The sequence below is a fragment of the Acidimicrobiia bacterium genome (assembly GCA_036271555.1).
Lineage (GTDB): Bacteria > Actinomycetota > Acidimicrobiia > IMCC26256 > PALSA-610 > DATBAK01.
The window spans coordinates 1-55,802 of the sequence record DATBAK010000049.1; the positions used below are offsets into that span (position 1 = coordinate 1).

Annotated in this window: 57 protein-coding genes (1 of these 57 running past the window's edge); 33 read left to right on the forward strand and 24 right to left on the reverse strand. The window is 70.1% G+C overall.

Annotated features, from left to right (window positions below):
• From prfB to ftsX, 3 genes are all read left to right on the forward strand, one after another.
• On the forward strand, window positions 1-1,035 hold a 1,035-nt coding region (gene prfB, locus VH914_12390), incomplete at its 5' end, for a peptide chain release factor 2 (protein ID HEX4491997.1).
• A gap of 62 nt (window positions 1,036-1,097) precedes the next feature.
• Window positions 1,098-1,784, forward strand: coding sequence for a cell division ATP-binding protein FtsE (gene ftsE, locus VH914_12395; protein HEX4491998.1), 687 nt, complete (start codon window positions 1,098-1,100; stop codon window positions 1,782-1,784).
• A gap of 1 nt (window position 1,785) precedes the next feature.
• A complete protein-coding gene (gene ftsX / locus VH914_12400; protein HEX4491999.1) occupies window positions 1,786-2,667 on the forward strand; it encodes a permease-like cell division protein FtsX in 882 nt (293 codons plus the stop codon).
• A 120-nt stretch (window positions 2,668-2,787) separates the two neighbouring features.
• On the opposite strand, the gene VH914_12405 is transcribed toward ftsX, so the two are convergent.
• A complete protein-coding gene (locus tag VH914_12405) occupies window positions 2,788-3,423 on the reverse strand; it encodes a peroxiredoxin (GenBank protein HEX4492000.1) in 636 nt (211 codons plus the stop codon).
• 136 nt (window positions 3,424-3,559) lie between these two features.
• Between VH914_12405 and VH914_12410 the strand changes: the two genes are divergently transcribed.
• Genes VH914_12410 through VH914_12420 form a run of 3 tightly spaced genes read left to right on the forward strand, consistent with a single transcriptional unit; the run spans window position 3,560 to window position 6,067 of the window.
• On the forward strand, window positions 3,560-4,858 hold the full coding sequence (locus VH914_12410) for an MFS transporter (GenBank protein HEX4492001.1): 1,299 nt from the start codon (window positions 3,560-3,562) through the stop codon (window positions 4,856-4,858).
• Between the two features lie 30 nt (window positions 4,859-4,888).
• Window positions 4,889-5,305, forward strand: a complete 417-nt coding sequence (locus VH914_12415; protein HEX4492002.1) for a DUF3052 domain-containing protein — start codon at window positions 4,889-4,891, stop codon at window positions 5,303-5,305.
• 27 nt (window positions 5,306-5,332) lie between these two features.
• Window positions 5,333-6,067: an SOS response-associated peptidase gene (locus VH914_12420; GenBank protein HEX4492003.1), complete on the forward strand. Its 735-nt coding sequence runs from the start codon at window positions 5,333-5,335 to the stop codon at window positions 6,065-6,067.
• A 97-nt stretch (window positions 6,068-6,164) separates the two neighbouring features.
• On the opposite strand, the gene VH914_12425 is transcribed toward VH914_12420, so the two are convergent.
• The gene (locus tag VH914_12425; GenBank protein HEX4492004.1) at window positions 6,165-6,779 is read right to left on the reverse strand and encodes a TetR/AcrR family transcriptional regulator; all 615 of its coding nucleotides are present in this window, start codon (window positions 6,777-6,779) and stop codon (window positions 6,165-6,167) included.
• 97 nt (window positions 6,780-6,876) lie between these two features.
• Here VH914_12425 and VH914_12430 point away from each other — a divergent pair, with 97 nt between their 5' ends.
• The gene (locus VH914_12430) at window positions 6,877-7,635 is read left to right on the forward strand and encodes a fatty acid desaturase (GenBank protein HEX4492005.1); all 759 of its coding nucleotides are present in this window, start codon (window positions 6,877-6,879) and stop codon (window positions 7,633-7,635) included.
• A gap of 10 nt (window positions 7,636-7,645) precedes the next feature.
• On the opposite strand, the gene VH914_12435 is transcribed toward VH914_12430, so the two are convergent.
• Genes VH914_12435 through VH914_12445 form a run of 3 tightly spaced genes read right to left on the reverse strand, consistent with a single transcriptional unit; the run spans window position 7,646 to window position 10,995 of the window.
• Window positions 7,646-8,605 (reverse strand): LLM class F420-dependent oxidoreductase, encoded by a 960-nt coding sequence (locus tag VH914_12435; protein HEX4492006.1) that lies wholly within the window; start codon window positions 8,603-8,605, stop codon window positions 7,646-7,648.
• A 22-nt stretch (window positions 8,606-8,627) separates the two neighbouring features.
• Window positions 8,628-9,440 (reverse strand): thioesterase family protein, encoded by an 813-nt coding sequence (locus VH914_12440; GenBank protein ID HEX4492007.1) that lies wholly within the window; start codon window positions 9,438-9,440, stop codon window positions 8,628-8,630.
• Between the two features lie 13 nt (window positions 9,441-9,453).
• Window positions 9,454-10,995 (reverse strand): alkaline phosphatase family protein, encoded by a 1,542-nt coding sequence (locus tag VH914_12445; protein ID HEX4492008.1) that lies wholly within the window; start codon window positions 10,993-10,995, stop codon window positions 9,454-9,456.
• A 382-nt stretch (window positions 10,996-11,377) separates the two neighbouring features.
• Here VH914_12445 and VH914_12450 point away from each other — a divergent pair, with 382 nt between their 5' ends.
• Window positions 11,378-12,199 (forward strand): glucose 1-dehydrogenase, encoded by an 822-nt coding sequence (locus tag VH914_12450; GenBank protein HEX4492009.1) that lies wholly within the window; start codon window positions 11,378-11,380, stop codon window positions 12,197-12,199.
• Window positions 12,200-12,244: 45 nt separating this feature from the next.
• Here the strand turns inward: VH914_12450 and VH914_12455 are convergent, their stop codons facing one another.
• Window positions 12,245-13,489, reverse strand: a complete 1,245-nt coding sequence (locus VH914_12455; protein ID HEX4492010.1) for a cytochrome P450 — start codon at window positions 13,487-13,489, stop codon at window positions 12,245-12,247.
• Between the two features lie 200 nt (window positions 13,490-13,689).
• Between VH914_12455 and VH914_12460 the strand changes: the two genes are divergently transcribed.
• Genes VH914_12460 through VH914_12470 form a run of 3 tightly spaced genes read left to right on the forward strand, consistent with a single transcriptional unit; the run spans window position 13,690 to window position 16,305 of the window.
• Window positions 13,690-14,295, forward strand: a complete 606-nt coding sequence (locus VH914_12460; GenBank protein HEX4492011.1) for a helix-turn-helix domain-containing protein — start codon at window positions 13,690-13,692, stop codon at window positions 14,293-14,295.
• 2 nt (window positions 14,296-14,297) lie between these two features.
• Complete coding sequence (locus VH914_12465; protein ID HEX4492012.1) at window positions 14,298-14,699, forward strand: DUF1330 domain-containing protein; 402 nt, start codon at window positions 14,298-14,300, stop codon at window positions 14,697-14,699.
• Between the two features lie 16 nt (window positions 14,700-14,715).
• Entirely contained in the window at window positions 14,716-16,305 is a 1,590-nt protein-coding gene (locus VH914_12470; GenBank protein ID HEX4492013.1) for a sulfatase-like hydrolase/transferase, read from the forward strand.
• A gap of 7 nt (window positions 16,306-16,312) precedes the next feature.
• Here the strand turns inward: VH914_12470 and VH914_12475 are convergent, their stop codons facing one another.
• From VH914_12475 to VH914_12490, 4 genes are read right to left on the reverse strand one after another with little or no spacing between them, the layout of a single operon-like run.
• Window positions 16,313-17,119 (reverse strand): hypothetical protein, encoded by an 807-nt coding sequence (locus VH914_12475; GenBank protein HEX4492014.1) that lies wholly within the window; start codon window positions 17,117-17,119, stop codon window positions 16,313-16,315.
• Window positions 17,120-17,155: 36 nt separating this feature from the next.
• Complete coding sequence (locus tag VH914_12480; GenBank protein HEX4492015.1) at window positions 17,156-18,007, reverse strand: hypothetical protein; 852 nt, start codon at window positions 18,005-18,007, stop codon at window positions 17,156-17,158.
• Window positions 18,000-18,515, reverse strand: a complete 516-nt coding sequence (locus VH914_12485) for a sigma-70 family RNA polymerase sigma factor (protein HEX4492016.1) — start codon at window positions 18,513-18,515, stop codon at window positions 18,000-18,002. The genes VH914_12480 and VH914_12485 overlap by 8 nt, the downstream gene beginning before the upstream one ends.
• A gap of 40 nt (window positions 18,516-18,555) precedes the next feature.
• Complete coding sequence (locus tag VH914_12490; GenBank protein HEX4492017.1) at window positions 18,556-19,440, reverse strand: thioesterase family protein; 885 nt, start codon at window positions 19,438-19,440, stop codon at window positions 18,556-18,558.
• A 118-nt stretch (window positions 19,441-19,558) separates the two neighbouring features.
• Between VH914_12490 and VH914_12495 the strand changes: the two genes are divergently transcribed.
• Window positions 19,559-20,440 carry a pirin family protein gene (locus tag VH914_12495; protein HEX4492018.1) on the forward strand — a complete coding sequence of 294 codons (882 nt, stop codon included), beginning with the start codon at window positions 19,559-19,561 and terminating at the stop codon, window positions 20,438-20,440.
• Between the two features lie 32 nt (window positions 20,441-20,472).
• Window positions 20,473-22,308, forward strand: coding sequence for a translational GTPase TypA (typA, locus tag VH914_12500; protein HEX4492019.1), 1,836 nt, complete (start codon window positions 20,473-20,475; stop codon window positions 22,306-22,308).
• A 6-nt stretch (window positions 22,309-22,314) separates the two neighbouring features.
• Here the strand turns inward: typA and VH914_12505 are convergent, their stop codons facing one another.
• The 3 genes from VH914_12505 to VH914_12515 are packed head-to-tail and all read right to left on the reverse strand — an operon-like array spanning window position 22,315 to window position 23,651.
• Window positions 22,315-22,770 (reverse strand): hypothetical protein, encoded by a 456-nt coding sequence (locus VH914_12505; GenBank protein HEX4492020.1) that lies wholly within the window; start codon window positions 22,768-22,770, stop codon window positions 22,315-22,317.
• Between the two features lie 33 nt (window positions 22,771-22,803).
• Window positions 22,804-23,307 carry a DUF2505 family protein gene (locus tag VH914_12510; GenBank protein HEX4492021.1) on the reverse strand — a complete coding sequence of 168 codons (504 nt, stop codon included), beginning with the start codon at window positions 23,305-23,307 and terminating at the stop codon, window positions 22,804-22,806.
• On the reverse strand, window positions 23,304-23,651 hold the full coding sequence (locus tag VH914_12515) for a DUF3817 domain-containing protein (protein ID HEX4492022.1): 348 nt from the start codon (window positions 23,649-23,651) through the stop codon (window positions 23,304-23,306). Before VH914_12515 ends, VH914_12510 begins: the two co-directional genes overlap by 4 nt.
• An 82-nt stretch (window positions 23,652-23,733) precedes the next feature.
• On the opposite strand from VH914_12515, the gene VH914_12520 reads away from it, so the two are divergent.
• The 4 genes from VH914_12520 (at window position 23,734) to VH914_12535 (ending at window position 27,530) form a co-directional block, all read left to right on the forward strand.
• Window positions 23,734-24,588: an alpha/beta hydrolase gene (locus tag VH914_12520; protein HEX4492023.1), complete on the forward strand. Its 855-nt coding sequence runs from the start codon at window positions 23,734-23,736 to the stop codon at window positions 24,586-24,588.
• Between the two features lie 66 nt (window positions 24,589-24,654).
• On the forward strand, window positions 24,655-25,854 hold the full coding sequence (locus VH914_12525) for an amidohydrolase family protein (GenBank protein HEX4492024.1): 1,200 nt from the start codon (window positions 24,655-24,657) through the stop codon (window positions 25,852-25,854).
• A gap of 9 nt (window positions 25,855-25,863) precedes the next feature.
• Window positions 25,864-26,688 (forward strand): hotdog domain-containing protein, encoded by an 825-nt coding sequence (locus VH914_12530; GenBank protein ID HEX4492025.1) that lies wholly within the window; start codon window positions 25,864-25,866, stop codon window positions 26,686-26,688.
• Entirely contained in the window at window positions 26,688-27,530 is an 843-nt protein-coding gene (locus VH914_12535; protein HEX4492026.1) for a PaaI family thioesterase, read from the forward strand. The genes VH914_12530 and VH914_12535 overlap by 1 nt, the downstream gene beginning before the upstream one ends.
• 138 nt (window positions 27,531-27,668) lie before the next feature.
• Here VH914_12535 and VH914_12540 read toward each other — a convergent pair whose 3' ends face one another.
• The 4 genes from VH914_12540 to VH914_12555 form a co-directional block, all read right to left on the reverse strand.
• Complete coding sequence (locus tag VH914_12540; GenBank protein ID HEX4492027.1) at window positions 27,669-28,859, reverse strand: MFS transporter; 1,191 nt, start codon at window positions 28,857-28,859, stop codon at window positions 27,669-27,671.
• Between the two features lie 3 nt (window positions 28,860-28,862).
• Entirely contained in the window at window positions 28,863-29,474 is a 612-nt protein-coding gene (locus tag VH914_12545; protein HEX4492028.1) for a helix-turn-helix domain-containing protein, read from the reverse strand.
• Window positions 29,475-29,561: 87 nt separating this feature from the next.
• Window positions 29,562-30,512 (reverse strand): NAD(P)-dependent oxidoreductase, encoded by a 951-nt coding sequence (locus VH914_12550; GenBank protein ID HEX4492029.1) that lies wholly within the window; start codon window positions 30,510-30,512, stop codon window positions 29,562-29,564.
• Window positions 30,512-31,294, reverse strand: a complete 783-nt coding sequence (locus VH914_12555) for an aldolase/citrate lyase family protein (protein ID HEX4492030.1) — start codon at window positions 31,292-31,294, stop codon at window positions 30,512-30,514. Before VH914_12555 ends, VH914_12550 begins: the two co-directional genes overlap by 1 nt.
• A gap of 174 nt (window positions 31,295-31,468) precedes the next feature.
• Here VH914_12555 and VH914_12560 point away from each other — a divergent pair, with 174 nt between their 5' ends.
• The 5 genes from VH914_12560 to VH914_12580 are packed head-to-tail and all read left to right on the forward strand — an operon-like array spanning window position 31,469 to window position 35,508.
• Window positions 31,469-32,383, forward strand: coding sequence for a zinc ABC transporter substrate-binding protein (locus tag VH914_12560; protein HEX4492031.1), 915 nt, complete (start codon window positions 31,469-31,471; stop codon window positions 32,381-32,383).
• Complete coding sequence (locus VH914_12565; protein ID HEX4492032.1) at window positions 32,380-33,207, forward strand: ABC transporter ATP-binding protein; 828 nt, start codon at window positions 32,380-32,382, stop codon at window positions 33,205-33,207. Before VH914_12560 ends, VH914_12565 begins: the two co-directional genes overlap by 4 nt.
• Complete coding sequence (locus tag VH914_12570) at window positions 33,197-34,066, forward strand: metal ABC transporter permease (protein HEX4492033.1); 870 nt, start codon at window positions 33,197-33,199, stop codon at window positions 34,064-34,066. Before VH914_12565 ends, VH914_12570 begins: the two co-directional genes overlap by 11 nt.
• Window positions 34,063-34,917: a metal ABC transporter permease gene (locus VH914_12575; protein ID HEX4492034.1), complete on the forward strand. Its 855-nt coding sequence runs from the start codon at window positions 34,063-34,065 to the stop codon at window positions 34,915-34,917. The genes VH914_12570 and VH914_12575 overlap by 4 nt, the downstream gene beginning before the upstream one ends.
• Window positions 34,918-34,926: 9 nt before the next feature.
• Window positions 34,927-35,508, forward strand: coding sequence for a TMEM165/GDT1 family protein (locus tag VH914_12580; protein HEX4492035.1), 582 nt, complete (start codon window positions 34,927-34,929; stop codon window positions 35,506-35,508).
• A 63-nt stretch (window positions 35,509-35,571) separates the two neighbouring features.
• Here VH914_12580 and VH914_12585 read toward each other — a convergent pair whose 3' ends face one another.
• The 3 genes from VH914_12585 to VH914_12595 all read right to left on the reverse strand — a co-directional run bounded on the left by VH914_12585 (window position 35,572) and on the right by VH914_12595 (window position 38,500).
• Window positions 35,572-36,483 (reverse strand): cation diffusion facilitator family transporter, encoded by a 912-nt coding sequence (locus VH914_12585; GenBank protein ID HEX4492036.1) that lies wholly within the window; start codon window positions 36,481-36,483, stop codon window positions 35,572-35,574.
• A 75-nt stretch (window positions 36,484-36,558) separates the two neighbouring features.
• Window positions 36,559-36,900 carry a P-II family nitrogen regulator gene (locus VH914_12590; GenBank protein ID HEX4492037.1) on the reverse strand — a complete coding sequence of 114 codons (342 nt, stop codon included), beginning with the start codon at window positions 36,898-36,900 and terminating at the stop codon, window positions 36,559-36,561.
• 10 nt (window positions 36,901-36,910) lie between these two features.
• Window positions 36,911-38,500 (reverse strand): ammonium transporter, encoded by a 1,590-nt coding sequence (locus VH914_12595; GenBank protein ID HEX4492038.1) that lies wholly within the window; start codon window positions 38,498-38,500, stop codon window positions 36,911-36,913.
• A 200-nt stretch (window positions 38,501-38,700) separates the two neighbouring features.
• Here VH914_12595 and VH914_12600 point away from each other — a divergent pair, with 200 nt between their 5' ends.
• From VH914_12600 to VH914_12610, 3 genes are all read left to right on the forward strand, one after another.
• The gene (locus tag VH914_12600; protein HEX4492039.1) at window positions 38,701-41,013 is read left to right on the forward strand and encodes a [protein-PII] uridylyltransferase; all 2,313 of its coding nucleotides are present in this window, start codon (window positions 38,701-38,703) and stop codon (window positions 41,011-41,013) included.
• A 97-nt stretch (window positions 41,014-41,110) separates the two neighbouring features.
• Complete coding sequence (locus VH914_12605; protein HEX4492040.1) at window positions 41,111-42,082, forward strand: NADPH:quinone oxidoreductase family protein; 972 nt, start codon at window positions 41,111-41,113, stop codon at window positions 42,080-42,082.
• 59 nt (window positions 42,083-42,141) lie between these two features.
• Window positions 42,142-42,603 carry a VOC family protein gene (locus VH914_12610; protein HEX4492041.1) on the forward strand — a complete coding sequence of 154 codons (462 nt, stop codon included), beginning with the start codon at window positions 42,142-42,144 and terminating at the stop codon, window positions 42,601-42,603.
• A 20-nt stretch (window positions 42,604-42,623) separates the two neighbouring features.
• On the opposite strand, the gene VH914_12615 is transcribed toward VH914_12610, so the two are convergent.
• On the reverse strand, window positions 42,624-43,247 hold the full coding sequence (locus VH914_12615) for a dienelactone hydrolase family protein (protein ID HEX4492042.1): 624 nt from the start codon (window positions 43,245-43,247) through the stop codon (window positions 42,624-42,626).
• Between the two features lie 104 nt (window positions 43,248-43,351).
• Here VH914_12615 and VH914_12620 point away from each other — a divergent pair, with 104 nt between their 5' ends.
• From VH914_12620 to VH914_12630, 3 genes are all read left to right on the forward strand, one after another.
• Entirely contained in the window at window positions 43,352-46,519 is a 3,168-nt protein-coding gene (locus VH914_12620; GenBank protein ID HEX4492043.1) for a Calx-beta domain-containing protein, read from the forward strand.
• 82 nt (window positions 46,520-46,601) lie between these two features.
• Entirely contained in the window at window positions 46,602-47,861 is a 1,260-nt protein-coding gene (locus tag VH914_12625) for a chloride channel protein (protein ID HEX4492044.1), read from the forward strand.
• A gap of 63 nt (window positions 47,862-47,924) precedes the next feature.
• On the forward strand, window positions 47,925-48,335 hold the full coding sequence (locus VH914_12630; GenBank protein HEX4492045.1) for a hypothetical protein: 411 nt from the start codon (window positions 47,925-47,927) through the stop codon (window positions 48,333-48,335).
• A gap of 23 nt (window positions 48,336-48,358) precedes the next feature.
• On the opposite strand, the gene VH914_12635 is transcribed toward VH914_12630, so the two are convergent.
• Both VH914_12635 and VH914_12640 read right to left on the reverse strand, forming a co-directional pair.
• A complete protein-coding gene (locus tag VH914_12635) occupies window positions 48,359-50,509 on the reverse strand; it encodes a PQQ-binding-like beta-propeller repeat protein (GenBank protein HEX4492046.1) in 2,151 nt (716 codons plus the stop codon).
• 51 nt (window positions 50,510-50,560) lie between these two features.
• Entirely contained in the window at window positions 50,561-51,319 is a 759-nt protein-coding gene (locus VH914_12640; GenBank protein HEX4492047.1) for a phytanoyl-CoA dioxygenase family protein, read from the reverse strand.
• A 58-nt stretch (window positions 51,320-51,377) separates the two neighbouring features.
• Between VH914_12640 and VH914_12645 the strand changes: the two genes are divergently transcribed.
• The 5 genes from VH914_12645 (at window position 51,378) to VH914_12665 (ending at window position 55,593) form a co-directional block, all read left to right on the forward strand.
• Complete coding sequence (locus tag VH914_12645; protein ID HEX4492048.1) at window positions 51,378-51,932, forward strand: helix-turn-helix transcriptional regulator; 555 nt, start codon at window positions 51,378-51,380, stop codon at window positions 51,930-51,932.
• A gap of 63 nt (window positions 51,933-51,995) precedes the next feature.
• Window positions 51,996-52,529 carry a PadR family transcriptional regulator gene (locus VH914_12650; protein HEX4492049.1) on the forward strand — a complete coding sequence of 178 codons (534 nt, stop codon included), beginning with the start codon at window positions 51,996-51,998 and terminating at the stop codon, window positions 52,527-52,529.
• Between the two features lie 51 nt (window positions 52,530-52,580).
• Window positions 52,581-53,393, forward strand: coding sequence for a glucose 1-dehydrogenase (locus VH914_12655; protein HEX4492050.1), 813 nt, complete (start codon window positions 52,581-52,583; stop codon window positions 53,391-53,393).
• A 1-nt stretch (window position 53,394) separates the two neighbouring features.
• Window positions 53,395-54,393, forward strand: a complete 999-nt coding sequence (locus tag VH914_12660; protein ID HEX4492051.1) for a cyclase family protein — start codon at window positions 53,395-53,397, stop codon at window positions 54,391-54,393.
• Window positions 54,394-54,483: 90 nt separating this feature from the next.
• Window positions 54,484-55,593 (forward strand): nitronate monooxygenase family protein, encoded by a 1,110-nt coding sequence (locus VH914_12665; protein ID HEX4492052.1) that lies wholly within the window; start codon window positions 54,484-54,486, stop codon window positions 55,591-55,593.
• A gap of 31 nt (window positions 55,594-55,624) precedes the next feature.
• On the opposite strand, the gene VH914_12670 is transcribed toward VH914_12665, so the two are convergent.
• On the reverse strand, window positions 55,625-55,802 hold the 3' end of the coding sequence (locus tag VH914_12670; protein HEX4492053.1) for a DinB family protein. The gene runs 353 nt beyond the window's last position; only the last 178 of its 531 coding nucleotides appear in the window; its start codon lies beyond the right edge, outside the window; the stop codon is at window positions 55,625-55,627.

Consider the following 55,802-nt stretch of genomic DNA (forward strand, 5'->3'; position numbering starts at 1 on the left):
GACCAGGCACGCGAGCGGCTCACGACGCTCGAGGTCGAAGCGTCGAAGCCCGACCTCTGGGACGACCCCGATCGCGCGCGCAAAGTAAGTGGTGAGCTGTCTGTCGTGCGCGACGACGTAGACCTCGTCGACGCGCTCGAACGGCGCGTCGCCGACGCGCAGACGTTGTTCGACCTCGCGCGCGAAGAGAGTGACGAGTCGCTCGAAGCCGAGATCGACTCCGAGCTCGCCGACCTGCGCGTCGCGCTCGACAAGCTCGAGCTGCGCGCGCTGTTCAGCGGCGAGCACGACGAGCGCGACGCGATCTGCGAAGTGCACTCCGGCGCGGGCGGAACCGACGCGCAGGACTGGGCCGACATGCTGCTGCGCATGTTCACGCGCTGGGCGCAGCAGAAGGGCTTCGAGGTCGAGCTCGACGACCGCAGTGAGGGAACCGAGGCCGGCATCTCCGCGGCGACGTTCATCGTGAAGGGTCGCTACGCGTACGGCCTGTTGAGTGGCGAGAAGGGTGTACACCGGCTCATCCGCATCTCGCCGTTCGACGCGAACGCGCGCCGGCAGACCGCGTTCGCGTCGCTCGACGCGGTGCCGGCGATCGAAGAAGAAGAAGAACCCGAGATCGACCCGAAGGACCTGCGCATCGACTACTACCGGTCGTCGGGAGCGGGTGGTCAGCACGTGAACGTCACCGACAGCGCGGTGCGGATCACGCATCTCCCGACCGGTGTCGTCGTGTCGTGCCAGAACGAACGCTCGCAGCTGCAGAACCGCGCGAAGGCGATGCAGATCCTCGCCGCACGTCTGGCTGCGCGTCAGCGCGACGAACGGCGCAAGGAGTTGGAGGAGTTGTCGGGAGAGAAGCGCGACGTCGCGTTCGGGAGTCAGATCCGCACGTACACGCTCGCGCCGTATCAGCTGGTGAAGGACGAGCGCACGCGCTACGAGACCGGCAACGTGCAGTCCGTGCTCGACGGCGATCTCGACGCGTTCATGACCGAGTTCCTGCAGTGGCGACGCCAGCACGACGGCGCATGAGCGACGCCTGAGAGCGCGGCAACTCGATTGAGGGGGTCGCGGTTGCTACCGTTGGCCAGCCCATGATCCGGTTCGAGAACGTTTCCAAGGTCTACAAAGCCGACGTCGTCGCCGTCCGAGACATCTCCGTCGAGGTGAACAAGGGCGAGTTCGTCTTCCTCGTCGGTCCGTCCGGATCGGGAAAGTCGACGCTGCTGAAGCTGCTGCTGCGCGACGAGTTCGCCAGCACCGGTCGGATCCTCGTCGCAGGACGCGACATCAGCCGGCTCGGTTCGTGGCGCATGCCGCAGTTGCGCCGCAACATCGGCTGTGTGTTCCAGGACTTCAAGCTGCTCCCGAACAAGACGGTGTACGAGAACGTCGCGTTCGCGCTCGAGGTCATCGGCCGTCCGCGCTCGGTCGTGCGCACGCAGGTGCCGCAGATCCTCGATCTCGTCGGCCTCGCGAAGAAGTCGCACAGCTTCCCGGGCGAGCTGTCCGGTGGTGAGCAGCAGCGCGTGTCGATCGCGCGCGCCTTCGTCAACCGCCCGCTCATCCTCCTCGCCGACGAGCCCACGGGGAACCTCGACCCTGCGACCACCGTCGGCATCATGCGTTTGCTCGATCGCATCAACCGCACCGGCACGACCGTCGTGATGGCGACGCACGATCAGCGCATCGTCGACGCGATGCGCCGGCGCGTCATCGAGCTCGATCACGGCATGCTCGTGCGCGACCAGGCGCGTGGCGTCTACGGAGTCGGAACCTGACGTGAGTCGCCTGAAGTACTTCGTGCGCGAGACGCTCGTCTCGTTGCGTCGCAACGTCATGATGACGATCGCCGGCATCATGACCGTGTTCATCTCGCTGATGCTGTTCGGCGGCATCCTCGTCGTCGTGCGCGCCGTCGATCACGGCACGTCGACCTGGCGCCACAACGTCGAGCTCGAAGTGTGGATGAACGTGAAGTCGACGCAACCCGAGATCGACGCGATCCAGGCCGATCTCAAGGCCGACCCGCAGGTGAAGTCGACCCACTTCGTGAGCCACGAAGAAGCGTGGAAGATCTTCAAGCAGATCGAGCACGACAACAAGACGCTGCTCGAGAGCGTCGGCCCGAACGACCTTCCGGTCTCGTTCCTCGTGGTGCCGACGGACGCGAAGTTCACGGCGCAGGTGGCGAGCCGCTTCATCGGCCGCAACGGCGTGCACGACGTCACGACGGCCGACAAGCAGGTGAAGGCGCTCCTCAACGGCATCCGCATCGTGCGCGACCTGTTCTTCGCGATGGCCGCGGTGTTGCTCGCGGCGTCGGTGTTCCTGATCGTGAACACGATCCGGCTCGCGACCTACGCGCGCAGACGCGAGATCGAGGTGATGAAGCTCGTCGGAGCTTCGAACTGGTTCGTGCGCGTGCCGTTCCTCGCGGAGGGCTTCGTGCAGGGCGCGATCGGCGCGGGCCTCGCGTTCGGCGGGGTGTACCTGCTCGAGTCGTGGCTCGGTGGCGTGCTGTCGCGCAGCCGCAACCTCTTCTCGACCTTCTACCTCACCTCGACCGACGCGCTCTCGATCGGCATCATCGTGCTGGTGATCGGCATCGCGATCGGAACCATCGGCTCGATGATCGGGATCCGCCGTTTCCTCGAGGCCTAACTCTCTGGTCGCGCTCGCTGCGAGGCGGGATACCCGCCTCGTGGGCGCTCGCCGCTCCTGACGCCTCAGCCGACAGGCGCGTTCCGGTGGGAACGCGCCTGTCGAACGCCGAGCGGGTGCTTACTTGTTGGGCTGCGGGGTGACGCGGAGGTAGGGCTTGAGCGCCTTCCAGCCCTTCGGGAACTTCGTCTTCGCGTCTTCGTCGGAGACGGTTCCGGCGATGATGACGTCGTCGCCGTCCTTCCAGTTCACCGGCGTCGACACGCTGTAGCCGGCGGTGAGCTGGAGCGAGTCGATGACCCGCAGGATCTCGTCGAAGTTCCGACCGGTGCTCGCCGGGTAGGTGATGATGAGCTTCACCTTCTTGTCGGGCCCGACGATGAACACGGAACGCACGGTGAGCGTGTCGTTCGCGTTCGGGTGGATCATGTCGTAGAGGTCGGCGACCTTGTGCTCGGGGTCGGCGATCAGCGGGAAGTTGAGCTTCGCGCCCTGCGTCTCTTCGATGTCGCCGGCCCAGCTCTTGTGCGAGTCGAGCGGGTCCACGCTCAGGCCGACGACCTTCGTGTTCCGCTTCTCGAACTCCGGCTTGAGCTTCGCCACCATGCCGAGCTCGGTCGTGCAGACCGGCGTGAAGTCCTTCGGGTGCGAGAACAGCACGCCCCAGCCGCTGCCGAGGTACTCGTGGAACTTGATCGTGCCTTCGGTGGTCTCGGCCGTGAAGTCCGGGGCCTCGTCGCCCAGTTGCAATGCCATGAGACAGACCTCTTTCGCTGTGAGTTCGGGTCCGTTCCGGACGTGGCGCGCACATTAGACGGGCGCATCACGAAAAGCGACCCGGGGAGTCGGGATTACGACCGGCAACCGCGAGGCCGTCGATACGATTCCCGCGGTGCCGAGTCGACTGCGTCGTCTGACCGTCGACATCGAGCCGCTCCGCATCTCGCGCGACTTCCGGTTGCTCTGGTTCGGCGAGCTCATCTCGCAGACCGGCAGTCAGGTGACGACGGTCGCGCTCTTCGTGCAGGTCGACCGGATCACGCATTCCGCCGCCGCGGTCGGGCTCATCGGGCTCGCGCAACTCCTGCCGATGATCGTCGCGTCGGTGCTCATCGGACCCGTGATCGACCGGCGCGATCGAAAACGGGTGCTCGTGGTCGCGCAGTTCGGCCTCGCGCTCTCGTCGGTGATCCTGCTCGTCGCCGCGTTCGGGCACGATCCCGCGCTGTGGGTGCTCTACAGCGCGGCGGCGCTCAATGGCGGTCTCGTCGCGGTCGCGATGCCGACGCGCTCCGCGATGACACCCGCGCTCGTGCCCTTCGACATGCTCGCGACCGCGGCCGCGGTGAACCAGGTGATGTGGAACGTCGCCGCGATCGCGGGGCCCGCGCTCGGTGGTCTGATCGTCGCGCAGTTCGGCCTGACCTGGGCCTACGGCTTCGACGTCGCGACCTACGGCTTCGCGATCGGCTTCGCGCTGTGCCTGCGACCCGCGCCACCGGAGCGGGCCGCGGCCGGCGAGCCCGAGGGTTGGGCCGCGATCAAGGAGGGTTTCGCGTACCTCAAGGGTCGCCGCGTCCTGCAGTCGATGTTCACGGTCGACCTCGTCGCGATGATCTTCGGCATGCCGCGGGCGCTGTTTCCACGGCTCGCGGTCGTGCAGTTCCACCGCGGCCCCGAGGTTGTCGGCCTGTTGTTCTCGGCGCTGTCGTTCGGGGCGCTGCTCGGCGCGCTCACCTCGGGCTGGGTCGGAACCGTGCGCCGGCCGGGCCGGGCGATCCTCGTCGCGGTGACGATCTGGGGACTCGCAGTGCTCGGATTCGGGCTCGCGGGTCGCAATCTCGCGCTCGCGTTCGGCTTCCTCGCGATCGCGGGTGCCGCCGACGTGATCTCCGCGGTGTTCCGCGGCTCGTCGCAACAGATCATCATTCCGGACTCGCTGCGCGGTCGCTTGAGCGCGCTCAACATCCTCGTGGTCGCGGGCGGCGCGCGACTCGGCGACTTCGAAGCGGGCATGGCGGGCTCGTTGCTCACGCCGTTCGCCGCGGTCGTGAGTGGTGGGCTCCTGTGTCTCTTCGGCGTCGGCGTGATCGCCGCGGCCGTACCGGAGTTCGCGCGCTGGGACAAGCGCGAGCCCGCGCCCGCGCGTGCAACTGCAGTCCAATTGACGGGTCGTCGCGAGCGCGATTGACTCCGACCCGTGGCGGGGTACTCGGGGACAGTGCTGCCCAAGAAGCTTGGGATCACGGAAGGCGCGCGCGTCGCGCTCGTGAGCGCGCCGGACGGTTTCGAGCGCGAGCTCACGCCGTTGCCCGACGGCGTGCGACTCATGCGGGCGCCGCGCGCGAACCTCGACGTCGTTGTGTTCTTCGTGACACGACGCGCGGAGTTGACGCGCCGCTTCCCGCGTCTCGCGAAGACGTTGCACTGCGACGGCGGCCTGTGGATCGCGTGGCCGAAGCGCACCGCGGGTGTCGTCACCGACCTGTGCGAGCGCGACGTACGCGAGGTCGGTCTCGCGGGTGGGCTCGTCGACAACAAGGTGTGCGCGGTCGACGACATGTGGTCGAGCCTGCGCTTCGTGTACCGGTTGTCGGACCGTCCGAAGTCGCGCACGCGACCACCGACGCGTCGATAGCGCCGGCGCGCCGCTACCGTCGCGCGCATGTGCGGACGGTACGTGTCGGTGTCGTCGCCGGCGCGGCTCGCCGAGGTGCTGCACGTCGACGAGGTCCGGGCCGACGACGCCGAGCCCGACTACAACGTCACGCCCCGGGCCGAGGTCCCGGTGGTCGCCGAGACCAAGGACCACCGGCGGGTGCTGGACCGGGTCCGCTGGGGGCTCGTGCCCAGCTGGGCCAAGGACGTCTCGGTCGGCGACCGCCTGATCAACGCCCGGGCCGACACCGTCGCCACCAAGCCGGCCTACCGCCGGGCCTTCGAGCGCCGGCGCTGCCTCATGCCGGCCGACGGCTTCTACGAGTGGCGCGCGGTTCCCGGCCAGAAGGTGAAGCAGCCGTACTTCATCGCGCGCGCCGATCGTGAGCCGATGGTGTTCGCGGGGCTGTACGAGGTGTGGCGCGATCGGTCGGACCCGGACGCGGAGTGGATGCGCACGTGCGCGCTCATCACCACGGACGCGAACGAGAAGCTCGCGCCGATCCACGACCGCATGCCCGTCGTGTTGCCCGAGGACGCGTGGGGGGAGTGGCTCGATCCCGAGAACCGCGACACCGAGTCGCTGCACGACCTGCTCGTGCCCGCGCCGAGCGACGAGTTCATCGCGTATCCGATCTCGCGTCTCGTCAACAAACCCGAGAACCAGGGACCCGAGTTGCTCGAGCCCGTCGACGAATCGGAGTCGAGCGAAGCCGACGACGCGCAACCGAGACTGTTGTGATTGGTTCCCGCGAGAGCGCGCGCGGAGCGAGCAGCGCGACCTCGGTCGGGGGCCGAGGCGTCGGCGAGGGCGATGCTTGCGAGCCCGACCAGAAGACTCAAACGTCGAGCGCGCTACGCAAGACGTCGATGACGTGCTCGCGGCGCGCCGCGAGCGCGTCGGGCGACATCGCGTCGTCGTCGAGCAGACCGCCGATCAGCGGCGCGTCGGAGACGTACGACAGCACCGCGCCGTAGCCGGTGAGCAGCAACTGGCGCGCGTCGTAGCGACGCAGCCGGCCCGCGTCCATCTCGCGCTCGAGGAAGCGCGCACCGCGATCGAACAACGGCTTCAGCAGGTCGGTGAGCTCGCGGTCGAGCACGGGTCCACCCTCGAGCGCCTCACGGCGCGCGAGCCGCACGAAGTCCGGGTGCTCCTCGAAGAACGTGAACGCGGCGCGCAGCACCTGCTCGACCTGCGGCCAGCCCTCACGCGGACCCGACGTCGCGTCCTCGACGAGCGCGGCCCAGTCGGCGAAGGCGTCGACGAGCACCTCGCGATACAGCGCCTTCTTCGACGGGAAGTGGTGCAGGAGGCTCGGCCGGCGGATGCCGACCTCGTCGGCGATGTCGGTGAGGCTGGTGCCGCTGTAGCCGTGCCCGGCGAAGCGGGCGCGCGCCACGAGAAGGATCTGCTCGCGAGTGCTCGGACCCCCCTGTGCCAGCGCGGCCATGGCGGGCAGGCTACGCCCTCCGGCGGGGCCCTCCGGCGCGAAATCCCTGGTGGCGGACTGCTACCTACTGGTCCGTAGGCTGTACAGTCGGCGGGCGATGCACCTGCTGACCAGCCTCATTCTGCCTGCGCTCGTCTTCGCCTTCCTCGTCACGGAGCTCACGATCCTGGCGACCACGGTGTACCTCCATCGGGGCCTGAGCCACCGTGCGCTCTCGATCAAGCCCGCCGCCGCGCTGCCGTTCCGGTTCCTGCTCTGGATCAGCACCGGCATGCGACCGCGCGAGTGGGTCGCGGTGCACCGCAAGCACCACGCCGCGACCGACACGGTCGACGATCCGCACAGCCCGATCGTCCACGGTTTCTGGCGCGTGCAACTCGGCAACGTCGGGCTCTACAAGAAGGTCGCCGGCGACGAGGTCGCGGTGAAGCGATACGCGCGCGACCTTCCCGCCGACGGTCTCGACCGCGCGCTGTTCGACCACTCGCTGCTCGGCCTCGGGATCGGCATCGTGATCGCGATGCTCATCACGAGCGCGCTCGGCTTCGGTTGGCAGGTCGGGCTGCTCGGTGCGGGTCTGCACGCGTTGATGTACGTGATGCTGTCGGGCGCCATCAACGCCGTCGGGCACACCTACGGTCGACGTCCGCAGGAGAACTCCGCGACGAACGGCCAGATGCTCGCGCTCGTCACTGCGGGCGAGGGTCTGCACAACAACCACCACGCGGCGCCCACGTCGGCGACGTTCGCGCTGCATGGTGAGTTCGATCCCGCGTGGATCGTGATCCGCGTGATGCGTCGCCTCGGTCTCGCGTCGGTGCGACTCGAAGAGCCGAAGCTCAAGCAGGTCGCGTAGTCCGCGCCTCTCAGCGGTTCGCGGGTGCGAGCGCGCGCATCGTCGCGCGTGCCTGATCGGGTGGCGCGAGGATCGCGGGCGCGGGTGTCGTCACGCCCGCCGCGACGTAGCGATCGACGTGGTCGCGGATCTGCTCGGGTGAGCCCCAGATGATGAGGTCGTCGACGAGCTCGTCGGGAATCGCGGCGGTCGCCTTGTCGCGCTCGCCCTTCTGCCAGAAGTCCCACATGTCGCGCAGCATCTCGCCGCGCCCGAGCCAGTCGTGGAAGGCCGCATAGACGGGCACGTTCAGGTACTGCGCGATCGCGCGGCGACCGACGAGGCGCACGAGGTCGCGGTCCTCCGTCGGCAGCACGAACAGGCGGGCGACGATCTCCTTGCCCGCGCCGACGTGGGGGACGACCGTCTTCACGTCGTTCGCGGAGAGCCAGTTGATGATCGCACCGTCGCCTTCACGGCCGGCGAGCCGCAACATCTGCGGGCGGAGCGCGGCCACGAGGATCGGGGGCTGCTCGTCGAGCTTGATGAGCAGCCGGAAGCCGCGTACGCGGAAGGTCTCGTACTCCTCGTCGACCTTCTCGCCCTTCAGCGCGCGGCGCAGGAAGCGGATCGTGTCGCGCACGCGCTGATACGGCTTCTCGAACGCGATGTCGTTCCAGCGCTCGACGATGACGTTCGACGACGCGCCGATGCCGACCGCGAAACGTCCGGGCGCGGCCTGGCACAGCGACGCGATCTGCGACGCGAGCGTGTGCGGGCCGCGCGTGTAGACGGGGATGATCGCGGTCCCGAGTCGCAGCGTCGGTGTCCACGCAGCCGCGAGCGCGAGCGGCGTGAACGCGTCGGCGCCGCCCGACTCGGCCGACCAGAGATCCGTGTAGCCGAGGTCGGCCGCTTCCTCGTACCACTCTCGATGTTCCGACAGCGGCACGCCGTCGAACGGAACCGTGATTCCCCAACGTGAAGCCATGGCCGCCATTCTGCTCGCGTCGTCAGCGTGGTGGGTCGTCGTCGTCTCGCCAGGCGCGCACGATCGTCGACTGGCTCGCGGTGCCGAGCAACGCGCCGTCCTCCCCCCAGAGGTGCACCAGCCCGTGACCGAAGCCGTCGGCGATCGCGTGCACGCGTATGTCGGCGAGGACCCAGTCGGTCGGCGCGCGGTGCGCGACCCGCAGCGTGTTGTCGAGGCTGTTCCCACCCGCGCGCACGCCGAGCGCCTGCGAGATGCCGAACGGCACGTAGTCGCCGATGATCGCGAGGCCCGCGGCCGACATCTCCGCGAGCCCGGGCATGCGCACCCACAGCGCGGAGTTGCCGTCGCCGGGCGGGCCGGGGAACTCGTCGGGGGAGCGCCCGCGCGCGACGCGCATGTCGAGCCGCTCGGCGACCGTGCCGTGATGGCGGTGCATCAGCACGCGCGGCGGGCACTCGTCGGGTGGTGGGACGTCGGGACGGTGCGACCATTGTCCCGACAGCGGGTGCGGGCGCTTGCCGAGCGCGGCGAGCACGGTGAGGATCTCCTGCCCGTCGACGTGCGCGAGCACGCGCACCTGCGAGATCTGATGCCCGCGCACGATCTCGAGCGCGTCGAGCTCGAGCACCGACGGCGGCCGCGCGTAGGTCAGGTACTGCGCGGTCGCCCACACGAGCGGACGGCCCGTGAGCTGCTCGGCGGCTTCGATGCACGCGCCGAGCCCGCAGCCACCGAACAGCGCGCCGGTGCCGGAGATCAACCCGTCGACGATCGGCATGCGCCATTTGCCCGGCGCGCGGGCCTCGAGCCCGAAGAACGTGATCGGATCCACCGCGATCCTTCCGTCAGCGGCGCGGCGCGCGCCGCTCGACGAGTCCCGCGTGGCCGGTGAGCTTCATCCCGGTGAGCGTGCGTTCCTGGTGGCGCATCCGCCACGTGAGCATGCGCTGCGCGTACGCGAGCACGGTCGACGCGTACGCGGGATCGCTCGCGCGGTTCAGGATCTGCGCGGGGTCGTCGTCGAGGTCGAAGAAGATCGGTGGCATCCCCGCGAAGTGCACGTACTTGCCGTGGTCGTCGCGCAGCACCGTGATCGAGCACTCCTCGAGCGTGAGATCGAACGCGCGCTCGAGGAGGTCGCTGCCGGCGTCGCGGAAGTCGAACTCGAAGTGCACCTCTTCGCGCCACGGCGCGTCGTCACGCGTGTCGGCATGGAGGAAGTTGGTGAGGGGCCGGCCGTCGCACTGCAAGGGAACGTCGGCGTCGAACAGGTCGAGCAGCGTCGGCAGCACGTCGACGTGCTCGGTGTACGCGTTGACCGTCTGACCGCGGCGCGCGTCGGCCTCCGTTCGCGGGTCCCGCACGATCAGCGGCACGTGGTACGACGAGTCGAACCAGCCGAGCTTGTGCAGGAGATAGTGGTCGCCGAGCATCTCGCCGTGGTCGGACGTCACGACGACGATGGTGCGCTCCGCCTCCCCGGTCGCGTCGAGATGATCGAGGATGCGACCGATCTGGTCGTCGACCTCGGCCTGCATGCCGTAGTAGGTCGCGCGCAGCTGCCGCAGATGACGCTCGTCGTCGGGACTCGTGAGGAACGGGTGGTTCACGAGCGCGGCGACGAGCGGGTGCTGCGCGCCCTCGGCCTCGCGGTTCGCCGCGCGCACCGGCATCGGCACGGTCATCGGATCGAACATCGTGTTGTACGGCTCGGGTGCGTAGAACGGCGGGTGCGGACGCAGAAAGCTCACGTGCGCGAACCAGCCGTCGTGCGGTGCCCGCGCGCGCTCGCCGTCGACGAACTCGAGCAGCCGGTCGGTGAGGAACGCGGTCTGGCTGTGCTTCGCCGCGTACTTCGTCGGCGCGCGGTGCGGTCCCCACTCGTCGGTTCCCGTGTACGCGTCGACCGGATGATCGACGAACGCGCGCCAGTCGTCGCCGATGTCGTAACCGTGCTCGACGAGGTACGCGAGCCACAGCTGCGGATCACCTTCGGGCAGATGGCACACCGCGTCGAAACCCGGCAACACGCCCTCGTAGTGCCGCAATCGCTCGTCGCCCGGCGGCACCGTGCGCGGGTCGACGCTCGTGTCCGTGTAGCCGAACAATGCCGGTCGGTAACCGAGCTTGCGGAACTCGAGTGCCACGTTCGTGTGGCGGGCGTCGAGTGGCGTGCCGTTGCTCGCGGATCGATGATTCATCAGGTACATGCCGGTATACAGCGACGCGCGGCTCGGACCGCACGGCGCGGTCTGCGCGAAGTGACGTGCGAACCGCACTCCGGATGCGGCGAGCCGATCGAGGTTCGGCGTGCGCACGACCGGGTGACCCGCGCACGAGAGCGAGTCGCCGCGCCACTGGTCCGCGGTCACGAACAGCACGTTCATCGACACGGCCGCAGCTTCGCACGGCGCGGCGCGCGCCGTCCGGTTGGCTCGCCGTACGTGACGGCCGCGACCGTGCGTGCGGTATCCATCGCACGCGCCCGCGGGCCGCGGTACTGTGCGCGGCGTTACGGCCGCCTTCATCGGGGATTGGTGTCCGTCACTCAACCGTCTGCTGGGCCCCAGTCGGCGGTTGATCGGCGGCTGGGTTTTACAGCCGCACGCTCGGTGGGCTCCCTGGATCGAACCGCCCGTCGGTCCGGGGAGCCCCCGACCAAACCGGAGGTCACCTCGGTGACCTCCGGAACGGAATCGGGCAGGGCGCGTGCTCACAGTTCCGACGCGCCCTGCCCATATTCCTGGTCGTGCTCGCTAGCGTGCGCGCATGGCGGCACTGCTGGCGGATCGGGTCGCGGTCGTGACCGGGGGTGGGGGCGGCATCGGTCGCGGAGTCGCGACGAAGTTCGCCGCGGAGGGCGCGCGCGTCGTCGTCGCGGAGATCGACGAGACGCGCGCCCACGAGACCGTCGCGGCGATCGCGGGTGATGGCGGCATCGCGATCGCGGCGGTGCTCGACGTCACGACATCGGACGGCGCGACGCGCGCCGTCGACGCGGCAGTCGACGAGTACGGGCACATCGACGTGCTCGTGAACAACGTCGGGCACTTCGGCGGCGCGCGCAGGGCGTTCCACGAGAACACCGACGAAGAGTGGGACGACCTCTACCGCGTCAATCTCGCGCACGTGCTCGGCGCGTCACGCGCCGCGATCACGAAGATGCTCGAACAAGGCGGCGGCGGCAGCATCGTGAACGTCTCGACGATCGAGGCGTTTCGCGCGATCCCGACGCGCGCGGTGTACTCCGCATTCAAGGCCGCGATCACGGGCTTCACGCGCAGCGTGGCGGTGGAGTACGCACGCGACGGCATCCGCGTGAACGCGATCGCACCCGATGTCGTCGAGACGTTGCAGGTGCCGTACTCGCGCTGGGTCAAGCCCGAGCAGGAGCACATGGTGCCGACGTGGGTGCCGCTCGGTCGGTTCGGTCAGCCCGCCGACGTTGCCGACGTCGCGCTGTTCCTCGCGTCGGATCTCTCGCGCTTCGTCACGGGCACGACCGTGCCCGTCGACGGCGGCACGTTCGCGGCCGGCGGTTGGTTCCCGACCGAGGAAGGCGGCTGGACCAACCGCCCCCGCCGACCCTGAAACGCGCGGCCCGCCCGACCCGGCGCTGACCCGCGGGCTGAGGCGTCAGGAGCGGTGAGCGTGAGCGAGCGCGACCGGTAGACGCGTGAGGCCGCGCAGCACGACGCGGCCGTTGTAGACGAGCGGCTCGCCGGTGAGCTCGATGTCGGGGAAGCGGCGCACGAGGCTGCCGATCGCGACCTGACCCTCGAGCCGCGCGAGCGCGGCGCCGAGGCAATGGTGGAAGCCGCCGCCGAACGCGACGTGCTCACCCGCGTTCGGACGGCCGAGGTCGAGCGTGCCGGCGGTCGGGCCGAAGTGCTCGACATCGCGGTTCGCGGATGCGAGCGAGGTGAGCACGAACGAGCGCGCCGGGATCGTGCGCCCACCGATCTCGACGTCGACGAGCGTGATCCGCCGTGACGCGGTCACCGGCCCGTCGTAGCGCAGCAGCTCGTCGATCGCGTTCACGTCGAGCGTGGGGTCGTCGGCGAGGCGTTCGAGCTCGGCGCGGTTGCGCATCAGCGCGAGCATGCCGTTGCCGATCAGGTTCACGGTCGTCTCGTGACCGGCGACGAACAGCAACAGCACCTGGTCGATGAGCTCTTGCTCGGTGAGCCGGTCGCCTTCGTCCTCGGCGGCGAGCAGCGCGCTCAGTAGATCGTCGGCCGGGTGCGCGCGCTTCCACACGAGCACCTCGCGCACGTACGCCGTCATCGCGTCGCCCGCCGCGAGCGCGGTCACGAACTCCTCGTCGGTGAGGACCGGGTCCAGCGTCTTCACGAGGTCGCCCGACCACGTGCGCAGCTGCACGCGGTCCTGGCCCTCGGGCATGCCGAGCAGGTCGGAGATGACGGCGAAGGGGAGTGGGAACGCGACGTCGCCGATGATGTCGAGCACGTGCGCGTCGCGCGCGAGCGCGTCGTGCAAGAGGTCGTCGACGAGCTGTTGCGCGACCGGCCGCAGGTTCTCGACGACACGCGGCGTGAACACCTTCGCGACGAGCCGCCGCAATCGATGGTGATCGGGTGGGTCGAGGTTGAGCATCGCCCGGCTGCCGCTGCTGCGATTGCCGGTCAGCTCCTCGCGCTCGGCGTTCTGGAGCGCGGGCGGGATGTCGGCCTTCGCGTCCTCGACCGAGAGGGTCGGGTCCCGCAGCACGCGCAGCACGTCGTCGTAGCGGAACAGGATCCAGGTGCCGATCGGCGAGAAGTGCACCGGCTCCTGCTCGCGGAAGTCGGCGAGCGTGGGGTACGGGTCGGCGGCGAAAGCGGGGTCGAACGGGTTGAAGACCGGCTGCTCGACGACCATGCGGGCACGGTAACCACCGCCCGCCGGAGCGTCGACGTGACGTCGGTCACTCGAATTCCTCAACCTCTGCCCACGACGTGCCGAAGATAGTTGCACTATGGCTGCAAGTAATGTTGGATGGAGCAGGTGAGCGGTCAGCGCCCGCCGAGGCGAAGCCCCGTGCCGCGAAGAGCGAGCATGCGACCGTGTGACCGCCCGTCGTGAGTGCCGAAGCCACTGCCAGGGTCGACGGGCGGGTCCAGCGGGGGGCGGCCAACCGGGCCGCGCTGGTCGAAGCGCTCGTCACGTTCTGGGAAGAGGGGCAGCTCGAGCCGACGGCCGCGCAGATCGCGGAGCGCGCCGGTGTCGCGGTGCGATCGGTGTACACGCACTTCGGTGACATCGAGTCGCTCGCGGTCGAGGTCGTGCACCGCCAGTACCTCGTGCACGGACCGAATCAGGACACGACCCCGATCGCCGGGCCGCTGTCGAAGCGCATCACCGAGCTCGTGCGCCGGCGCGCGTTGCTCTACGAAGCGATCGCGCCGGTGCGCCGCGCGGGGATGCTGTTCGTGCATCGGAGCGAGACGATCGCGGCCAACCTGAAGATGCTCGCGCGCCACTTGCGCGCGCAGGTCGGCGACACCTTCGCGCCCGAGCTCGGTCGCAGCGGCGCCGACGTGTCGGCGGTGCTCGACGCGATCGACGTGCTCCTCTCGTGGGAGTCGTGGGATCGGCTGCGCACGCAACAGGGCTGCTCGGTCGCGCGCGCGCGGCGGGTGCTCGAGACCGCGTTGATCCGACTGCTCGAACCGACCAGGGAGTAACCATGTCCGCCATCCGTCCCAACCGCGACCAGTTCACCGAGCTGGCCGCCAGCACCGAGACCGGTCCGGTCGTGATGCTGAACCTGCTGAAGTTCAAGGCGCAGGCGACGGGCGAGGACGGCAGCGGCGCGGACGCCTACAAGCGTTACGGCGACGAGGCCGTGAAGCTGGTCGAGGAGCAGGGCGGCCGCATCCTCTGGCAAGGGCGCGCCGACCAGATCCTCATCGGCGACCCCGCGCGCGACTGGGACTCGGTCGTGCTCGTCGAGTACCCGAGCCGCAAGGCGTTCCTCGACATGGTGTCGAAGCCGAAGTACGAAGCGGCGCACGAGCACCGCGAGGCCGGGCTCGAGCGCACGGAGCTCGTCGCGATGACCGAGCAGTTCCGTTCGTTCGGCATCTGAGATCGAGGTTCCGACGATGGGCCGCAAGATCCTCTTCATCACGACGGACCAGCAGCGCTACGACTCGCTCGGCTGTAACGGCGGCACGATCGCGCGCACGCCGGTGGTCGACGGGCTCGCGGCCACGGGCGTCAACTTCCGGCGCGCCTACAACCAGAACACCGTGTGCATGCCCGCGCGCTCGACGATGCTCACGGGTCAGTACGTGCGCACGCACGGCGTGTTCGCGAACGGCATCCCGTTGCCGGCCGACGCGCCGAGCGTCGCCGCGCACTTGAAGGAACGTGCCGGTTATTGCACCGCGCTCCTCGGCAAGGCGCACTTCGATCCGGGCTTCGACCTCGACGGCACGTGGGCGGAGAGCCGACTCGCGCGCGAAGGCAGCACCGGACCAATGCGCGGGTTCGAGCACGTCGAGCTCGCGATGCACACGCCGAACGTCGGCCGGCATCCGATTCAGCACTACGGCAAGTGGCTCATCGACGAGCACGGGCTCGAAGCGTGCGCAGGCTTCTCGCCGCTGCTCGCAGCCGAGCCCGGCGGCGACACCGGCGCACCCGAGACGAGCATCAACCCGATCCCGCGCGAGTGGTACCACACCGACTGGGTCGCCGATCGCACCATCGCGTACCTCGACTCGCTGCCCGCGGACGCGAACTGGTTCGTGTGGATGTCGTTCCCCGACCCGCACCACCCGTGGGACCCGCCGGCGGCGGAACGCGCGCGCGTGAACTGGCGCGACCTCGACTTGCCGCCTGGTCATCCCGGCTCGTCCGACCAGATCGCCGAGGTGCTCGCGCAGAAGCCCGCGCACTGGCTCGCGTGCTACGAGGGCTCGTGGGTGAATCGCGAAGGCGGACCCGGCACCTACCGACCGCAGTTGCTGAGCGACGACAACATCCGTGAGATCAACGCGATGACGCACATCGAGAACGAGCTCATCGACGAAGCGTGTGGTCGTGTGCTGCGCCGTATCGCGGCGCGGGGTTGGGACGCCGACACCGACGTCTTCTTCACGACCGATCACGGCGAGCTGCAGGGCGACTTCGGCTTCGTGTTCAAGGGCCCGTTCCACACCGATGCGCTCATGCGCCTCCCGATGGTGTGGCGACCGGCGCCGTCGGCGCGCGTCGACCCCGCCGAAGTCGACGAGCCCGTCGGTCAGGTCGACCTCGCGCCGACGTTCTGCGCGATCGCAGGGGTCGACGTACCGGACTGGATGCAAGGGAGCGCGCTCCCGACCGCGGCGGGCGGCGGCCGGGAGCGCGTGCTGTGCGAATGGGACAGCCAGTTCCCCGGCTACGGCATGCATCTGCGTTCGATCCAACGCGACGAATGGCTCTGTACCGCGTACGAGCCGTCGACGCGCGGCGAGCCCAACGGGCTCGAGCCGTTCCTCGAGCTCATGCACATGGATCCGCAGTCGACCGTGGAGTACGACGGCACCGAGGGCGAGCTCTACAACGTCGTCGACGACCCGTACCAGTTCCGCAACCTCTGGGACGATCCCGACTACCGCCGGTTGCGCGACGACCTCGTCGCCGATCTGTACGACAACCTGCCGGCCGCGCGCGAGCCGCGACTGCTCGTCGAGCGGCCCGCGTAGCGCGCCGTTACGACGACACCGGCACGGTCGTCGTCGAGGTCGATGTCGTGGTCGAGTCGGGACTCGCCACGACCGTGATCGTGAGGGACGGGATCGCGGTGATCGCGCTCCAGCCCGGCGGGAAGAGCGGCTCCGGGTGATCCAAATCGATGACGCCGGCGGTGCAGTGGTCGTCGCCGATCATCGCCTCCGTCGGCACCAGCTCGGCGACGAGCTCGCGCGTCTCGCCGGGCGCGATCGTGCCGCCCAGCGTCCAGTCGGTGCCCTGGTTTCCCCAGTATTCGCCCCCGCGGTACGGGTACACGTCGGGGATCGCGCAATCGAGCAGCAGATACTGCTCGTCGCCCGCGTCGGGCCGCGTGAGCGTGATGACATGGTCGGTCACGTTGCGAATCGTCAGGTGCAATGTCGTCGTGTCACCGACGGCCACGGTGGTCGTGCTCGCGGTGAGGGTTCCCGCGAAGTCGCCGACCTGCGGGATCGCGGGCGGCGGCAGCGTGGTCGTGGTCGGCGCGAGGGTCGCGCCGATCGTCGTTGCCTCGGTGGTCGTCGTCGTGTCGCCGGTCGGCGTGGTCACGCTCGTGCTCGTCATGAAAGTGGTCGTCGACGTGCCGTGCGTCTTCACCGCGAGCCCGCGGTCGTCGCCGGGGCGCGCGACGGCGACCGTGAGCGCGATGGCGGTCGCCGCCGTGCCCGCGACCGCGCCGAGCTGGCGCTGTCGCCGCCGGCGCAGGCGCGCTGCGAGCGCGTTGGGCGAGAAGGGTGGGACATCGCCGATCGCGTCGGCGAGCACGTCGTGCAGATCCTCCAGCATTGCGCTCCATTCCTGAACGTCGGGGGCCGTCAGGCACTACGGGGAAGTGGTCGTCGTCGGGGCGACCGTGGTGGTGGGCGTGGCGGCCGCGCCGACCGTGATCGTGACCGGCGCGATCGCGTCCACGCGACCGGCGATCGCGAGGTTCGACAGTCCGTCGGAACGGTCGAGGATCACGACCTCACACGTCACCGTGCCGATGTCGTCGGCCGTGGGCGTGAACGTCTCGGATTCGCCGATGCCCGAACCGCTCGCGAGCGGCGCGCTCCAACTGGGCACGAACAGGTGGTCGGATCCGAGCGGAACCAGTGGCCGCCCGCCGGCGTCGAGCGGCGCGCACACGAGAGCGACGACGTCGGGATTGGGGACGTCGACCTCCTGCCCCAACGTCGGGTTGTCGTCGGGCACGATGTCGTGAGCGCTGCGGTTGCGGATCGCCCACCCGACCGTCACGGGTCGGCCGACGGTCGCGGTCGTCGGCGCGGCGACGAGGATGCCGTCGAGGTCCGCGGCACTCGGATTGGTGCTCGGCTGCGCGGCCGAGGTCGGCTGGGTCGGTGCCGACGTCGTCGGCGACCCGACCGGTGGGGGAGATGGCGACGTGCCGAGTGTCGGGGCGGTCGTCGTGAACGCCGGGCCGACCGCGGTCGTGGACGGCGTGGTCGTCGTCGTCTCGTCGGGGCGCGCGCCGGCCGCGGCCGGGTGTCGGTCGGAGCTCGCGCGTCCGAGCGCGAACGCGCCGCTCACCGCGGCGAGCACGGCGACGACGGCCGCGAGCGCGACGACCTGGCGCTGGCGATGCCGGCGGCGGCGGCGGGCGAGGTCGCCGAGGTCGAACGGTGGAGTCGCGCCGACGGAGTCGTCGAGAAGGTCGTGGAGGTCAGGCATGATCGAGCTCGGGGTTCGGGATCGTGAGATCGAGGTCGGCGGTGAGCCGGGCGCGGAGGTTGGCGACGGCCTGGCTCGTGAGCGCCTTCACCGTGCCTTCGGCGCAGCCCATGACGGCCGCGGTGTCGGCGACGGAGAAGTCGTTGAAGTAGCGGAGCACGATCGCGGCGCGCTGGCGCGGGGGCAGGGTCGCGACCGCAGCGCGTACCGCGAGGGCGTCGGTGGGATCGTGGTCGGGCGGGGGGTCGACGTCGGCGAGCTCGGCGATGCGACGCGCGACGCGCAGGCGCCGGAAGCCGGACTTCGCGAGGTTGAACGCGACGCGCAGGGCCCAGCGGTCGGGCCGCTCCATCGTCGACACCGAAGCCCAGTTGCGCCAGACCCGCAGCAGTGTCTCTTGGGTCAGGTCCTCCGCGGTCTCGCGGCTGCCGCAGTAGAGGAAGAGGGCGCCGTAGAGCGCGCGGTGGTGCGCCTCGCAGAACCCGGCGACGTCGTCGCTGTCCCACATGGCGGGCACAGTGACAGAACGCCCCTCCTGGGGAAAGGGTTTAGGTCGACGCGGCCATCGTGTCGAAGTTCGGGCGCCGCAGGTGGGCGGTCTGCTGGGCGATCGCGAGGAGGTTGCCGGCCTCGTCCCAGAGCTCGGTCGGGCCGGTCGCGTAGCCGTCGCCGCAGTGCCAGCACCGCATGTGCTGCAGCACCCAGCGCCCGACCGGCGGGCGGATGAAGCGGATGCCGATCTCGAGGCTGAGGCTCATGAAGTGCCGGGCCTGGCCGCCGAGGCCCTGACCGATCGCGGGGCCGATCGAGTCCGAAGGCACCGCGAGGGCGAGCATGTCGTACGAGCCGTTTGCCGTGCGCGGCTCGACCTTGAGCCGCGTCCACGCCGCGAAGCGCGCGGCCCCGGCCGGCGTCGACGCGTCGCGCAGGCCGAAGGGAAGCGCGGGCAGCCAGTCGGTCTGCTGGTGGAAGTTGATCTCCGGCCACGGGTCGTCGGCGGGACGCGGCGGAGCCTCGGCGCACGCGTCGGGCATCGCGACGTCGCGCGGGAACTCGACGTCGCGGAACGCGAGGTCGGTGTCGTGCGGACGCCCGAACACACCGTGCGTGCGCAGCGCGACTCCCTCGGTGCCGGGCACGAACAGATTGCTGCCCACTTGCGCGGCGCCGCGCCCGTTGCGCAGGACTTCGACGTCGACCTCGATCGGTCCGCACGGCACCGGCGCGCAGAAGATCGCGTTCGCGGTGACGAGCGGCAGCTCCGGTCGCGCGAGGTGCGCTTCCATCGTGCGCAGCGCCGCGGTCATCGTGACGCCGCCGAACGCGTAGACGACACGCCACGCTTCGGGAATCGCCCCGCAGTAGCGACCGGGTCGATCCGGATCGGCTTCGAGGGTCGTGTCGCGGAGCAGGTCGCCGGGCGCGACGGTCATGAGGGTCCTTCGGTCGGGGGTGCGCCAGTCTGGGCCGTGAGCTCTCGGTGCCGCACACCGATCACTCATAGTCGTTCAAATCTGAAATATCTTCTGCGCCGTAGCGTTGGAAACTGCCATGACCGAGACCTTGACCGCAGTCCGTCCCGTTGCCGCCGTCGTCGATGCCGTCGAGACTCTCGAAGGGGGCGGCTTCCTGGTCCACCGGCCGTTCCCGACCGCGGCCCTCGACCTGCTCGACCCGTTCCTCCTCCTCGACGAGATGGGGCCGGCCGACGTCGCGCCGGGTGAGGCGGTCGGCGCGCCCGATCACCCGCATCGCGGCTTCGAGACGGTGACCTACATGCTCGAGGGCGAGTTCGAGCACCGCGACTCCGCGGGTCATCACGGCGTCATCCACGCGGGCGACGTGCAGTGGATGACCGCGGGTTCCGGTGTCGTGCACTCCGAGATGCCGGGCGCGCAGCTGCAGCGTGAAGGCGGCCGCACGCACGGCCTGCAGCTGTGGGTCAATCTCCCGCGCGCCGACAAGATGACCGTGCCGCGCTACCAAGATCTGCGCGCCGTCGACATCCCGACCGTCGAGCGCGACGGCTTCTCGGCGAAGGTGATCGCGGGCGACGCGCTCGGCGTGTCGGGTCCCGCGAGCACGCATGTGCCGATCCTCTACGTGCACGTGCGTGTCGACGCGGGCGCCGTGCTCGAGCTTCCGATCGCGCACGACGCCAACGCGTTCGCGTACGTGCTGGAAGGCAGTGGCGACTTCGACGGCACCGCGGCCGGGCGCGCGCAGATGGTCGTGCTCGGCGCGGGCGGCGACGGCGTGCGCATCGCCGGCGGCCCCGACGGTGTCGAGCTCGTGGTGCTCGCGGGGCGCCCGCTGCACGAGCCGGTTGCCCGTTACGGCCCCTTCGTGATGAACACCAAGGCCGAGCTCATCGAGGCGTTCGAGGACTACCAAGCTGGCCGGATGGGAGAGATCGGGTCGACCGGGAGGTAAAATCCTCGGTCCCCCCGGAAAGGTTTGTCCTTATGGCGGCCCGCGCCGATCTGCGAAACGTGGCGATCATCGCCCACGTCGACCACGGCAAGACGACGCTGGTCGACGCCATGCTCTGGCAAACCGGGACTTTTCGCGCCAATCAGGACGTCGCCGAGCGGGTCATGGACTCGATGGACCTCGAGCGCGAGAAGGGCATCACGATCCTCGCGAAGAACACGGCGGTCCAGTACGGCGACGTGAAGATCAACATCGTCGACACCCCGGGCCACGCCGACTTCGGTGGCGAGGTCGAGCGGGCGCTGTTGATGGTCGACGGGGTGCTGCTCCTCGTCGACGCGAGTGAAGGCCCGCTGCCACAGACGCGCTTCGTGCTGCGCAAGGCGCTCGAGCGGCACCTGCCCGTCATCCTCGTCATCAACAAGATCGACCGGCCCGACGCGCGCATCGCGGAGGTCGTCGACGAGGTCTACGCGCTGTTCTTCGATCTCGACGCGGCCGACCACCACATCGAGTTCCCGATCGTGTACTGCAACGCGCGCGCGGGACGCGCGTCCGTCGACGCCGACGTCGAGGGCAGCGACCTCAAGCCGCTCTTCGAGGTGCTGCTCGACCACGTGCCGGCGCCGCAGTTCGATCCCGACGCACCGTTGCAGGCGCACGTCACGAACCTCGACGCGTCGCCGTACCTCGGTCGGCTCGCGCTCTGCCGCGTGCAGCAGGGAACGGTCGCGAAGGGCGAGACGGTCGCGTGGTGCAAGGTCGACGGCACGATCGAGCGCGTGAGGCTCGGCGAGCTGTTCGTCACGAAGGGGCTCGACCGCGTGCCTGCCGACGAGGCGGGGCCGGGTGAGCTCATCGCGATCGCGGGCATGGACACGGTGACGATCGGCGAGACCATCGCCGATCCCAGCGATCCGCACCCGTTGCCGCTCATCTCGGTCGACGAACCGAGCCTCGCGATGACGATCGGCATCAACACGTCACCGGTGTCGGGGCAGTCGGGCAACAAGCTCACGGCTCGACTCGTGAAGAGCCGGCTCGACCAGGAGCTCGTCGGCAACGTGTCGCTGCGCGTGCTCATGACCGAGCGGCCCGACGCGTGGGAGGTGCAGGGCCGCGGCGAGCTGCAGCTCGCGATCCTCGTCGAGATCATGCGCCGCGAGGGCTTCGAGCTCACGGTCGGCAAGCCGCAGGTCGTCACCCGCGAGGTCGACGGCAAGGTGCACGAGCCGTTCGAGCGCGTGTCGATCGACGTCCCCGAAGAGCACCTCGGTGCGGTGACGCAGCTGCTCGGGGTGCGCAAGGGTCGCCTCGACACGATGACGAACCACGGCACCGGTTGGGCGCGGCTCGAGTACGTCGTGCCCGCACGCGGCCTCATCGGATTCCGTACCGAGTTCCTCACGGAGACGCGCGGTACGGGCATCCTGCACCACGTCTTCGAGGGCTACGAGCCCTGGGTCGGCGCGCTGCGCACGCGCCTCACCGGCAGCCTCGTCGCCGACCGGCGCGGCATGACGACGAACTTCGCGCTGCTCGCGCTGCAGGAACGTTCGACGTTGTTCATCGGCGCGGGTATCGAGGTCTACGAAGGCATGATCGTCGGCGAGAACTCGCGGTCGGAGGACATGGACGTCAATCCGACGAAAGAGAAGAAGCTCACGAACATGCGGGCCGCGGGCTCCGACAACACCGAGCGGCTCACCACACCGAGCGAGCCGACGTTGGAGCAGGCGCTCGAGTTCATCGCCGACGACGAGTGCGTCGAGGTCACACCCGCGTCCGTGCGCCTGCGCAAGACGGAGCTCGACCGCGCGATCCGCGGCCGCCGGCGCTCGATCGCGTCCCGAGTCGCCGCGAGCTGACGCGCGTCAACCGGTCGCACCCACCGCGGACGCGCGCGACGGACACACGGGATCGGCGGCGCGGGCGAACCAGACGCCGGTGTTGCCCTCGGTGTTCGACATCGTGCCCTTGCGGTGCCGCAGGTCGAACCCGTCGTGGCCGTTGCGGAAGCCGACGTACGCGCCGTGCTGGTCGTCGGCGTAGTCGAACGCCATCGTGAACGTGTTGTTCTTCTTCGTCCACGTCACCTGGAGGCCGCCGCACGCGAAGTTGCCCGTGTGGTCCGCGTACAGATCGAGCGGGTAGACGATCCAGCGCTGCGAGTCCGCCCACTTGAAGTGGATCGAGTAGTGACCGGCGATGCACGACGCCGGGCAGCCGCCGTCGGCCGCGCCCGCGGGCGCCGCCGACGCGATCGTCGGCCCTGCGAGCGTGAGTAGCGCGATGCCGATGACCAACCCGCGCGAGAACGTCCGCCGCATCCTTCGATCCCCTCCGTCGACGAGCGCGGAACGCTAGCGGTGGCGGGCGTCGCGGGCGAGATAGGCCTCGAGCGCGGCCGCTTCGAGGTCGAGGCGGCGCATGATCCCCGGCGCGAGCGAGCGCTCGGCACGGCCGCCGATGACGGGAACCTTGACGCGCAGCTCGCCGTCGAGGATGCGTAGGCACTGGCCACCGTCGGCGTCGTGCATCCGGAACGTGCCCGTGCAGCTGACCGGGACGACCCCGATCTCGGGTGCGACGGTCAACGCGCACGAGCGCGCGCCGGCGTCGACGACGAGCCGTTGCACCCAGGTGACGCGGTCGTGGCCGACGATGCGGCGCGCGATCGGATCGAGCCGGCCCGTGTACGTGAAGCGGAGGTGGACGTCGGTCGTCGCGCCCGTCTCGGTGCGCACGAGCAGCTCGGGGCGTTCGAGGTCCGGGAGGTCGAGCGTCGCGTAGAACTCGGTGTCGGCCATGCCCACGCAGACGGCTGCCGCGGACGCCGAGAAGATGTGGCTCGCGTGGAGCTTCACCGCGACATGTGCGCCGGCGCCGGCGTAGACGCCGGGTGCGGCGCACCGTCGCGCCGGATGCGCTCGTAGACGAGCACCGCGCCGATCGGGCCCGTCAGCAGCGCGACGAGCACGAATTTCCACGTCCAGTGCATCGGCCGCGCGATGAACACGACCATCGTCGCGAAGGCGAGGAAGATCCAGCCGTGGAAGAAGCCCATGACCTTCGTGCCGATCATGTTGTGCAGGATCCCCCAGAAGAGGAAGAGCAGCACGTAGGAGATCGTCTCGACGAACGCGCACCACTTCAGCTGCTCGGCCTTGCGGTCCAGCTCGGTCTGCGGGTCGTCGGCGTACTCGACCATCACGGTCAGGATACGAGGACGTGACTCGCCAACGCTGCTCGGGACATCATGCGGCCGACCGCAGCGCGAATGGGAGCCCACAATGACGAATGCCGACCTCACCGACGTCGAGCAGGAAGAGCTGGCGAAGGCGAACGAGTCGGGCCGGCGGCCGGTCGTCTTCGTCCACGGGCTCTGGCTGTTGCCGAACAGCTGGGAGCGGTGGCGCGCCGTCTTCGAGGACGCGGGCTTCGCGACCGTCGTGCCCGGTTGGCCCGACGACCCGAACACCGTCGACGAGGCGAAGGCGCATCCCGAGGTCTTCGCGCACAAGAGCGTCGGACAGATCGCCGACCACTTCGAATACGCGATCTCGAAGCTGACGCGCCGCCCGGCGGTGATCGGCCACTCGTTCGGCGGGTTGCTCACGCAGATCCTCGCGGGCCGTGGCGTCTCGGACGCGTCGGTCGCGATCGACCCGGCGCCGTTCCGCGGCGTGCTGCCGCTGCCGATCTCGGCGCTGAAGTCGGCTTCGCCGGTGCTCGGCAATCCGCGCAACCGCAGCCGTGCCGTGCCGCTCACGTACGACCAGTTCCGCTTTGCGTTCGCGAACGCCCTGAGCGAGGCCGAGGCGCACGAGCTCTACAACACGTTCGCGGTGCCGGGCTCGGGCGTGCCGCTGTTCCAGGCCGCGGCCGCGAACCTGAACCCGTGGACCGAGGTGAAGGTGCAGACCAAGAACGCCGACCGCGGTCCGCTCCTCGTCATCGAAGGCGAGGTCGACCACACCGTGCCGTGGGCGGTCGCGAACGCGTCGTACAAGAAGCAACGGCGCAACGAGGGCGTGACCGAGATCGTGAAGATGGCCGGCCGCGGGCACTCGTTGACGATCGACCACGGCTGGCGTGAGGTCGCGCAGACCGCGCTCGACTTCGTGCAGCGATTCGTTCAGCCGTGACGCGCCTGCTCGCGCCGCGCGCCCCGGATCTGACGACCCGTCAGATCGGATGGGAGACTCGGCGTCGTGAGCACCCCTGCTGACTTCCCGAAGATCGTCAGCGTCGACGACCACGTCGTCGAGCCTGCGCACCTGTTCGAGCAGTGGTTGCCGAAGCGGTTCGTCGAACGCGGCCCACACATCGAGCGGCACGGGCTCGGCGGGCTGAAGTTCGTCGGCGGGACGCGCTACGAGTACTCGCTGAGCGCCGACGGGCCGCCCTGCGACATCTGGTTCTACGAAGGCCTGATGTACCCGCACAAGCGTCACGTCGCCGCGGTCGGGTTCGAGCGCGACGACATGCAGCTCGTGCCGATCACGTACGACGAGATGCGGCCCGGCTGCTACGAGCCCCAGGCGCGCATGGACGACAACGACCTCAACTGGGTCGACGTGTCGCTCTGCTTCCCGACGTTCCCGCGCTTCTGCGGACAGACCTTCCTCGAAGCGCAGGACAAGGAGCTCGCGCTCGCGTGCGTGCACGCGTACAACGACTGGATGGTCGAGGAGTGGTGCGGCGACAGCGGCGGCAAGCTCGTGCCGCTGTGTCTCATCCCGCTGTGGGACGTCGAGCTCGCGGCCGCAGAGATCCGGCGCAACGCGGCGCGCGGCGTGCGCGCGGTGTGCTTCAGCGAGATCCCGCCGAACCTCGGGCTGCCGAGCATCCACTCGGGCCAGTGGGATCCGTTCTTCGCAGCGTGTGAGCAGACGCAGACCGTCGTGTGCATGCACATCGGCTCGTCGTCGAAGATGCCGGCGACGTCGCCGGACGCGCCGGCCGCGGTGCAGGCGACGCTGAGCTTCGGCAACGCGATGGCGTCGCTCACCGACTTCCTGTTCTCGGGTGTGCTCGTGCGCTTTCCCGAGTTGAAGCTCGCGTACTCCGAAGGCCAGATCGGGTGGATCCCGTACATCCTCGAGCGCGCCGACGACGTGTGGGTCGAGCACCGCGCGTGGGGTGGCGTGCGCGACATCGTGCCCGAGAAGCCGTCGAGCTATTACTACCGGCAGGTGTTCGGCTGCTTCTTCCGTGACCGGCACGGCATCGACTCGCTCGACAAGGTCGGCGTCGACAACACCACGTTCGAGACCGACTATCCCCACACCGACTCGACGTGGCCGAACACGAAGCAGATCGCGATGGAGCTGTTCGGAGATCAGCCGGCCAATGTCGTGTACAAGCTCGCGCGCGGCAACGCGATCCGCATGCTCGGCCTCTCGCTCTAGCTCCACGAGATGGTCGTCGATTCCACCTATCCACCCGCGCAGCACATGCTGCGCGACCTCGCGTTGAGCGTCGAGCACCACGAGGACGGGTCGAGCGTCGGCCGGCTGCCCGTCGTCGATGCCGTGCTCGACGACCATGGGCGCGTGCGCGCGGGTGTCGTGGCGACGTTGGTCGACGCGATCGGCGGCGGGTTGGCCGCGTACGCGGCGGCGCCGGGTTGGATCGCGACCGCCGATCTCGATCTGCAGCTCACCGGTACGCCGACCGACGCGTCGACGATCGACGCGCGCGGACGCGTGCTGCGCGCCGGTCGCTCGACGGTCGTGATCGCGGTCGACCTGCGCGTCGGCTCCGCCGAGCTCGGCCTCGCGACGATGACGTTCGCGGTGCTCCCGCGACGCGACTCGAATCCGGTGATGCCGGTCGATCGCGTGCGCGGCCCGCAGTCGTTCCTCGGCGGCGGCGACGGGTCCGGTTTCACGACTGGCGTGCTCGACGCGCTCGGCATCCGCACGGTCGACGGGGCGTGCGGTCACGTCGAGCTCGTCCCGAGCGGCTACGTCGAGAACTCGCTCGGCGCGGTTCAGGGCGGTGTCGTCGCGACGATCGCCGAGCGCGCGGCCGAGCTCGCGCTGTCGTCCGCGGCCGGCGTTGCGCTCGCGCCCGTCGGCCTGCAGATCACGTACTTGGCACTGGCGCGCGAAGGGCCGATCCGCGCGTCCGCCGAGGTGCTCGGTGTCGCGCCCGAGTGGGGGAGCGCGCGGGTCGAGCTGTTCGACGCCGGCGCCTCACGCCGGACCACCGTGGCGCGCGTCGCGGCGACGAGGATCTGATGGAGATCACGGACGAAGGGCGGAGCGTCGCGCGGTTCGTCGGTGTCGACCTGCACGAGGTCGGCGACTGGGAGCAGGGCGAGGTCATCGGCGAGGCGAGCTCACCGCTGCACGATCACCTGCGTGCGCCGGGCGGCGGTATCCGTTCCGGTGCGCTGCTCACGCTGTGCGACAACGTCGGCGGGTTCTGCGCCGGGCTCGCGGCGCTGCCCGACGGTTGGGTCGTGTCGACGAACCTCACGCTCACGATCGCGCCACCGGTCGTCGTCGGCCCGCTGCGGCTGCGTTCGACGGTGTTGCGCGCGGGCAAGGCCGCGATCGTCACCGACATCCGGGTCACGGACGCCGGCCGCGAGGGCGCGATCGTCGGCGATGCGGTGCTCACGTCGGCGGTGCTCATCCCCGAGGGCGGTCCGCCGCGCTGGCCGCGGCCCGCGCACATGCAGGCGCCGCCACCCGACGGCACGCTGCCCTCGTTCGTCGACTGGCTCGGGATCCGCGATGTCGAGGGCGAGCCGGCCGGCGTGGTCGAGCTCGACGCGGTCGACGGCGTGCGCAACCCGTGGGGGATCGTGCACGGCGGTGTCACGGCCGCGTTGGTCGACTTCGCGTCGGAGCGCGCGGCCGCGGCCGTGCTCGGTACGGCTCCCGACGCGCTCGTGACCTCCGACGTCGCGCTGCACTTTCTCTCGCCGTCGCGCGTCGGTCCGGTGCGCGCGTCCGCCATGGTCGTCGGCGAGCGCGCCGACGGCGTCGTGCTGCGCGTCGAGGTGCGCGACACGGGCCTCGACCGCGTCGCGGCGCACGCGGTCGTGAGCGTGCGCCCGCGTTCGACTTCCTGACTCGGACTGTCGCCGGCCCGTCGGGCGGCTCCGCGGAACCGCGCGCCCGTGGCTCCGGAAAGTCCATTTGCGCGATGTGTCCAAATGGAAGCAACGCGCAAATGGGCGTTTCGGCGCGCGAGATGGCGCGGCCCGGTGCTAGGTCGTCAGCTCATCGAAGTCGAAGGTTCGCGCGCGGACGAGTGGCGGGACGGCAGCCGCGATGAACACGGCGGTCATCAGCGCGAGAAGAACGCGGTAGTCGATCACGTCGATGAGCACGGCGCCGACGGCGATCGAGAGCGTCTGGGCGATCGTCGTCATGTTCGTCGCCGCCGCCACTCGCCCTTGGAGGTGGCGGGGTGAGTATCGCTGCCGCGCGTTGGCGATCGCGATGTTCGACCACGTGAGGCCCGCGCCGGCGGCGAAGCTTCCGACCACGACCAGTGCGAGGCTGTGCGGAATCTGCGCCGCGGCCGACACCGCGAACAGCAGGACCGCGATCGCATAGGTGCGCGGCTCGGCGAGGCGGCGCAACACGGCCGCGGCGACGAGCCCGGCCGCGACCGCGCCGACGCCGCTCACCGAGACCAGGACGCCGACGAAGGTCGGACGGCGGTGGAGACCCTGATCGACGACGGCGAAGGTCAGGGGCTCGAAGAAGCCCAGAACTGAGCACACGGCGAGCTCGCAGAGCACGAGTTGGCGCAGGATCGGTGTGCGGCGCACGTAGGCGATGCCGGCGGAGAGCTCTCGGGCGAGGGTTTCCGGTTCGTGGCGCGCGCGCGTCTCGGCCCCGTCGACCCTCGAGAGCAGCGCGGCCGCGACGACGAACGTTGCCGCGTCGATCACGGCCACGGCCCGCCCACCGACGGCGGCGAACAGACCCGCTCCGACGAGCGGCGCTGCGAGCTGCATGCTCTGCGCCATCGTCTGCAACGAAGCGTTTCCCGGCCCGAGCAGCGCGTCGGGAAGCAGGTCCCGTACCAGACCGCTGCGCGCCGCATTGAGGATCGTCAGCGACAGGCCGTAGAGGACCGCGACCGTGTAGACGATCCAGACGCCTTCGCGATTGCGCACACCCAGGAGCGCGAGGACGAGTCCGCTCGTCGTGAGATCGACGACGATCGTCAAGCGGAGCCTCGGGACGCGATCGGCGACGAACCCCGCGAGCGGTGCGAACAGGGCGCCCGCAGTGATCGCGAAGATGACCGCGGCGGCGGCCGCGTTGCTGTGCGTCAGCTCCTTCACCCAGATCGCCATCGCGAGGTACATCGCGGTGTCGCCGAAGGTTGAGAGCGTCTGGGCGAGGAAGAAGCGGCGGAACGGCCGGTCGGCCAGCGCGCCCATGACTCAATGCCGCGGCGATTCGTATGTCATCGGGACGGTGACACCGAGCAGACGCACGGGTCGAGACCCACGAGGCCGCGTCGCCGGGTCGCGCAGTCGGTCTTCGTAGCGCTCGAGCAGCACTCGCAAGTCGGAGTGGAACTCGTCGAGCTCGGCGCGGGTCAGGTACGCGATCGAACCGAACATCACGCTCGCGTTTCGCTGCCACGCCTTCGGGTAGCGCTCGCGTGCCTGCGGCCAGGCGAGGAAGCGAGCCATCTCGCGGTGCACGAACGCGCGACCGGCCGTGCGCGCCGCCTCGACGCCTTCCGGCTCACGCGGAGCCGTATCGGAGAACGCGAAGTCCTCGTCGGTCAGACACCAGGGCCGTTCCGGACCGATTCCGCCGGGTGCCTCCTCGATGAAGCCGTGGCGGGCGAGCACGCGGAGATGGAACGAGCAGGCGGAAGGGCTCGGGCCGAGCAGCTCGGAGCATCGGGTCGCGGTGGCGCGGCGCTCGGTCGCCAGAACCTCCAGCAACGAGAGCCGCAAGGGATGTGCGAGTGCGCGGAGCGCGCCGTCGTCGGTGACGAAGTGGTCAGGGCGGGGCGTGCTCGATGGGCGCTTCGAAGCCATTCTTTCGAAAGTAATGCTTCGAAGAGTCCGCGCCAAGGGCCAATGAGGCGCCTCGAGCGGGTCGGGGCGCTGTCGGGCGGAGCGGAACTAGAGCTCGGGCGGGAGCAGTGCCAGCGCGTTGGCGCAGGCCTCGCCGCGCAGGCAGGCGACGAGGTTGTCGACCGCGCAGTCGAGCATGGCGAGGCGCGTCTCGACGGTCGCCGAGCCGATGTGCGGGAGGACGACGACGTTCGGGAGATGCAGGATCGGGTCGTCGGCATCGGGTGGCTCGGTCTCGAGCACGTCGAGCCCGGCGCCGGCGATGTCGCCGTTCGACAGCGCGCGCCGCAGCGCGTCCTGATCGACGACGCCACCGCGCGCGGTGTTGATCAGGATCGCCGTGGGCTTCATGCGCGCGAGCGCGTCGGCATCGATCAGATGATGCGTCGAGGGGTTGAGGTCGACGTGCAGCGACACGATGTCGGCCGCCGCGAGCCCTTCGGCAAGCGTCGCCACCCGATCGACGCCGGCCATCGGCGCGATTTCGGTGCGGACGTCGTACGTGCACACGGTCATCTTGGCGGCGAGCGCCCGCGCCGCGACCTCGCGTGCGATGCGACCGAACCCGATGAGCAACAGCCGCTGGCCGCGCACGTCGTGGCCGAGGATCTCGTTGCGCCACACGCCGCGGCTGAGGTCGTCGATGGTCTCGCGCAGCCGGCGCAGTGTCATCGTGATGAGCGCGAGCGTGAGGTCGGCGACCGCGTCGCTCAGCACCGGCGTCGTCGTCACGGTGATCGACCGCTGCGCGGCGGTGCGCACGTCGATGTGGTCGAAGCCGACGCTCACCGTGCTGATCGCGCGCAGCCGGGGCGCAAACCCGAGCACGCGCGCGTCGACGGGGAAATGGGAGTTGACGAGCAGCGCCTCGGTCTCGCGGAGCGCAGCTTCGAGCTCCGCGTCGCCGGCGCGCAGGAGATCGACGACCTCGAGCTCCCAACCCGCGAGCAGCTCCGTGTGGGGCGCGCCGAGCGCGACCGCCGACACGACGGCCGACATCAGAGGTACGCCGAGCGCGCGGTTCCCGAGCCGGAGACGGCCTGCAGCGCTTCGCCCGCAGCCATGCCGAGCAGGCGGGCGTCCGACGCGACCTCGACGAGCCGGAAGCCCTGCTCGACCCGCTTGGGCGCCGTGCCCTGGTGCCCCGCGATCCCGGGCACCACGCCGTGCGCGAGGCACGACTCGACGATGCGGGTGATCGCGTCGCTGAAGATCGCCGCGTCGTGATCGGGTGCGGGCGCCAGGCCGAGCGTGATGCTGAGGTCGGCGGGCCCGACGTACACGGCGTCGATGCCGGGCACCGAGAGGATCGCGTCGACGTCGGCGACCGCTTCGCGCGTCTCGATCATCACGATGCAGAGAACATCGGCGTTGGCGTGCTCGAAGTAGTCGAAGCCGACCGAGAGGTTGGCGCGCAGCGGTCCGTAGCTGCGGGCGCCGATCGGCGCATAGCGGCACGCGCGCACGGCGCGCTCCGCATCGGCAACCGAGTTCACCATCGGGACGATGACACCGCGCGCGCCGGCGTCGAGGGACTTGCCGATGATGCCGGGCTCGTTCCACGGCACGCGCACGAGCGGCGTCACGTCGGTCTCCGACATCGCCTGCAGCATGACGACCATCTGCGCGTAGTCGATGACGCCGTGCTGCATGTCGACACACGCCCAGTCGAAGCCGGCGTGCGCCACGATCTCCGCGGAGAAGCCGCTGGGAATCGTGAGCCAGGCGCCGAGCGCCGCGCGATCGGCATCCCACGCCGCGCGCACACCGTTCGCTCGCATCGGCGACACCCTACGCGCGCACGGCGAATGGGATCCCGGGTGGCGAGCAACCCCCGGGACCCCACTCGCGACGGTTCGCATCACATTTCGAGAGGGTGAACGTTGGCGGGGGCTCGGAGGATACGGTCGGGTCGCGCTTGCAATGGGAATGATTCTCACTCTAGGTTCGGGGGCATGCGGACGGCCGCCGCCCTCCTTGCCGTGGCGTTGCTCACGGGCTGCGCGACCAGCCCTTCCGCGCTCGAACGGAGCGGCGGTCGGATCCAGGTCGTCGCGGCCGAGAACTTCTGGGGCAGCCTCGCCCGGCAGGTCGCGGGCGACCGGGCCGACGTCAGCACGATCATCGAGGACCCCGCCACCGACCCGCACGACTACGAGGCGACGCCCTCGGACGCGCGTGCGATCGCGACCGCGCAGTACGTGATCCTCAACGGCGTCGGTTACGACTCGTGGGCGCGCAAGCTGCTCGACGCGGATCCCGAATCGGGTCGGGTCGTGCTCGACGTCGGCCGGGCGGTCGACGTGAACGTCGGCGGCAACCCGCACCAGTGGTACTCGCCGAGCGTCGTCGACCGCGTCATCGAGCGCATCGCGGCGGACCTCGCGCGCCTCGATCCGCGTGACGCCGACTATTTCGCACGCCGGCGCGCGGACCTGGAGACGACGGGTCTCGCCGAGTACCACTCGCTGATCGCGCAGATCCGGCGCGCCGACGCCGACGTGCCGGTCGGCGCGTCCGAGAGCATCGTCGTGCCGCTCTTCCACGCGCTCGGCGTGCGGCTCGAGACGCCGAGCGCGTTCCTCGATGCCGTCGCCGAGGGCAACGAGCCGACCGCGCGCGACACCGCGGTCGTCACCCGTCAGATCGACGAGCACGCGATCGAAGTCTTCGTGTTCAACCGGCAGAACGCGACGCCCGACGTGCAGCGACTCGTCGACGCGGCGGAGCACAACGGCATCCCGATCGTCACCGTCACGGAGACGCTGACGCCGAAGGGTGCGACGTTCCAGACCTGGCAGGTTGCGCAGCTGCGCGCGTTGCGGGACGCGCTCGCACGCGTGCACGCGCGTGAAGGGAGCGGATCATGAGCGATGTCGCGGTGCAGCTGCGGGACGCGGCCGTCGCGGTCGGCGGGCGAACGGTGTGGCACGGCGTCGACCTCGACGTCGAGGCCGGGCAGTTCGCCGCGATCCTCGGGCCGAACGGCGCCGGCAAGTCGACGCTCCTCAAGGCCCTGCTCGGGCTGGTTCCGACGCGCGCGGGCACGGTGCGCGTGCTCGGCCACGAGCCGGGCGCGCGCGCCGCCGACGTCGGCTACCTGCCGCAGCGCCGCAGCTTCGATCCGGCGCTCCGCATTCGCGGTGTCGACATCGTGCGCCTCGGGCTCGACGGCGATCGGTGGGGCGTGCCGTTGCCGTGGCGCACGACTGCTCGACACGAGCGTGAACAGCGGATCGACGAGCTCGTCGACCTCGTCGGCGCGTCGGCGTACGCGCGCCGGCCGATCGGCGAGTGCTCGGGCGGCGAGCAGCAGCGGCTGCTCATCGCCCAGGCGCTCGCGCGCCGGCCCAAGCTGTTGCTGCTCGACGAACCGCTCGACAGTCTCGACCTGCCGAGTCAGGCCGGTGTCGCCGCGCTCATCGAGCAGATCTGCGAGCAGGGCGTGACCGTGCTGATCGTCGCGCACGACGTGAACCCGATCATCGGCTTCCTCGATCTCGTCGTGTACCTCGCGGGAGGCAGCGCGGCGTGCGGCGAGCCGCGCGACGTCATCACCAGCGCGCGCTTGAGCGAGTTGTACGGCACACCGATCGAGGTGCTGCAGACGTCGGATGGCCAGCTCGTCGTCGTCGGGCACTCGGACGCCACGACGTATCACCCCGAGATGCACCACCACAGCCATGCCCATTGAGGCCGCGGTGCGCATCACGCCGAACGTCGTCGACGACGTTCGCAACGCGCTCGCATTCCACTTCATGCTCAACGCCTTGCGCGCCGGCACGGTCGTCGCGATCGTCGCCGCGGTCGTCGGATGGTTCATGGTGCTGCGACGCGACACGTTCGCGGGCCACACGCTCGCAGTCGTCGGGTTCCCGGGCGCGGCCGGCGCGATCTGGATCGGGATGTCGGCCATCGCGGGCTACTTCGCGTTCTGCATCGCGGCGGCACTCGTGATCGGTGGCGTCCAGCCCGCAACGCGGCGCGGCTTCGACTCCGAGTCCGCGGCCATCGGCACGCTCCAGGCGTTCGCGCTCGCGTGCGGGTTCCTGTTCGCGAGCCTCTACGGCGGACTCGTGAACGGGTTCAGCGCGCTGCTGTTCGGGAGCTTTCTCGGGGTCACCGACGCGCAGGTGATCACGCTGCTCGTCGTGGCCGTGCTCCTGCTCGCGGTGTTCGCATGCATCGCGCGGCCGCTGCTGTTCGCATCGATCGACCCCGACGTCGCGAGCGCGCGCGGGGTTCCGGTGCGGCTGCTGTCGTTCGTCTTCCTCATCTCGCTCGGCGTCGCGGTCGCGGCCGCGAGTCAGATCACCGGCTCACTGCTCGTGTTCGCGCTGCTCGTCGTGCCGGCCGCGACCGCGCAGACGATCACCGCGCGACCCGTCGCGGGCCTCTGCCTCGCAGTTGTCGTCGCACTGCTCGTCACCTGGCTCGGTCTCGGGATCGGCTTCTACTCGAGCTATCCGCTCGGCTTCTGGATCACGACGATCGCGTTCGCCGCGTACGCGCTCGCGCACGCCGGTCGCGCGATCGTGCGGGCGGTGCGATGAACGCGTTGCTCGCGACCGCGCCGGGCACGGGGCTCACGGAGATCCTCTCGCACCCGTTCATGCGCCACGCCTTCGTCGCGGGGACGGCGATCGCGCTCGCCTCCGGTGTCGTCGGGTACTTCGTCGTGTTGCGGAGCCAGGTCTTCAGCGGCGACGCGTTGAGCCACGCCGCGTTCACGGGCGCGCTCGGCGCGCTCGCGCTCGGTGTCGACCTGCGACTCGGGTTGTTCGTCGTGACGATCGCGGTCGCGCTCGGCATGGGCGTGCTCGGGCCGCGCGGTCGCGCCGACGACGTCGTGATCGGCACGGTGTTCACGTGGGTCCTCGGCCTCGGCGTGCTGTTCCAGACCCTGTTCACGTCGGGGTCGCGCAGTGCGGGGAACGGCGCCGCGAGCGTCAACGTGCTGTTCGGCTCGATCCTCGGGCTCAGCGCGAGCGAGGCGCGGCTCGCCGCGATCGTCGGACTCGGCGCCTGCGCGGTGATCCTGCTCGTCGCGCGACCGCTCCTCTTCGCCAGCATCGACGAGGCGGTCGCCGCGGCGCGGGGCGTGCCGGTGCGCGCGCTCGGTATCGGCTTCCTCGTGCTCGTCGGCGTCGCGGCGGCGGAGGCGAGTCAAGCGGTCGGCGCGCTGCTGCTCGTGGGACTGGTCGCGGCACCCGCGGGCGCGGCGCAGCGCCTCACGAACCGGCCGTGGCGCGGCCTCGCGCTCGCCGCCGCGCTCGCCGTCACGGCCGTCTGGATCGGCCTCGTGGTCACGTACCTCGACGGATCGGTGCCGCCGAGCTTCGCGATCATGGCGGTCGCGACGCTCGAGTACGTCGGCGCGTGGGGCTGGTCGGCGATCCCGTAGGTTCGGACGGTGCATCCGTCGATCGTGCTCGCCGTCTTCCCGGTGATCTTCCTCGGCGAGCTCCCCGACAAGACGATGTTCGCGTCGCTCGTGCTCGGCACGCGCGGGCATCCGCGCGCGGTGTGGCTCGGCGCGGCGAGCGCGTTCCTCGTGCACGTGGTGATCGCGACGACGATCGGTGTCGGCCTCTTCCATCTCGTGCCGCACCGCGCGCTCGAAGCCGTCGTCGCCGCGCTGTTCCTCGGCGGCGCGATCTGGGCGCTGCTCGAGAGCAGCGACGACGAGATCGACCTCATCGAGCGCGAGAGCATGACGCACCGTCAGGTGGCGACGACCGCGTTCGCGGTGATCTTCGTCGCCGAGTGGGGTGACCTGACGCAGATCCTGACCGCCAACCTCGCCGCGCACTACCACTCGGCGCTCTCGGTCGGGCTCGGCGCGACGCTCGCGCTCTGGAGCGTCGCGCTGATCGCAGTCGTCGGCGGTCAGGGCCTCATGCGCTGGGTGAACGTCAGGATGCTGCGCCGAGGCATGGCCGCGATCCTCATGGTCCTCGCGATCATCACCGCGGTCTCCGCGATCCGGGGATAGTGCGGCAGGCTCCGTCGAGCGGCGAGCCCAGCGAGCACGCGACGTCGGCTGCTCCCACCCGCGTCACGTCGGGTGAGCGTGCGAGCCCGACCAGAAGGACGGTGCGCAGGGCTCGTCGGCGCCGGGACCGCACACCTCGGCTTCCGGTTCGAGCGTCGCGTGCGCGATGCCGAAGTCGTCGGCGAGCATCTGCTTCACCGCATCGGACCGCTGCTGCGCGTCGGCGAGTGACGGCTGTCCGTCGAGCACGATGTGCGCCGACAGCGCTCGGTATTCCGACGACAGGCTCCACACGTGCAGGTCGTGCACGGCCTCGACGCCGGGCATGGCCGCGATCGCGGTGCTCACGGCCGCCGGGTCGACGTCCGACGGCGTCGACTCCAGCAACACGCTCGTCGTCGCGCCGAGGAGTTGTACCGCGCGCACGGCGATCACGATTGCGATGACGAGCGACACGGCCGCGTCGAGCCAGTCGTGACCGCCGGTCGCGACGATCACCACCGCGGCGACCGCCACGCCGGCCGACGACAGCGCGTCGGCCACCATGTGCAGCCACGCGCCGCGCAGGTTGAGGTCGTGCGAGTGGTCGTCGAGCACGCGCGCGGCAATGAGATTGCAGACGGTTGCACCCGCGGCGATCGCGATCACGGGCCCCGCGTGGATGCTGTGCGGATGGACGAGGCGGCGGATCGCTTCGAGCCCGACGATCACGGTGACGACGATCAGCGCCGCGGCGTTCGCCTGGGCGGCGAGGATCGTGCTGCGGTGGTAGCCGAAGCTGCGGCGCTCGTTGCTCGGACGCTCGACGAGGTGCACGGCGAGCAGCGCGAGCCCGAGCGCGGCGACGTCGGTGAGGTTGTGGCCGGCGTCGGCGACGAGGCCGATCGAGTGCGTGAACAGGCCGCCGATCACCTGCGCGACCACGAGCGCGAGGTTCAGACCCAACGCCACTCGGAGTCGCGCAGCCTGCTCCATCGCACGCCCATGGTAGGGAGTCGGGGGACGCTCCCTACCGATGGACGTGCGAATGGGAATTGCTCTCGCTCGCGGTTACAAGGCCTCGTCGCCGAGCTCGCCGGTGCGGACGCGCATGAGCCGATCGACGGCCACCGCCCAGATCTTCCCGTCGCCGATCTTGCCGGTGCGTGCACTCGTTCCGATGAGCTCGAGCACCTTGTCGACATCGGTCGAGTCGATGAGCACCTCGATCTTCACCTTGGGCACGAACTCGACCTTGTACTCGTTGCCTCGGAAGGCCTCGGTCTTGCCGCCTTGCCGGCCGAAGCCCTGGATCTCGCTGACGGTGAGACCGATCACGCCGGCACCGCGCAGCGCCTCCTTCACCTCGTCGAGCTTGAACGGTTTGATGATTGCGGTCACGAGATGCGCCATCGTTCTCTCCTCAAACCTTCTCGGGTTCGGGCTCGGAGATGGTGATCGACGAGGGAGCCCCGCCACCGCCGATCACGGACGTTCCCGTGGGTGTCGTATAGCTCATGCCGTAACCGAACTCGACGTGATAGGCCGGTGTGCCGTGCTCGACGATGTCGAGACCCTCGAGCTCGCCGTCCTTGTCGATGCGCAAGGTCCAGCTGCCTCGGATCTGTTTGATGCCGAGCATGATGAGCAGCGCGACGCCCATCACCACGATGATGCACGTGATGCTGCCGACCAACTGCGCACCGAGCTGGTGCACACCGCCGCCGTAGAACAGGCCCTTCACCGTCGTCGACGTATCGGCACCGTCGGGTGTCGGCACGCCGTACTGCCCGGTGGCGAACAACCCGAGGCTCAACGTTCCCCAGATACCGGCGAACATGTGCACCGGCACCGCGCCGATCGGGTCGTCGATACGCATGTGCTCGAGGAAGTTGATGCCGAGGGGCACGACGATGCCGGCGACCGCGCCGATCATCACGGCACCGAACGGCGACACCCAATAACACGGGCAGGTGATGGCGACCAGGCCGCCGAGGAACCCGTTCACCGAGATGCCGAGGTCCCACTTCTTCGTCATCGGGTACACGAACAGCACCGCCACCATGCCGCCGGCGCATGCCGCGATCGTGGTGTTCATCGACACCCGGCCGATGCCTTCCCAGTCCATCGCCGACAGCGTCGAACCCGGGTTGAACCCGTACCAGCCGAACCACAGGATCACGCCGCCGATCGCACCCCACGTGAGGTCGTGCGCCGGCATTGGGCCGCCACCGTCGCGCTTGAACGTGCGACCGAGGCGAGGGCCGAGGATGATCGCGCCGGCCAGTGCGACCGCGCCGCCGACGGTATGCACCACGGTGGAGCCGGCGAAGTCACGGAAGAAGACGCCGTCGCCCATGTGCTTGAGGATCATGCCGCCGGAGTTCTCGAGCCAGCCGCCGGGACCCCAGACCCAGTGGCCGAAGATCGGGTAGATGAAGCCCGAGACGCAGATGCTGTAGAGGATGTCGCCCTTGAAGCCGGTGCGGCCGACCATCGCGCCCGACGTCACGGTCGATGCCGTGTCGGCGAAGGCGAACTGGAACAGCCAGAACGCCAGGAACGCGACGCCCGTGGTGCCGTACCCGGCCGTCATGCCGTGCAGGAAGAAGTACTGGTGTCCGATGAAGCCGTTGCCGACACCGAACTGGAACGCGAAGCCGATCGACCAGTACAGGAGCCCGCACAGGCACGTGTCGAACACGCACTCCATGAGGACGTTCACCGTCTCGCGTGATCGTGCGAATCCGGCTTCGAGGCCCATGAACCCGGCCTGCATGAAGAAGACCAGGAACGCGGTCACCAACACCCAGACCGTGTTGATCGGGCTGACGAAGTCGTTGGCGTGATGTTGCACCACGCCCGTCGCTGCCCCCGCCGCGGAGTTGAAATACCAATCCGCGCCCTTCATCAGGCCGAGCAGGATCACGACCGCCGTCATCTTGCCGGCGAGCAGGGTCCCGATGAGCCTTCGGTTGTCCTTGTTCTTGAGTCGCTTCAGGCGTGTGAACATGGCCGTGAAGGTAAGAAGCCGGGATTTCGCATCCGTGTTGGGACTGTGAACGGATCGCTGCGGCTTTCTGACCTCTTTCTGTCGCGCGCTCCTGACGCCGGATGGGATCGACTCGGACGGGCCGCGAAGCGACCCGCCCGTCCTTGCGGGTACGAGTCTTGCGAGCGCGGTTCGCGTCCCAATCTCGTACCGTTGGCGCGGTGCAGCTCGAGCGGGGTCCGCTGCTGGCCGACGACACGCTGACCGGATCCCGGTGGTGCGCGCGTCACAGCGCGCTCATCGATCAGTGGCTGACGTCGTTGTTCGAGCGCGCGGTCGCCGAGACCGGCGTCGGCGACGGCTGCGCGCTCGTCGCGATCGGCGGGTACGGGCGTTCCGAGCTCTGCCCGCAGAGCGATCTCGACGTCATGCTCGTGCACGCGGGCCGGCGCGACATCGCGGCCATCGCCGAACGGGTCTGGTACCCGATCTGGGACACAGGACTGAAGCTCGGGCACAGCGTGAGCACGGTGCGCGAAGCGCTGACGCTCGCCGAGAGCGACATGGACTCCGCGACCGCGTTGCTCAGCACGCGCCACCTCGCCGGCGACTCCACGCTCACCGACGACCTCGCGTCGAAGGCGAAGCGGCAATGGGAGCAGAAGTCGCGCAAGTGGCTGACCGAGCTCGCCGACCGCGTCGATTCGCGTCACGCGCAAGCGGGTGAAGTCGCGTTCATGCTCGAGCCCGACCTCAAGGAAGGGCGCGGTGGCCTGCGCGACGTGCACGCGTTGCAGTGGGCCGAGATGGCGCGTGAGGTGCTGTTCGAGCACGACGCGGTCGCGATGCACGCGGCCTACGAGGTGCTCCTCGACGCGCGCGTGGAGCTGCACCGTCGTACCGGCCGACCGAGCAACGTCCTCGCGCTGCAGGAGCAGGATGCGGTCGCGGCGGCTCTCGGCTTCGACGACGCCGACGTCTTCATGGCGCACATCGCGTCGGCCGCCCGCTCGATCGCCTGGACGAGCGACGACGCGTGGCGGCGCGTGAGGTCGTGGCTCCGCACGCCCCGCGGCCCGCTCGGACGGGTGGGCCGCCGCAACCGGCCGCTCAGCGACGGCCTCGTGATGCGCGACGGCGACGTGCACCTCGATCCGTCGGCGCGTCCGGCCGAGGACCCGGTGCTCCTCGTGCGCGCGGCGGCGACCGCGGCGCGTTCGGGAGCGGTGATCGACCGCATGTCGCTCGATCGCTTCGTCGCGGAAGCGCACACATTGCCCGATCCGTGGCCGCGGTCGGCGCGCGATCAGTTCGTCGGCCTGCTGCTCGCGGGCGCGTCCGCGATCCCGGTGATCGAGGCCTTCGACCACCGCGACCTGTGGGTGCGGATCCTTCCCGAGTGGGCGCCGGTGCGGTCGCGTCCGCAGCGCAACGCGTATCACCGCTACACGGTCGACCGGCACCTGCTCGAGACCGTGGCGCGCGCGGCGTCGTTCGCGGGTCGCGTCGAACGTCCCGACCTCCTGGTGGTCGCCGCGCTCCTGCACGACCTCGGCAAGGTCGACACGCGCGATCACACCGAAGTCGGCGTCGAGCTCGCGCACACCGTCGGTGTGCGCCTCGGCTTCGAGCCAACCGATGTCGACGTGCTCGCCGAGCTCGTGCACAACCATCTCCTGCTGTCGGAGGTCGCGCTGCGACGCGACCTCGACGACCCCGCGACCTCGGCGCGGGTCGCCGAGCAGGTCTCGTCGGTGGGCGCGCTCCAGCTGTTGGCTGCGCTCACCGAAGCCGACTCGCTCGCGACCGGTCCGGCGGCGTGGGGTCCGGCCAAGGCGCAGCTCGTCGCGCTGCTCGTCGAGCGGGTGACGCACGTGCTCGAGGGCGGCGAGCCCGCGGGCATCATCGTGCCCGTTTTTCCGAGCGAATTGCACCTCGCGCAGCTCGCGCGAGCGGGCACCGTGATCGAAGCCGCGGGCGACGTGCTCACGGTGATGACCGACGACCGCGCGGGCGTCTTCAGCAAGGTGTCGGGAGTCCTCGCGCTGCACGGCCTCGACGTCGTCTCCGCGTCCGCGCACTCGACCGACGACGGGCGCGCGCTCGCCGAGTTCCACGTGAACGATCCGGTGCGCGACGCGGCGCCGTGGGACCGCGTCGAACGCGACCTGCTGCGCGCCTTCGATGGCCGCCTCGCGCTGCAAGCGCGCGTCGCCGATCGGGCGCGCGCGTACGCGGGCCGTCAGCGCGCAACCGCGTGGCGGCCGCGCACCGCCACGGTGAAGTTCGACAACGACGCGTCGCTCGCCGCGACCGTCATCGACGTGCACGCGAGCGACGGCATCGGCGTGCTGTATCGCATCACGCGCGCGCTCGCCGAGCTCGACGTCGACATCCGATCGGCGCGCGTGCAGACGCTCGGCGCACAGGTCGTCGACGCGTTCTACGTCGTCGACCGCCACGGCCGGAAGGTCACCGACGCCGACACGAGCGCGGAGATCGAGCGCGCGATCGTGCACAACCTGAGTGTTTGAGGGCCCGGAGCAGGTGCGCGGTCAGAGCGGCTCGTCGCTCGCGCCGTGACGAGCCGAGCAAGCATGCGACCGTGTGACGGCTCCTAGAGTGCCGGCCATGCGTCGAGTCGTGTGCCGTGAGCTCGGACCTCCTGACCGGGTGGAGATCGAGGAGGTCGACGCGCCCGAGGCGCGCGGCGGGAAGGTCGTCGTCGCGGTGCGCGCCGCGGGTGTGAATTTCGTCGACGCGCTCCTCGTGCAGGGCAAGTACCAGATCAAGCTCCCGCCACCGTTCACGCCCGGTACCGAGCTGGCGGGCGAGATCACCGCGATCGGAGAAGGGGTGACCGGCTGGTCGGTCGGCGACCGCGTCACCGCGACGACCGGCATGAACGCGTTCGCGGAGCTCGCCGAGGTCGACGCGCGTGCGTTGCGCGCGGTGCCCGATTCGATGACGTTCGGTCAGGCCGCGACATTCGTGCAGAGCTACGAGACGATGTTGTTCGCGTTCCGGCGCCGCACGACGCTGCGCGAAGGCGAGACCATGCTCGTGCTCGGCGCGGGTGGCGGCATCGGTCTCGCGACCATCGACCTCGGGCGCGCGTTCGGCCTGCGCGCGATCGCGGCGGCGTCGACGCAGGAGAAGCTTGCGGGCGCGCAGGCGCAGGGCGCGTTCGCGACCATCGCGTACGAGGAAGAAGACCTGAAGACGCGCGCGCGGGAGCTCTCCGACGGTGGCGTCGATCTCGTCGTCGACATCGTCGGTGGCACGCACGCGGAGCCCGCGCTGCGCGCGCTGAAACCCGGCGGTCGTTACCTCGTCGTCGGATTCGCGTCGGGAACGATCCCGACGCTGCCCTTGAACCAGGTGCTGCTGAACAACCGCACGGTGGTCGGTGTCGATTGGGGCGGTTGGGCGATGCGCAACCGCGAGGAGCAGGAGGAGCTCGAAGCCGAGCTCTTCGCGCTCGCCGCGCACGGCGACCTCCATCCGGTCGAGCCCGCGTCGGCGCCGCTCGCGGACACGGGTCGCGTGCTCACCGATCTCGCCGAGCGACGCATTGTCGGGAAGATGGTGATCACGCCGTAGCCTCGGGAATGGCGCGCGGTGCCGGCCCGTTGGAGGCCGGACTCGAAGGGAGCGGCCCGATGGAAGTCAAAGAGCTCGGTCACCTCGTCCTCTACGTGCGCAACCTCGATCGGTCGGCGACCTTCTACCGCGACGTGCTCGGGTGGCGGCAGATCCTCCCCGAGGGCGGCCGCTCGGTCGGCTTCCCGGCGGCCGCGTTCTCGTCGGGCCGCACGCACCACGAGCTGCTCCTGATCGAGGTCGGCGAGGACGCGCAGGCGTTGCCGCAGGGGCGCCACGTCGGCCTGTATCACTTCGGTCTCAAGGTCGGCGACACCGACGACGACCTGCGCGCCGCAGTCGCGCGTCTGCGCGAGACCGGCACCACGATCGTCGGCGCGACCGATCACACGGTGACGCACAGCCTGTACATCCTCGATCCCGACGGCAACGAGATCGAGCTCTACATCGACGTGGCCGGTGTCGACTGGGTGAACGAGCCCGCGCTGATCGGCGCGCCGGGCCGCGAGCTGCGCCTGTAGCGGTTCGGCGACTCCGCCGTTCAGCTCTGCAGGTGCTGCGCGAAGTGTCCGAGCAGGCGCGCCCACGCGTCGGTCGCCGCGGCCTCGTCGTAGCTCTCGGATCCGTCGCGCATGAAGCCGTGCGTCGCCTCGGGGTACACGACGGTCTCCGGATGGTGCGCGACGACGGCCGCGATGTCGGCCTCGGGGATGTACGGATCGCGCCCGCCGAACAGGAGCAGCGTCGGGCAGCGCGGGGTGCCGAGCTCCTGCGCGATGCGCGCACCGTAGAAGCCGACCGCCGCCGCGAACGTGTCGCCCTCGAGCGCGCTGCGGTAGGTGAGCAGCCCGCCCATGCAGAAGCCGGTCACGCCCACGCAGTCCGCGCCGAGCGCGCGCAAGGTCGCGGCCGCGCCGTCGAGGTCGGCGCGCACCTGCTCGGGTCGCATCGAGCCCATCAGCGTCGCGAAGTCGCCCGCCTCGCTCCCGCCGGCGCGGAAGAACAGGTCCGGCGCGATCGCGGCGTAGCCCGCGGTCGCCAGCCGCTGACAGACGCGCAACAGCTGCGCGCTGATGCCGTTGCCCTCGTGGATGACGACGACGCCCGGCCACGGTGGATCCACCGCGGGGCGGGCGAGGAAGTACGGGAGTGCGAGGTCGGTCACGGTGCCCATGCTGCCAGGGGCGGCCCTCACCGACATTGTGACGATTTGTGGCCGCGGTGCTACGGTCCGTCGTATTCGGGCGGAGCGTTGTGGGGGCGGGGACGATGCACAACTCACAGCGCGGGTCGGTGCGGCGGGCGCTCGCGGTCGGCTTGGCGGTCGCATCGGTCTGCGTGATCGCGACCGGGCGCATGCCGTCGACGTCGGCGTCGCCGGCGCGGGTCGCGGCGCCCAACAGTCATCCGAACGTCCTGTTGCTGGTCGCCGACGACCAGACCGGTTCGACGTTCGACCGCACGGTGATGCCGCACGTGTTCTCGCAGTTGGTCGACCAAGGAGTGCTGTTCGACCGCACCTACGTCGACACGTCGTTGTGCTGCCCGTCGCGCGCCCAGATGTTCACCGGCCTGAACGCGACCGACAGCGGCGTCGCGAAGAACCTCGATGTGCTGACGCGTCCGAACATCGTGCAGGCGTTCCACGATCAGGGCTACCGCACCTTGCTCGCGGGCAAGTACCTGAACAGCCAGCCGTGCCGGTACGAAGACCTGTCGCAGTTCGACGAGGCGTATTGCTACGGGCGCGGCCACTCGGCCGAGAAGAACCCGTACATCGACGTCAACGGGCGCGAGACGAAGTTCACCGGATACGCGCCCGACATTCTCGGCAACTACGTCCAGCACTTCATCGACACGACGCCCGCCGACGAACCGTTCTTCGCGATCTACTCGCCGAAGGACCCGCATCTCCCGGCCGACGACGACCGCTTCGACAACCTCCCGGTTCCGAAATACCGACCGCCGAGCTTCGACGAAGACACCGAGCACGACGGCAAGCCGCAGTACATGCAGCGCGGTCCGCTACGAAAGGCGGAGATCGCGCACCTCGACTCGAACTACGCGGACATGTACCGCAGCAGCCGTGGTCTCGACGATGCCGTCGGGAACATCCTCACGGCGCTCGGTCCCCGCGCCGACAACACGATCGTCGTCTACATCTCCGACAACGGCTTCATGTACGGAGAGCACCGCCGGGTCGCCGAGAAGATCGTTCCGTACGAGGAGTCGGTGCGCGTGCCGATGGTCGTGCGCGACCCGATGGTGCACTCGACTTCGAATCCGGCCGTGAGTCAAGCGCTCGTGGAGAACATCGACATCGCGCCGACGATCGCGGCGCAGGCCGGGATCGACTGGCACGCCGACGGGCAGTCGCTCCTGCCGCTGCTCTCGGGCACTGCGCAGCAGGTGCGCGACAGCGTGCTCCTCGAGTACTGCCAGGCGCGCGCGGGCACCGCGTGCTGGACGAAGGGGCACGGCTCGAGCGCCGCCCCGGACATCAACGGCGGAGGCGTGCCGGCGTTCGTCGGCGTGGTGACGAGCGACGCGAAGTACGTCGAGTACGCGACCGGTGAGAAGGAGCTCTACGACCTCGCCGACGATCCCTACGAGCTCGTGAACCACGCAGGCGATCGAAGGTGGGCGGCGCGCGAGCAATCGCTCTCGAAGCAGCTCCGCGCCCTTCGCGACGGCACGCCGCTCGACACCACCATCGTGACCGGGCCGTCGGGCATCGTCGCGCCCGGATCGCAGACGTTCACGTACTTCGCACCGGCCCGGACCGCGCGGTACCGCTGTCGCCTCTCGAGCGATGCGGGAAGCGGCAAGTGGACCGGGTGCGACGGGCAGGCGACGACGGTCGGACCCTTGTCGCCCGGCCACTACGTGTTCAGCGTCGCGGCGACCGTCGGCAAACGCGACAAGAGTCCGGCGCGGCGCGCGTTCACCGTGAGCGCGTCGGTTCCGGCGGTGAGCGTGAACGACGTGCGCGTGAAGGAATCGGCGCCCGCGGCGAAACGCGCCGCGCGCTTCAAGATCACGCTCGATCGTCCGGCCGCGGGTCCGGTCTCGGTCGACTACCGAACCGACGACGGGACCGCGCAGTCGCCGGACGACTTCGCGGCCACTTCGGGAACCGTGAAGTTCGCGGCGGGCGCGACGACGGCGATCGTGAGCGTGCCGGTCGTCGACGACTCGGTCCACGAGAGCCCGGAGACATTCGAGCTACGCGTGTATCAACCCGACGGCGTGACCATCGGGGACGGCAGCGGAACCGGCACGATCCTCGACGACGACCGCGCGCCCGCGGTGTCGGTCGGCGGTGCGAGCGTCGTGGAGGGCGACGGTCCCGGCACCGAGCTGCGTTTCCCGGTGCGATTGAGCGCGCCGAGCGGGACGCCGATCGTCGTGCGGTTCCGTACCGTCGCAGGAACCGCGGCGGAAGGTCAGGACTACACCACGACCGGCGGGACGGTGACGTTCGCGGCGGGTCAGACCGAAGCCGACGCCGACGTCGCGGTCGTCGGTGACGCGCAGCCGGAACCGAACCAGACGATGTCGCTGCGCCTCGAGTCGGCGGGCGACGCCCGGCTCGCATCAACCTCGGCGGTCGGCACAATTCGCGACGACGACCCCGCGCCGCCGGCGGCGCCGCTCATCGCCGGCCCGTTGCTCGCGGGCACCCGGCCGACCGTGAGCCTCGAACGCGGACCCGTGGTGACCGAAGGCAACTCCGGCGTTCGCGACGCAACCTTCACGGTGCGCGTGTCGAGACGCGTCAACCGCGAGATCGCGATCGCGTACGCGACGCACGACGGAAGCGCGATCGCGAACACCGACTATCGACCGACGTCGGGAACCGTTGTCGTCCCTGCCGGCGCGACGCGCGCACTCGTGCGCGTCCCCGTGTTCGGTGACGCGCTCGACGAGCCCGACGAGCACTTCACGCTGACGCTCTCGAACCCCGTCGACGCCACGCTGGCGCCGAGCACTTCGAGCGCGACCGCGACGATCGCCAACGACGACTGGGCGCCGACGGTCGCGCTGCTCGACGATGCGATCGTCTCGGGACGCGACGGTCGCGCCGTTTTCCAAGTGGGACTGACCGCGCCGAGCGGACGACCGGTCACCGTCGACTACGCAACGAGCGACGTGGAGCAGGACCGCACCGCGGCGCGCGGATCGTTCGTGATCCCCGCCGGCACGACGACGAGCACCTTCGCGGTTCCCGTCGTCGGTGGTCCGCAAGTCGCACGCGACGGGCGCTTCCTCGTGCAGTTCACCGGCGCAACGAACGCCGAGCTTGCCGCCGACGACTACGGCGCGTACGGACTGATCCGGCATGTCGACGAGACGGTCGCGATCGCGGCTTCGAGCGCGCGCATCGTCGACGCGGCCCGCCCGTCCACCGGAGCCGGCGGAGTACGCCACTTCTGACCCGCCCATCGGGAGCGCGTCGCGTCGGCGCGCGCTCCCTCGAAGCATCGGCTTGGTGTGTGCGCCGGGGTAGGTTCGAACCATGAGCGACGTCGGCAGCCGGATTCGGCGCCTCGTCGCGCGCTCGCGCGAGCAGGTGGTGGTCGCCGCCCTGGTCGGAGTCGTCACCGGTCTCGCGGTCGCCGGCTTCGAACGGCTGACGGTGAACGTCGTCTTCGACCGCGGGGTCGCACACTTCCCACTCTGGCTCCTCGCGGTCACGCCCGGTCTCGGCCTCGCGGTCGCGACGCTGTGGCTGCGACGCGTGGGCCACGGCGTCACGCCGGCGACGGCCGACGAGTACATCGGCTCGTTCCACGACGGCCGGCCGCTCCGTCTCGCTGATCTCGTGCATCGCGTCGTCGGTGCGGTCGCGACGCTCGGAAGTGGTGGCGCGATGGGGCTCGAGGGCCCGTCGATCTACATCGGCGCGACCTTCGGCTCGCTCGTGCAACAGCGTTTCGGCACGCGCCTGCGATCGATGGACCGCAATGTGCTCCTCGTCGCGGGCGCGGCCGCGGGCATCGCCGCGATCTTCAAGGCGCCGGCGACCGGCGCGATCTTCGCGATCGAGGTCCCCTATCAAGAGGACCTCGCGCGGCGAACGCTGCTGCCCGCGCTCGTCGGTGGCGCCACCGGCTACCTCGGCCTCGTGGCGATCAACGGCACGGTGCCCCTCTTTCCGATCCACGGTGCGCCGCCGTTCTCGTTCGTCGATCTCACGGGTGCGGCCGCGCTCGGGCTTGCCGCCGCGCTCTGCGCCCGCGCGTTCGCCTGGTTGCTGCATCGCGCGAAGGACTTCGCGGCCGGCGCGAATCCCGTGGTCGGGGTCGTCGGCGCGGGCGCGTCGATTGCGGTGCTCTTCGCGATCGGCCGCGGGTTGACCGGACAGTCGCTCGTGCTCACGCCGGGCTATTCGGTCGTCACCTGGGCGCTCGATCCGAAACACGGGATCGCGTTACTCCTCGCGGTGCTCGTGCTGCGATGTCTCGCGACCGGCGCGACGGTCGCGGGCGGCGGCGTCGGCGGGCTGTTCGTGCCGCTCGTCGTCGCGGGCGCCTTGCTCGGGCGCGCGTTCGCGGGCGCGCTCGGCCAGGCCGACACGTCGCTGTTCCTCGTCGTCGGGATCGCCGCGTTCCTCGGCGCCGGCTACCGCGTCCCGCTCGCGGCGGTGATGTTCGTCGCCGAGGCGACCGGCCGGCCCGGTTTCGTCGTGCCCGGTCTCATCGCGGCCGTGGTCGCCGAGCTCGTGATGGGCGATGTGTCGGTCACGACCTATCAGGTGCGACCGAAAGCGACATGAATGCCATCGAAGCGCTCACCCTTCTAGTCTGGTAAATCCAGCCAGGGCGACGAAGGGATTCCCGTGCCACCTGCGAGGAAGATGTCGGTCGCGCACAAAGCCGCGCTTGCGAAGGGTCGCGAGCAGGCGAATGCGGTGCGCGCCTATTTGGAGGCGTTGGAGGCGAACCGGCCCAAGCGGGGTCGCAAACGGACGCCCGAGTCGATCGCGAAACGAATCGCGACGATCGACGCGCAGTACGAGACCGCCGGCTCGCTCACCGCGCTGCAGTTGTTGCAAGAACGCAAGAATCTCGAGACCGAGTTGCGCGTCATGGAGCGCGACTCCGCGCCCGATCTCGATCGGTTGCAGCGCGCGTTCGTGAAGCATGCGCGCGCGTACGGCGAGGCGAAGGGCATCGAGCACGCGACGTGGCGCGAGATCGGTGTCTCCGCCGACCTGCTGCGCGAGGCGGGAATCACGCGCGGGCGCTGAACCCGACGCGCGTCAGTCGCGCGTCAGTCGCGCGCCATCCCGACGACGGGCTCGGCGAGCTTCGTCGCGCCCGTGGAGCCGCGGAACGTCGCGTCGCCGAAGGAGAAGATGCCGCCGTCCGAGGCGGCGAGCCAGTAGCCGTGGCCGCTCGGTGTGCGGGCCATGCCGACGATCGGCGCCGCGAGCTTGATCGCGCCGGTCGAGCCGCGGAACGTCGCGTCGCCGAAGGAGAAGATGCCGCCGTCGGATGCGACGAGCCAGTAGCCGTGGCCACTTGGCGTCCGTTCCATGCCGACGATCGGTGCGTGCAGGTGCAGCGCGCCCGTTGATCCGTGGAAGGCGGCGTCGCCGAAGCTGAAGATGCCGCCGTCGGATGCGACGAGCCAGTAGCCGTGGCCGCTCGGTGTGCGGGCCATGCCGACGATCGGCGCCGCGAGCCTCATCGCGCCGGTCGAGCCTCGGAAGACCGCATCACCGAACGAGAAGATGCCGCCGTCCGAAGCGACGAGCCAATAGCCCGCATTGCTCGGCGTCGATGCCATTCCGACGATCGGCGCCGCGAGACGCAGGTCGCCCGTCGAGCCCTCGAACGGCCGGTTGAACGCGAAGATCCCGCCGTCCGACGCGACCAGCCAGTAGCCGGGGCCACCCGTGCCCGCCATGCCCACGATCGGACGGTTGAGCGGGAGGTTGCCGGTCGAGCCGCAGAACGGCGCGCCGCCGAACGAGAAGATCCCGCCGTCCCGCGCGACGAGCCAATAGCCGGTGTGACTCGACTGCTGCTTGCACGTCGACGGCAACGGCGCAGGCGGCGCCGGCGGGGGAACGCCCTGCGGTCCCGCGTATGCGGTCACGCCCGCGTCGGTTCCGATGAGGAGGAGGCCGAGCGCGCTCGACGGTGACGCGAAGTGCGGCACCGCGCCGAGCGCGTATGTCGCGAGCGTTCCGCCGGTCGCGGGGTTCAGCGCGTACATCGTGCCGCCCGGCCACGCGACCGACCACAGCGCGCCGCCCGCGAGGATCGGCGGGCCCGCGGTGCTCACTGCCGGCCCGGCCCATCCGAGCGCCGCCGAGTGGTGCCCGGCATCGATGTTCACCTCGCGCACGCGCTCCTGACACGGGACGAAGAGATGACTGCCGTCGAACGCGGTGCCGCCGAGCGCGTTGCCCGTGCAGACCGTCAGCGAGTCGAGCTCCGCGAGGTTGGTCGTCGACAGCAGGTAGCCGACGTGCTGCTTGCCGACCTCGAAGATCATGTTGTTGCCGACGAGCGATGGACCCGACGAGCCGAGGTCCTCGTCGTCGACTGCGTTCGTGCCCGAGAAGTTGGCGATCCGGTGCAGCGTGGGATCGAGCTTGAGGACGCTCTCGCCGTAGTCGCCCGTGCCCGTGACCGCGTTCGGGTTGCCGGTCGCGACATAGACATTGCCGGACCCGTCGATCGACGGTCCGTTCGTCGCCCAGATCGCGCCGAGACCCGTGTGCGGCGTCGGGTCGAACGACACCTTGCCCGCGCCGGACTCGGTGACCGACACGACCCAACCGTGATACGGACCGCAGTCACCGGCGTAGCCGCCGAAGCCGACGTACACGCGCCCGTTGCCGAGTACGAGTCCCGCGCGCTGCTGGATGTAGAGCGGGTTCTGTGCGGTGCTCGGCGGGTCGACGTTCACCGACAGCACGACGTTGCCCGTGTAGACGTCGAGCGCGACGAGCTGATGGTGAATGACGCGGTTCGCGTCCTGGTTCGCGGCGACGACGAACACCTCGTGACGCGCGGTGTCGACCACCGGCGTCGATGTGATGCCGAGCGGATCGATGTCACCGCAGCCGACCTGCGCGACGACGCCGGTCACCGGGGTGCCGACGTGATTGCGCCAGAGGATGTGTCCGTCGTGCGCGTCGAGCGCGTACACGGTGTCGTTCTCGGTCGCCGTGATGACGCGACCCGCGAAGACGACCGGTTGGGCGTAGACGTTCTGGTCGAGTCCCGTCGTCCACGCGTGGTGCGCGGGAAGCAGCGCGGGCGCGGTCGTGTCGACGCCGGTGTGCTGCGCGTTGCCGTGGTACTGCGGCCACGTGCTCGCGGCCTGCGCGACGCTCGCGTTCGCGAACACGGTCAAGAGCGCAGCTGCGAGCACGACGGCACGCGTGAGCCCCGGGCGGCGGGTCATCGGAGTTCAGTGTGCCCGGGCGTGATCGGGCCGCAAACGGGCTCGGTCGGATCAGACCCGGGTGAGCGTGGTGCGGGGGTGGCGGCCGTCGACGTAGCCGATGAACGGCGGTGAGATGTTGTAGCCGAGCAGCTCCTGCAGCCGTTCCGGCAGCGTCGCGACGACGGCCGGCGGCACCGCGAGGACGTGGTTCTCGACCGGCCGCAGCCACGACACGGCGTAGTGCAACACGACACCCGTTCGCGATTGCGGAGTGTGATTCGCGCCGCCGCCGTGCCACAGGCTGCCGAGGTAGAGCAGCGCGGCACCCGCGGGCAGCGTGACGGCCGTGACCGCGTCGTCCGGAGTGGGAAAGCGGTCGGTCCAACGATGGCTGCCGTCGACGATGCGCGTCGCGCCGTTGTCGACAGTGAAGTCGTCGAGCGGCCACATGACGTTGACGACCAGCTCCGCGTGCGGCCGCGGGATCGGATAGATCGCGTCGTCGGGGTGCAGCGGTTGGTCGACCTCGCCGGGACCGATCTCGATGCCTGTCGGCGCGCTCAGCTGGTAGTGGTGGAGTACGCGGTCGAGCACCGACAGCACGAGCGGATGCGTCGCCGCGCCGTCGAACGCGCGCGTCTTGGCGAACAGGGCGTAGACGCGCCGGGTGCGGTGGCCTTCGAAGTCGTCCCGGCCGAACGGGGTCGACGCGATGATGTCGGCGAGCTCGGCGCGGGCCCGTGCGAGCGCGTCGGGCTCGAGCGCGTCGTCCACGACCGCCCAGCCGATGTCGGCGAGGCGCTCGGAGATCTCGTCCGCGGTGTCCATCGCAACCTTCCCCAAGGGAATATGCTGGTGGAGCCTAACCCTCCCTAGGGGAATGTCAATGACGCGACCGTCGACCCCGGATCTGAACGCGACCCAAGGCGCGCTGCTCGGGTTCCTGCACCGTGGCCAGAAGACGGGCTGGGACCTGCTCCAGGAGGCGGCCGCGGGCCTGGCCCGGTTCTGGAACGTCACGTCGAGCCACGTGTACCGGGAGCTCAAGACGCTCGAGGACCGCGGCCTCATCCGCGCGCGCGAGCGGGGCACCCGCGCTCGGCGTCCGTACGAGATCACCGCGCGCGGACGAACCGCCTTCGCGACCTGGATCGCACAGGACCCGGGTCCGGAGCAGATCCGCATCCCGTTGCTCGTGTCGCTCTGGTTCGCGGAGCACCTCGATGACGCGACCGTCGCCGGTTTCGTCGCGAGCCATCGGGAGATGCACGAGTCCCGCCTCGCGGAGTACCGCGCGGTCGAGGGGCAACTCGTCCACGGCGACCCTCACGTGCGCGCGGTGGTGCAGTTCGGCATCGCGTACGAGGAGGCGTCCCTCGAATGGCTCGCGTCGCTGCCGGCGGAGCTTTCCGGGCGCGCGCGCTCCGCTCGCCGCGACTGACGCCTCGAGGCGGCCGACGACTCGGATCAGCCGGCTCGCGGTCGAAGCGATACGTTCACGCGCGTGGTGTCGCGAGCCCATCGGGCCGAGCTCTCGCTGACCGAGTGGACCGTGCTCGGTGTCGTCGCCGAGCGCCCGACGCACGGTTGGCCGGTCGTGCAGGAGCTCGCGCCCGAGGGCGCGATCGGTCGCATCTGGACCGTGTCGCGCCCGCTCGTCTACCGCGCGCTCGCGACGCTGACCGTCGGGGGTCTCATCGAGGAGTGCGGCGAGGTCGAGGGCGCGCGCGGGCCGCGCCGCACGATCGTGCGGGCGACGCGCGCGGGGCGCGCCGCGCTGCGGTGGTGGCTCGACGAGCCCGTCGACCACGTGCGGGAGGTGCGGAGCACGCTGCTCGTGAAGCTCGCGCTGCGGGAGCGCGCGGGGCGCGATTCGTCCGCCCTCATCGACCGTCAGCTCGACCGCCTCGAGCCCGTGTTGGCGGCCGTCACGCGCCGGGGGTCGCACGGTGGCTTCGACGCGGTGCTCGGCAGCTGGCGCCGCGAGCAGGCGCTCGCGGTCCGGCGCTTCCTCCGGGCCCAAGCGGACACGTCCTGACCGCTCGCGCGTACGCTCCGCCCGCATCGAGATGACGGAAGCGGGGGCTGCGTGAGCAGGTTCGCGGGCAAGGTCGCCATCGTCACCGGCGGCGGATCGGGGATCGGGCGCGCCACGGCGCGGCGGCTGGCGTCGGAAGGCGCGGCGGTGACCGTCGCCGACCTGCGGTTCGAGGCCGCGGAACAGGTCGTCACGGAGATCGCCGAGGCGGGCGGCAGTGCGCGCGCGCAGGCCGTCGACGTCGCCGATGTCGACGCGGTCGCGGCGATGGTGCACGACACGGTCACCGCGTTCGGCGGGCTCGACGTGCTGCACAACAACGCGGCCGCCCTCGACCAGAACGCGCGCGACCAGGACGTCGTGACCATGGACCTCGACACGTGGCACCGCGTGCTCGACGTCAACCTCACCGGCGCGTTGCTCGGCTGCCGGTTCGCGATCCCCGCGATGCTCGAACGCGGCCGCGGCGCGATCGTGAACACCGCGTCCGCGGCCGCGTACTACGGCGGCACGTCGTTGCTCGCGTACAGCACCTCGAAGGCCGGCCTCGTCGCGCTCACGCGGAACGTCGCGACCGCATACGGCGAGCGCGGGATCCGCTGCAATGCGGTCGCACCCGGCGTCGTCGTCGCGCGCGAAGCGCAGGACGCGCTCGGCGGCCCGATGAGCGACCGCCTGCGCCGCTACACGACGAGTCATCTCATCGGCCGGCTCGGCTATCCCGAGGAGGTCGCGGCTGCGGTCGTCTTCCTCGCGTCCGAGGACGCGGCGTTCATCACCGGCGAGACTCTGCGCGTCGACGGCGGCTTCACCGCGCACACGCCGACCTACGCGACCGACCGCGAGCTCGAGCGGAAGGGCTGACGTGCGCGACATCCCCGACGGCGCGTTCGCAGGTTGGGAGCCGCCCGACTATCGCGTCGACACCGAAGGCAAGGTCGTCGGCGCGACGCCCGGCGAGCCCAACAACTGGAGACGTTGGGGCGACAACGACCAGATCGGCACGGCCAACCTCCTCTCCGCCGAGCGCGTCGCGGCCGCGGCCGCGCTCGTGAAGACCGGCAAGCGGTTCTCGCTCGCGCTGCCGATCGGATTGCCGACTCCGGGCGGCTACCGCTCCGAGCCGCTGCACTTCTACGGGATGGCCGCGGGAGACGCGGTGCTCGGCGGCGGGCGCGGGGGAGCGGCGTTCCCGACGTCGGACGACTACATCGTGATGGCGTTGCAGGCATCGACGCAGATCGACGGCTTCGGTCACGTCGGCGGCGACGGCACCCTCTACAACGGCTACTGGGCCGGGCTCGTCACCGCGTCGAGCCGCGCGCAGCGGCTCGGCATCCACAAGCTCGCGTCGGGGATCGTGGGCCGCGCCGTCGTGCTCGACGTCGCCCGCCATCTCGGTGTCGAGCACGTGGAGGTCGGATTCGGGATCGGACCCGACGAGCTCGACGGCGCGGCCGCGGCGCACGGTGTCGACGTGCGCGCCGGCGACATCGTGCTCGTGCACACCGGGCATCTCGAGTGGAAGCGCAACCTGCGCGCGAGCGATCCCGACGCGCGGACGCGCCACGAGCCCGGCATCTCGATGCGCGCGATCCCGTGGCTGCACGATCACGACGTCGCGATGATCGCGACCGACACCGCCGCGTGCCAGGTCGTGCCGGCCGAGAACGGCGCGCCGTTCCTCACGTGGCACGTCGCCGCGCTGCGCGACCTCGGTCTGCTCGTCGGCGAGCTGTTCGACCTGCGCGAGCTGGCGCAGGACTGCGCGACCGACGGCGTGCACGAAGGGTTCTTCGTCGCGGCGCCGCTGCCCGTCGTCGGCGGCAGCGGATCGCCGCTCAATCCGATCGTCATGAAATAACGGAGCCGGTGAGCGTTCGGCTCGAGGACGGAACGCGAGCTTCCGTGCCGAATCGAGCGAGCATGCGACCATGAAAATAAGGGAGACGCGTTGAGAACACCCATCTGCGACCGGCTCGGGATCGAGTTCCCACTGTTCGCCTTCTCACACTGCCGCGATGTCGTCGCCGCGGTCACGAACGCGGGCGGCTACGGCGTGCTCGGTGCGCTCGCCTTCAGTCCCGACCAGCTCGAGATCGAGCTGACGTGGATCGACGAGCACGTGAAGGGCAAGCCGTACGGCGTCGACTTCGCGATGCCGGAGAAGTTCGTCGGCAAGGGCGAGGACTTCGATTTCGCCTCGCTCGAGTCGATGGTCCCCGTCGCGCACCGGGAGTACGTCGAGCAGGTGCTCGCCGAGTTCGACGTGCCGCCGTTGCCGGAGGGCGTCGACGGCGTGATGAAGGCCGCGGGTCTCGGTGTCGAGCTGGAAGGCCCGGGCCAGGTCGAGATCGCGCTGCGGCACCCGGTGTCGATGCTCGTGAACGCGCTCGGTCCGCCGCCGGAGTACGCGGTCGAGGCCGCGCACGCGAAGGGTGTGCTCGTCGGCGCGCTCTCGGGAGCGACTCGGCACGCGCAACGCAACCTCGAGCGCGGCGTCGACGTGATCATCGCCCAGGGCACCGAAGCCGGCGGGCACACCGGCGAGATCTCGACGATGGTGCTCGTCCCCGAGATCGTCGACACGGTCGGACCCGACGTTCCCGTGCTCGCCGCCGGCGGCATCGGCCGCGGCCGGCAGATGGCCGCGGCGATCGCGCTCGGCGCGCAGGGCGCGTGGACCGGCTCGATCTGGCTCACGGTTGCGGAGTCCGACACCGAGCCGTGGGTCATCGAGAATCTGCTCGCGGCAGGCTTCGGCGACACCGTGCGCTCGCGCTCGATGACGGGCAAGCCCGCGCGCCAGCTGAAGACCGAGTGGACCGCAGCGTGGGAACGAGCGGACGCGCCCGACCCGCTCCCGATGCCGTTGCAGGGGATTCTCTATGCGCCCGCGGCGCACCGCTTCATGCGCGCGCAGTCGCGACCGCTGTCGGGGTCGCCGGTCGGGCAGATCGTCGGGCGCATGAACCAGGTGCGCGCCGCGAAGGACGTCGTCTACGACATCGTCGAGGAGTGGATCGAGACGACCCAGAAGATGTGTGACGACTCGGGCGACTGAGCTTTCGGTCGCGCTCGCTGGTCGTGCTGCACTACGCGTGACCGACGTCGTGCAGGTGGTGGATCGGGTCGTGGATGAAGTAGCGCGCGAACGACTCGACGGTGAAGTGCGCGCCGTCGCTGCGCGTTCCCGTGCGCGTCCACTGCTCGCCGCGCACGCCGTCGAAGTGCTCCGCGAGCTGCGCCGCGGCGGCGACGAGCTCGTCGGCG

What these genes read in the sequence shown, in the direction of transcription:
- VH914_12535 (HEX4492026.1), top strand. Translation starts at nt 26,688, where the DNA reads ATGGAGATCACGGACGAAGGGCGGAGCGTCGCGCGGTTCGTCGGTGTC.
- VH914_12635 (HEX4492046.1), bottom strand. Translation starts at nt 50,509, where the DNA reads ATGACCCGCCGCCCGGGGCTCACGCGTGCCGTCGTGCTCGCAGCTGCG.
- VH914_12520 (HEX4492023.1), top strand. Translation starts at nt 23,734, where the DNA reads ATGACGAATGCCGACCTCACCGACGTCGAGCAGGAAGAGCTGGCGAAG.
- VH914_12555 (HEX4492030.1), bottom strand. Translation starts at nt 31,294, where the DNA reads ATGCGAGCGAACGGTGTGCGCGCGGCGTGGGATGCCGATCGCGCGGCG.
- VH914_12445 (HEX4492008.1), bottom strand. Translation starts at nt 10,995, where the DNA reads ATGAACGTGCTGTTCGTGACCGCGGACCAGTGGCGCGGCGACTCGCTC.
- VH914_12610 (HEX4492041.1), top strand. Translation starts at nt 42,142, where the DNA reads ATGGAAGTCAAAGAGCTCGGTCACCTCGTCCTCTACGTGCGCAACCTC.
- VH914_12565 (HEX4492032.1), top strand. Translation starts at nt 32,380, where the DNA reads ATGAGCGATGTCGCGGTGCAGCTGCGGGACGCGGCCGTCGCGGTCGGC.
- VH914_12595 (HEX4492038.1), bottom strand. Translation starts at nt 38,500, where the DNA reads ATGTTCACACGCCTGAAGCGACTCAAGAACAAGGACAACCGAAGGCTC.
- VH914_12540 (HEX4492027.1), bottom strand. Translation starts at nt 28,859, where the DNA reads ATGGGCGCGCTGGCCGACCGGCCGTTCCGCCGCTTCTTCCTCGCCCAG.
- VH914_12545 (HEX4492028.1), bottom strand. Translation starts at nt 29,474, where the DNA reads ATGGCTTCGAAGCGCCCATCGAGCACGCCCCGCCCTGACCACTTCGTC.
- VH914_12585 (HEX4492036.1), bottom strand. Translation starts at nt 36,483, where the DNA reads ATGGAGCAGGCTGCGCGACTCCGAGTGGCGTTGGGTCTGAACCTCGCG.
- VH914_12455 (HEX4492010.1), bottom strand. Translation starts at nt 13,489, where the DNA reads ATGGTCGTCGAGCAGCCGGTCTTCAACCCGTTCGACCCCGCTTTCGCC.
- VH914_12560 (HEX4492031.1), top strand. Translation starts at nt 31,469, where the DNA reads ATGCGGACGGCCGCCGCCCTCCTTGCCGTGGCGTTGCTCACGGGCTGC.
- VH914_12515 (HEX4492022.1), bottom strand. Translation starts at nt 23,651, where the DNA reads ATGGTCGAGTACGCCGACGACCCGCAGACCGAGCTGGACCGCAAGGCC.
- VH914_12435 (HEX4492006.1), bottom strand. Translation starts at nt 8,605, where the DNA reads ATGGCTTCACGTTGGGGAATCACGGTTCCGTTCGACGGCGTGCCGCTG.
- VH914_12590 (HEX4492037.1), bottom strand. Translation starts at nt 36,900, where the DNA reads ATGGCGCATCTCGTGACCGCAATCATCAAACCGTTCAAGCTCGACGAG.
- VH914_12485 (HEX4492016.1), bottom strand. Translation starts at nt 18,515, where the DNA reads ATGTGGGACAGCGACGACGTCGCCGGGTTCTGCGAGGCGCACCACCGC.
- VH914_12575 (HEX4492034.1), top strand. Translation starts at nt 34,063, where the DNA reads ATGAACGCGTTGCTCGCGACCGCGCCGGGCACGGGGCTCACGGAGATC.
- VH914_12505 (HEX4492020.1), bottom strand. Translation starts at nt 22,770, where the DNA reads ATGCGGCGGACGTTCTCGCGCGGGTTGGTCATCGGCATCGCGCTACTC.
- VH914_12490 (HEX4492017.1), bottom strand. Translation starts at nt 19,440, where the DNA reads ATGACCGTCGCGCCCGGCGACCTGCTCCGCGACACGACCCTCGAAGCC.
- VH914_12475 (HEX4492014.1), bottom strand. Translation starts at nt 17,119, where the DNA reads ATGCTGGAGGATCTGCACGACGTGCTCGCCGACGCGATCGGCGATGTC.
- VH914_12570 (HEX4492033.1), top strand. Translation starts at nt 33,197, where the DNA reads ATGCCCATTGAGGCCGCGGTGCGCATCACGCCGAACGTCGTCGACGAC.
- VH914_12405 (HEX4492000.1), bottom strand. Translation starts at nt 3,423, where the DNA reads ATGGCATTGCAACTGGGCGACGAGGCCCCGGACTTCACGGCCGAGACC.
- VH914_12450 (HEX4492009.1), top strand. Translation starts at nt 11,378, where the DNA reads ATGGCGGCACTGCTGGCGGATCGGGTCGCGGTCGTGACCGGGGGTGGG.
- VH914_12425 (HEX4492004.1), bottom strand. Translation starts at nt 6,779, where the DNA reads ATGGCCGCGCTGGCACAGGGGGGTCCGAGCACTCGCGAGCAGATCCTT.
- VH914_12645 (HEX4492048.1), top strand. Translation starts at nt 51,378, where the DNA reads ATGACGCGACCGTCGACCCCGGATCTGAACGCGACCCAAGGCGCGCTG.
- VH914_12625 (HEX4492044.1), top strand. Translation starts at nt 46,602, where the DNA reads ATGAGCGACGTCGGCAGCCGGATTCGGCGCCTCGTCGCGCGCTCGCGC.
- VH914_12480 (HEX4492015.1), bottom strand. Translation starts at nt 18,007, where the DNA reads ATGCCTGACCTCCACGACCTTCTCGACGACTCCGTCGGCGCGACTCCA.
- typA (HEX4492019.1), top strand. Translation starts at nt 20,473, where the DNA reads ATGGCGGCCCGCGCCGATCTGCGAAACGTGGCGATCATCGCCCACGTC.
- VH914_12430 (HEX4492005.1), top strand. Translation starts at nt 6,877, where the DNA reads ATGCACCTGCTGACCAGCCTCATTCTGCCTGCGCTCGTCTTCGCCTTC.
- VH914_12470 (HEX4492013.1), top strand. Translation starts at nt 14,716, where the DNA reads ATGGGCCGCAAGATCCTCTTCATCACGACGGACCAGCAGCGCTACGAC.
- VH914_12530 (HEX4492025.1), top strand. Translation starts at nt 25,864, where the DNA reads ATGGTCGTCGATTCCACCTATCCACCCGCGCAGCACATGCTGCGCGAC.
- VH914_12465 (HEX4492012.1), top strand. Translation starts at nt 14,298, where the DNA reads ATGTCCGCCATCCGTCCCAACCGCGACCAGTTCACCGAGCTGGCCGCC.
- VH914_12550 (HEX4492029.1), bottom strand. Translation starts at nt 30,512, where the DNA reads ATGTCGGCCGTCGTGTCGGCGGTCGCGCTCGGCGCGCCCCACACGGAG.
- ftsE (HEX4491998.1), top strand. Translation starts at nt 1,098, where the DNA reads ATGATCCGGTTCGAGAACGTTTCCAAGGTCTACAAAGCCGACGTCGTC.
- VH914_12495 (HEX4492018.1), top strand. Translation starts at nt 19,559, where the DNA reads ATGACCGAGACCTTGACCGCAGTCCGTCCCGTTGCCGCCGTCGTCGAT.
- VH914_12605 (HEX4492040.1), top strand. Translation starts at nt 41,111, where the DNA reads ATGCGTCGAGTCGTGTGCCGTGAGCTCGGACCTCCTGACCGGGTGGAG.
- VH914_12420 (HEX4492003.1), top strand. Translation starts at nt 5,333, where the DNA reads ATGTGCGGACGGTACGTGTCGGTGTCGTCGCCGGCGCGGCTCGCCGAG.
- VH914_12640 (HEX4492047.1), bottom strand. Translation starts at nt 51,319, where the DNA reads ATGGACACCGCGGACGAGATCTCCGAGCGCCTCGCCGACATCGGCTGG.
- VH914_12620 (HEX4492043.1), top strand. Translation starts at nt 43,352, where the DNA reads ATGCACAACTCACAGCGCGGGTCGGTGCGGCGGGCGCTCGCGGTCGGC.